This is a genomic window from Lachnotalea sp. AF33-28 (assembly GCF_003477885.1).
Lineage (GTDB): Bacteria > Bacillota > Clostridia > Lachnospirales > Lachnospiraceae > AF33-28.
The window spans coordinates 1-57,671 of record NZ_QUEE01000010.1 but is presented as its reverse complement, the minus strand read 5'-3'; the positions used below and the strand labels follow the sequence as shown (position 1 = coordinate 57,671).

The 57,671-nt window shown below is 50.0% G+C and carries 51 protein-coding genes and 1 other RNA gene (1 of these 52 running past the window's edge); 18 read left to right on the top strand and 34 right to left on the bottom strand.

All coding sequences use genetic code 11. From position 1 onward, the window contains the following. From DWZ56_RS14580 to DWZ56_RS14560, 5 genes are all read right to left on the bottom strand, one after another. On the bottom strand, positions 1 to 227 hold the 5' portion of the coding sequence (locus DWZ56_RS14580; RefSeq protein WP_118557371.1) for an AGE family epimerase/isomerase. The gene continues 970 nt to the left of window position 1, outside the view; only the first 227 of its 1,197 coding nucleotides appear in the window; the start codon lies at positions 225 to 227; the stop codon falls past the left edge of the window. Between the two features lie 13 nt (positions 228 to 240). Next, positions 241 to 1,266, bottom strand: coding sequence for a glycoside hydrolase family 130 protein (locus DWZ56_RS14575; protein ID WP_118557370.1), 1,026 nt, complete (start codon positions 1,264 to 1,266; stop codon positions 241 to 243). Positions 1,267 to 1,545: 279 nt separating this feature from the next. Beyond that, a complete protein-coding gene (locus DWZ56_RS14570) occupies positions 1,546 to 2,553 on the bottom strand; it encodes a LacI family DNA-binding transcriptional regulator (protein ID WP_118557369.1) in 1,008 nt (335 codons plus the stop codon). Between the two features lie 17 nt (positions 2,554 to 2,570). Continuing rightward, positions 2,571 to 3,254, bottom strand: coding sequence for a D-allulose 6-phosphate 3-epimerase (gene alsE / locus DWZ56_RS14565; RefSeq protein ID WP_118557368.1), 684 nt, complete (start codon positions 3,252 to 3,254; stop codon positions 2,571 to 2,573). A 114-nt stretch (positions 3,255 to 3,368) separates the two neighbouring features. Beyond that, entirely contained in the window at positions 3,369 to 5,999 is a 2,631-nt protein-coding gene (locus tag DWZ56_RS14560; protein ID WP_118557367.1) for a glycoside hydrolase family 3 protein, read from the bottom strand. A gap of 428 nt (positions 6,000 to 6,427) precedes the next feature. Here DWZ56_RS14560 and tdh point away from each other — a divergent pair, with 428 nt between their 5' ends. From tdh to DWZ56_RS14510, 9 genes are all read left to right on the top strand, one after another. Beyond that, on the top strand, positions 6,428 to 7,477 hold the full coding sequence (gene tdh / locus DWZ56_RS14555) for an L-threonine 3-dehydrogenase (protein ID WP_243095282.1): 1,050 nt from the start codon (positions 6,428 to 6,430) through the stop codon (positions 7,475 to 7,477). Positions 7,478 to 7,763: 286 nt separating this feature from the next. Then, positions 7,764 to 8,942, top strand: a complete 1,179-nt coding sequence (locus DWZ56_RS14550; RefSeq protein ID WP_118557366.1) for a glycine C-acetyltransferase — start codon at positions 7,764 to 7,766, stop codon at positions 8,940 to 8,942. A 320-nt stretch (positions 8,943 to 9,262) separates the two neighbouring features. Continuing rightward, complete coding sequence (locus DWZ56_RS14545) at positions 9,263 to 9,466, top strand: cold-shock protein (RefSeq protein WP_118557365.1); 204 nt, start codon at positions 9,263 to 9,265, stop codon at positions 9,464 to 9,466. A 303-nt stretch (positions 9,467 to 9,769) separates the two neighbouring features. After that, entirely contained in the window at positions 9,770 to 10,306 is a 537-nt protein-coding gene (locus DWZ56_RS14535) for a helix-turn-helix domain-containing protein (RefSeq protein WP_118557363.1), read from the top strand. A 9-nt stretch (positions 10,307 to 10,315) separates the two neighbouring features. Next, positions 10,316 to 11,389, top strand: coding sequence for an ABC transporter ATP-binding protein (locus DWZ56_RS14530; protein ID WP_118557362.1), 1,074 nt, complete (start codon positions 10,316 to 10,318; stop codon positions 11,387 to 11,389). Beyond that, complete coding sequence (locus tag DWZ56_RS14525; protein ID WP_118557361.1) at positions 11,382 to 12,194, top strand: ABC transporter permease; 813 nt, start codon at positions 11,382 to 11,384, stop codon at positions 12,192 to 12,194. The genes DWZ56_RS14530 and DWZ56_RS14525 overlap by 8 nt, the downstream gene beginning before the upstream one ends. Continuing rightward, complete coding sequence (locus DWZ56_RS14520) at positions 12,194 to 12,970, top strand: ABC transporter permease (protein WP_118557360.1); 777 nt, start codon at positions 12,194 to 12,196, stop codon at positions 12,968 to 12,970. The genes DWZ56_RS14525 and DWZ56_RS14520 overlap by 1 nt, the downstream gene beginning before the upstream one ends. Beyond that, entirely contained in the window at positions 12,967 to 14,040 is a 1,074-nt protein-coding gene (locus tag DWZ56_RS14515; RefSeq protein ID WP_118557359.1) for an ABC transporter substrate-binding protein, read from the top strand. Before DWZ56_RS14520 ends, DWZ56_RS14515 begins: the two co-directional genes overlap by 4 nt. A 31-nt stretch (positions 14,041 to 14,071) precedes the next feature. Next, positions 14,072 to 15,169, top strand: a complete 1,098-nt coding sequence (locus DWZ56_RS14510; protein ID WP_158584601.1) for a M24 family metallopeptidase — start codon at positions 14,072 to 14,074, stop codon at positions 15,167 to 15,169. Between the two features lie 279 nt (positions 15,170 to 15,448). On the opposite strand, the gene DWZ56_RS14505 is transcribed toward DWZ56_RS14510, so the two are convergent. From DWZ56_RS14505 to rlmH, 3 genes are all read right to left on the bottom strand, one after another. Next, positions 15,449 to 15,751 (bottom strand): type II toxin-antitoxin system PemK/MazF family toxin, encoded by a 303-nt coding sequence (locus tag DWZ56_RS14505; protein WP_118557357.1) that lies wholly within the window; start codon positions 15,749 to 15,751, stop codon positions 15,449 to 15,451. Next, positions 15,751 to 15,993 carry an AbrB/MazE/SpoVT family DNA-binding domain-containing protein gene (locus tag DWZ56_RS14500; protein WP_118557356.1) on the bottom strand — a complete coding sequence of 81 codons (243 nt, stop codon included), beginning with the start codon at positions 15,991 to 15,993 and terminating at the stop codon, positions 15,751 to 15,753. Before DWZ56_RS14500 ends, DWZ56_RS14505 begins: the two co-directional genes overlap by 1 nt. A gap of 245 nt (positions 15,994 to 16,238) precedes the next feature. Beyond that, a complete protein-coding gene (rlmH, locus tag DWZ56_RS14495) occupies positions 16,239 to 16,718 on the bottom strand; it encodes a 23S rRNA (pseudouridine(1915)-N(3))-methyltransferase RlmH (protein WP_118557355.1) in 480 nt (159 codons plus the stop codon). A 310-nt stretch (positions 16,719 to 17,028) separates the two neighbouring features. Here rlmH and DWZ56_RS23195 point away from each other — a divergent pair, with 310 nt between their 5' ends. Genes DWZ56_RS23195 through DWZ56_RS14485 form a run of 3 tightly spaced genes read left to right on the top strand, consistent with a single transcriptional unit; the run spans position 17,029 to position 18,649 of the window. Next, positions 17,029 to 17,199 carry a hypothetical protein gene (locus DWZ56_RS23195; protein WP_243095280.1) on the top strand — a complete coding sequence of 57 codons (171 nt, stop codon included), beginning with the start codon at positions 17,029 to 17,031 and terminating at the stop codon, positions 17,197 to 17,199. A gap of 49 nt (positions 17,200 to 17,248) precedes the next feature. Continuing rightward, positions 17,249 to 17,761: a GGDEF domain-containing protein gene (locus tag DWZ56_RS14490; RefSeq protein WP_243095278.1), complete on the top strand. Its 513-nt coding sequence runs from the start codon at positions 17,249 to 17,251 to the stop codon at positions 17,759 to 17,761. Positions 17,762 to 17,821: 60 nt separating this feature from the next. Then, positions 17,822 to 18,649, top strand: a complete 828-nt coding sequence (locus DWZ56_RS14485) for a hypothetical protein (RefSeq protein WP_118557354.1) — start codon at positions 17,822 to 17,824, stop codon at positions 18,647 to 18,649. A 66-nt stretch (positions 18,650 to 18,715) separates the two neighbouring features. Here the strand turns inward: DWZ56_RS14485 and DWZ56_RS14480 are convergent, their stop codons facing one another. From DWZ56_RS14480 to DWZ56_RS14445, 7 genes are all read right to left on the bottom strand, one after another. Beyond that, on the bottom strand, positions 18,716 to 21,082 hold the full coding sequence (locus DWZ56_RS14480) for a ribonucleoside triphosphate reductase (RefSeq protein ID WP_118557353.1): 2,367 nt from the start codon (positions 21,080 to 21,082) through the stop codon (positions 18,716 to 18,718). A gap of 205 nt (positions 21,083 to 21,287) precedes the next feature. After that, complete coding sequence (gene hflX / locus DWZ56_RS14475) at positions 21,288 to 22,526, bottom strand: GTPase HflX (RefSeq protein WP_118557352.1); 1,239 nt, start codon at positions 22,524 to 22,526, stop codon at positions 21,288 to 21,290. 13 nt (positions 22,527 to 22,539) lie between these two features. Beyond that, positions 22,540 to 23,691, bottom strand: coding sequence for a tetratricopeptide repeat protein (locus tag DWZ56_RS14470; protein WP_118557351.1), 1,152 nt, complete (start codon positions 23,689 to 23,691; stop codon positions 22,540 to 22,542). A 37-nt stretch (positions 23,692 to 23,728) separates the two neighbouring features. Continuing rightward, complete coding sequence (locus DWZ56_RS14465) at positions 23,729 to 24,598, bottom strand: DegV family protein (RefSeq protein ID WP_118557350.1); 870 nt, start codon at positions 24,596 to 24,598, stop codon at positions 23,729 to 23,731. A 225-nt stretch (positions 24,599 to 24,823) separates the two neighbouring features. Then, the gene (locus DWZ56_RS14455; RefSeq protein ID WP_118557348.1) at positions 24,824 to 25,339 is read right to left on the bottom strand and encodes a deoxyuridine 5'-triphosphate nucleotidohydrolase; all 516 of its coding nucleotides are present in this window, start codon (positions 25,337 to 25,339) and stop codon (positions 24,824 to 24,826) included. A gap of 532 nt (positions 25,340 to 25,871) precedes the next feature. Further along, positions 25,872 to 26,206, bottom strand: an RNA gene (gene rnpB / locus DWZ56_RS14450) — RNase P RNA component class A. A gap of 59 nt (positions 26,207 to 26,265) precedes the next feature. Beyond that, positions 26,266 to 27,069, bottom strand: coding sequence for an AraC family transcriptional regulator (locus DWZ56_RS14445; protein WP_118557347.1), 804 nt, complete (start codon positions 27,067 to 27,069; stop codon positions 26,266 to 26,268). 174 nt (positions 27,070 to 27,243) lie between these two features. Here DWZ56_RS14445 and DWZ56_RS14440 point away from each other — a divergent pair, with 174 nt between their 5' ends. Beyond that, positions 27,244 to 28,362, top strand: a complete 1,119-nt coding sequence (locus DWZ56_RS14440) for a uroporphyrinogen decarboxylase family protein (protein WP_158584600.1) — start codon at positions 27,244 to 27,246, stop codon at positions 28,360 to 28,362. Positions 28,363 to 28,390: 28 nt separating this feature from the next. On the opposite strand, the gene DWZ56_RS14435 is transcribed toward DWZ56_RS14440, so the two are convergent. The 7 genes from DWZ56_RS14435 to DWZ56_RS14400 all read right to left on the bottom strand — a co-directional run bounded on the left by DWZ56_RS14435 (position 28,391) and on the right by DWZ56_RS14400 (position 36,987). Next, positions 28,391 to 30,046 (bottom strand): nucleoside kinase, encoded by a 1,656-nt coding sequence (locus DWZ56_RS14435; RefSeq protein WP_243095276.1) that lies wholly within the window; start codon positions 30,044 to 30,046, stop codon positions 28,391 to 28,393. 67 nt (positions 30,047 to 30,113) lie between these two features. Further along, positions 30,114 to 30,908: a Nif3-like dinuclear metal center hexameric protein gene (locus DWZ56_RS14430; protein ID WP_118557345.1), complete on the bottom strand. Its 795-nt coding sequence runs from the start codon at positions 30,906 to 30,908 to the stop codon at positions 30,114 to 30,116. Then, positions 30,905 to 31,606: a tRNA (adenine(22)-N(1))-methyltransferase gene (locus DWZ56_RS14425; protein ID WP_118557344.1), complete on the bottom strand. Its 702-nt coding sequence runs from the start codon at positions 31,604 to 31,606 to the stop codon at positions 30,905 to 30,907. Before DWZ56_RS14425 ends, DWZ56_RS14430 begins: the two co-directional genes overlap by 4 nt. A 13-nt stretch (positions 31,607 to 31,619) precedes the next feature. Further along, a complete protein-coding gene (gene rpoD / locus DWZ56_RS14420) occupies positions 31,620 to 32,720 on the bottom strand; it encodes an RNA polymerase sigma factor RpoD (protein WP_118557343.1) in 1,101 nt (366 codons plus the stop codon). Between the two features lie 63 nt (positions 32,721 to 32,783). After that, positions 32,784 to 34,559 carry a DNA primase gene (dnaG, locus tag DWZ56_RS14415; protein WP_118557342.1) on the bottom strand — a complete coding sequence of 592 codons (1,776 nt, stop codon included), beginning with the start codon at positions 34,557 to 34,559 and terminating at the stop codon, positions 32,784 to 32,786. Positions 34,560 to 34,673: 114 nt separating this feature from the next. Further along, positions 34,674 to 35,693 (bottom strand): deoxyguanosinetriphosphate triphosphohydrolase, encoded by a 1,020-nt coding sequence (locus DWZ56_RS14410; protein WP_118557341.1) that lies wholly within the window; start codon positions 35,691 to 35,693, stop codon positions 34,674 to 34,676. Between the two features lie 460 nt (positions 35,694 to 36,153). Continuing rightward, positions 36,154 to 36,987, bottom strand: coding sequence for an AraC family transcriptional regulator (locus tag DWZ56_RS14400; RefSeq protein WP_118557339.1), 834 nt, complete (start codon positions 36,985 to 36,987; stop codon positions 36,154 to 36,156). A gap of 191 nt (positions 36,988 to 37,178) precedes the next feature. Between DWZ56_RS14400 and DWZ56_RS14395 the strand changes: the two genes are divergently transcribed. From DWZ56_RS14395 to DWZ56_RS14380, 4 genes are all read left to right on the top strand, one after another. Continuing rightward, positions 37,179 to 38,498 (top strand): alpha-L-fucosidase, encoded by a 1,320-nt coding sequence (locus DWZ56_RS14395; RefSeq protein ID WP_118557338.1) that lies wholly within the window; start codon positions 37,179 to 37,181, stop codon positions 38,496 to 38,498. Positions 38,499 to 38,891: 393 nt separating this feature from the next. After that, positions 38,892 to 40,088: an ATP-binding protein gene (locus tag DWZ56_RS14390; protein WP_118557337.1), complete on the top strand. Its 1,197-nt coding sequence runs from the start codon at positions 38,892 to 38,894 to the stop codon at positions 40,086 to 40,088. 82 nt (positions 40,089 to 40,170) lie between these two features. Then, positions 40,171 to 41,328 carry an AI-2E family transporter gene (locus DWZ56_RS14385; protein ID WP_118557336.1) on the top strand — a complete coding sequence of 386 codons (1,158 nt, stop codon included), beginning with the start codon at positions 40,171 to 40,173 and terminating at the stop codon, positions 41,326 to 41,328. Between the two features lie 35 nt (positions 41,329 to 41,363). Continuing rightward, positions 41,364 to 42,704, top strand: coding sequence for an MATE family efflux transporter (locus tag DWZ56_RS14380; RefSeq protein WP_118557335.1), 1,341 nt, complete (start codon positions 41,364 to 41,366; stop codon positions 42,702 to 42,704). Between the two features lie 214 nt (positions 42,705 to 42,918). Here the strand turns inward: DWZ56_RS14380 and DWZ56_RS14375 are convergent, their stop codons facing one another. From DWZ56_RS14375 to DWZ56_RS14320, 12 genes are all read right to left on the bottom strand, one after another. Next, positions 42,919 to 43,905, bottom strand: coding sequence for a prolipoprotein diacylglyceryl transferase (locus DWZ56_RS14375; protein WP_118557334.1), 987 nt, complete (start codon positions 43,903 to 43,905; stop codon positions 42,919 to 42,921). 86 nt (positions 43,906 to 43,991) lie between these two features. After that, a complete protein-coding gene (locus DWZ56_RS14370; RefSeq protein WP_118557333.1) occupies positions 43,992 to 44,798 on the bottom strand; it encodes a helix-turn-helix domain-containing protein in 807 nt (268 codons plus the stop codon). A gap of 234 nt (positions 44,799 to 45,032) precedes the next feature. Then, a complete protein-coding gene (locus DWZ56_RS14365) occupies positions 45,033 to 46,106 on the bottom strand; it encodes an endonuclease/exonuclease/phosphatase family protein (RefSeq protein WP_118557332.1) in 1,074 nt (357 codons plus the stop codon). 113 nt (positions 46,107 to 46,219) lie between these two features. After that, complete coding sequence (locus DWZ56_RS14360; protein WP_118557331.1) at positions 46,220 to 47,029, bottom strand: AAA family ATPase; 810 nt, start codon at positions 47,027 to 47,029, stop codon at positions 46,220 to 46,222. Between the two features lie 37 nt (positions 47,030 to 47,066). After that, on the bottom strand, positions 47,067 to 47,417 hold the full coding sequence (locus DWZ56_RS14355; RefSeq protein WP_118557330.1) for a DUF2200 domain-containing protein: 351 nt from the start codon (positions 47,415 to 47,417) through the stop codon (positions 47,067 to 47,069). Next, positions 47,404 to 48,561, bottom strand: a complete 1,158-nt coding sequence (locus tag DWZ56_RS14350) for a Fic family protein (RefSeq protein ID WP_118557329.1) — start codon at positions 48,559 to 48,561, stop codon at positions 47,404 to 47,406. The genes DWZ56_RS14355 and DWZ56_RS14350 overlap by 14 nt, the downstream gene beginning before the upstream one ends. 43 nt (positions 48,562 to 48,604) lie before the next feature. After that, positions 48,605 to 49,006: a DUF3592 domain-containing protein gene (locus tag DWZ56_RS14345; protein WP_147369428.1), complete on the bottom strand. Its 402-nt coding sequence runs from the start codon at positions 49,004 to 49,006 to the stop codon at positions 48,605 to 48,607. Between the two features lie 159 nt (positions 49,007 to 49,165). Continuing rightward, on the bottom strand, positions 49,166 to 50,887 hold the full coding sequence (locus DWZ56_RS14340) for a S8 family peptidase (RefSeq protein WP_118557327.1): 1,722 nt from the start codon (positions 50,885 to 50,887) through the stop codon (positions 49,166 to 49,168). Positions 50,888 to 51,166: 279 nt separating this feature from the next. Beyond that, entirely contained in the window at positions 51,167 to 52,294 is a 1,128-nt protein-coding gene (locus tag DWZ56_RS14335; RefSeq protein ID WP_118557326.1) for an aldo/keto reductase, read from the bottom strand. Between the two features lie 119 nt (positions 52,295 to 52,413). Beyond that, complete coding sequence (locus DWZ56_RS14330) at positions 52,414 to 54,648, bottom strand: transglutaminase-like domain-containing protein (RefSeq protein ID WP_118557325.1); 2,235 nt, start codon at positions 54,646 to 54,648, stop codon at positions 52,414 to 52,416. Further along, entirely contained in the window at positions 54,605 to 55,648 is a 1,044-nt protein-coding gene (locus DWZ56_RS14325; protein WP_118557324.1) for a DUF58 domain-containing protein, read from the bottom strand. The genes DWZ56_RS14330 and DWZ56_RS14325 overlap by 44 nt, the downstream gene beginning before the upstream one ends. Position 55,649: 1 nt before the next feature. After that, entirely contained in the window at positions 55,650 to 56,591 is a 942-nt protein-coding gene (locus DWZ56_RS14320; protein ID WP_118557323.1) for an AAA family ATPase, read from the bottom strand. Between the two features lie 634 nt (positions 56,592 to 57,225). On the opposite strand from DWZ56_RS14320, the gene DWZ56_RS23820 reads away from it, so the two are divergent. Next, on the top strand, positions 57,226 to 57,420 hold the full coding sequence (locus tag DWZ56_RS23820) for a hypothetical protein (RefSeq protein ID WP_442911448.1): 195 nt from the start codon (positions 57,226 to 57,228) through the stop codon (positions 57,418 to 57,420). Positions 57,421 to 57,671: the final 251 nt, after the last annotated feature.

Below are 57,671 nucleotides of genomic sequence, written 5' to 3'. Positions count from 1 at the left end.
GCATGTTGTGCATACTCTAAGAGGCGCTTCTCCCCCAATACCAGATAGGCATTGGAGAAAAACCAAAGAATTCTGCTGTTTAAGATGCAGCCCTTTACCGCCTCTTTCTCCAGCTGCAAATCAAAATCCAGTCCGCCGTAAAAACCGCCGAATTTCTCGTCCTTCAAATTTTCCCAAAACGGAATCAGTTTCCCGGTCAAATGTGTCTTTATCTCTTCTAGCAGCATAGTGCCGATCCCCCTAGCGACGTCCCAGTTCGGTATCTGCTTCCGTTACCGCACTGTGTTCTTTGATATATGCCACGACCTCTTCCACTCTGGTAAAGGCCAGTCCTACGTAGCTGTCTGCTGCCCCATAATAAATAGCGATTCTACCGCTCTGCGCATCGTGAACCGTCGCACAGGGAAATGTCACATTCGGGACAAAACCGCGCTCCTCATACCACTCTTCCGGTGTGAGCAGAAAATTTTCACAACGGTATTTTACAACAGATGGACGGTAGATATCGAGAATCGCACCGCCAATGCTGTAAACAAAGCCATTGCAGGTACCGCTTACCCCGTGATAGAACAGCAGCCAGCCCTCGGAGGTTTCAATCGGAGCGGCACCTCCGCCGATTTTTAACGACTCCCACCATTCCCTGCCTTTGCCCATCACATGTCTGTGCCTGCCCCAGAACTGCATATCCGGGCTTTCGGAGAGGAAGATATCACCAAAGGGGGTATGTCCACTGTCACTCGGGCGGGAAAGCATCAGGAAATTTCCGTTTACTTTTCGCGGGAACAGCACTGCATTTCTGTTAAATGGCAGAAACGGGTTCTCAATACGTACAAATGTCTTAAAATCCTGTGTTTTTGCCATACCGATTGATGCCCCATAAAAATCCTGGCACCACATAATATAATACGTATCCTCTACCTTGACCAGTCTTGGGTCATAGGCATATACCGGCATGAAGGGCTTGCCTTCTTCATCCACAAAATTAATTTTTTCTTTGTCAAATTCCCAGTGAATCCCATCCGCACTGCGTCCAAGATAAATATACGGAACTCCGTTTACCTGTTCGCCGCGGAACACCCCGATAAAGGCTCCTTCATACGGAATCACCGCGCTGTTAAAAATACGGGCGACCCCCTCTGCCGGATTTCGTCCGATAATCGGATTCTCACTGTATCTCCAAACCGGCATCCACTTCGGTGTATTCTCTCCTCTTTCCTGCCAGGGCATATTGGATGCATTAGGACCTATGATTTTTACGGTACTCATATTGTTTCCTTTCTGTCAGCTTTTTCAGCTTTATTTTATCTTAATTTCAGTTTTATTTAACTTAAATATTTTCTTAATTTAAGTATTTTTATCCTAACACTTTTTTGCCATTTTTGCAAGATTTTCTGTTGTTTTCTCTGCATTTTCGAAGTTTTGCACAGTTATTGTTTTGATATTTGTGAAACCGTCACAATCTTTTATCGCTTAAATTCAATTTTAATTTAGCTTAAAATAATTTTAATAAAGGACTGTTGCTTTTCCAACAGTCCTTTATCACCTTCATCTATGTTTTACGCTCTCACGGTATACCATTGTTCCATTTACAATTTGTACCCTTGTACGCCTGGTGTTTCCTTCCATTCGCTTCAATACAGTTTTCATACAAAGCGATGCCATCGCTTTGATATCGACATCGTAGGTCGTTAACTTGTCTGCAAATCTGGAATTGCTCAAAAAGTTATCATAGCCGACAATAGAAATATCCGCCGGTACGTCATATCCGTTTTCTTCCAGACGTTCAATCAAAATTCCAGCCGAAAAATCACTGTTGCAGACAAAAGCAGTCGGCAGATTCTCCGGTAGTACGACAGACATTTCCCCAGTCTCTGTATCACGGTCTGAAATCAGCCATTCCTGCGGCACCTCTACGCCCCATTCCAGCAATGCCTTCTGATATCCCAGATATCGGTCCATAATATTGCTATTCGCATAGATATTTCCCAGAAATGCAATTTCACGGTGTCCTTGCTTCAGCAGATGCCTGGTCATACGATACATTCCCAGATAGTTATTGGAAAGGATAGCATCGCAATCCAAATCATCGTCCCAAAAATCCATAAGGACTACCGGTACGGTAGATAGACGCGTCAGCTTCTGTATATAGGTCTTTTTGAGATATCCCAGAACAATCACAGCATCCATCTGCGTTTCATCAAAAAGCCCAGTGACTTCCCCTTTCTTCTCCGCCGCTTGATCCAACACCTTCAATACGGTAACGCAATCGCTTTTGGAGGCCACACAGGCAATCTGCTGATACATCATCCAGTAAAACGAACTCCCCATCTCCACATCCACATAGCGTTCCGAAACCAGAATCCCTATCTTTTTCCCCTGTTTTCTACTTTTTTGTGTCTTGGAATACTCATAGCCCAGTTGTTGGGCCGCAGCGGCAATTTGTGAGCGAAGCGCATAGCTGACGCCTTTTTTTCCGCTTAGGGCATTGGAGACCGTTACAATACTAACACCCAAATGCTCTGCAATATCCTTCATCGTGACAGTCCCTGCCATAAATATCCCCCTTCCCTTTATGCATTTGGGCCGGTTGCCTCTGCAAACTCCCTTACCATATTGGCAGCGGCGCTTTCAATATCCAGTCCCGGTTTAAACAGGCCGGAGGTCCCCATCACATAGGCGTTTACTCCCGCCTCATGTAACTGACGGTAACGTTCCTTCCCGATGGCCCCGTCCGTTTCAATCAGGAAATCCAGGTTCCGCTCTCTGCGGATTCGGTCCAGCTCGCGGATCTTTCCCATCATCTGCGGAATAAATTTCTGTCCGGCATATCCGATGTCCACCGTCATCACCACCACCAGATCCAGAAGCTCCAGATAGGGCAGAATCGCTTCCAGCGGCGTCGCGGGGCAGACCGCCGCGCCCGGCCTGGCCCCCGCCGCCTTTATCCTGTTAAGCACGCGGAACGCCTCTGTCTGCACTGTCTCGGCATGCACGGTTATGTAGTCGGCGCCGCAGTCCGCCAGCTCATCGATATAATCCCCCGGCGAGGTAACCATGAGGTGAGCCTCGATCGGCAGCGTCGTATGCTTTCGGATGTTTCTGATAAATCCGGGCGACAGCGTGATATTCTTCGCGAAATGGCCGTCCATGATATCCACATGGAGCATATGGCAATATCTCTCAAATACCTCCAGCTGATGCAGTGTATCGCAGATATCCATGCACATCAGCGACGGTGCAAACATAGTTTTCATATAATGTCCCCCTTTTCCCGTCACCAACCGCAGGTTGATGACCTACGCACACTTCAGTGTGCTTCCTCTTTTCCTGTCACCAACCGCAGGTTGATAACCTGCGTTTCTCTTTATCTACTTGGGTGAATAGGGCTTCGCATTGTCGTAGCGCGAGGTCTGCATCAGAAGCGTCAGTATGTTCTTCACGCAGAACTGCAGATCCGCCAGACGGATCGGACAGCGCACGCCGGTATTTTCCGCCCCTGCAGACGCCACAATATCCTCGATATCTGCAAGGCTGCCAGGCATGATCAAATCGTTTCCGGCCTGAATGCACATGGCAGGCACGGACGCCGGATACTTCCGTCCGGCTGCGCCGGCAGTCAGACCGCCGGTAGTCCCCCAGTCCGTCATCACCACACCGTCAAATCCCCACTCGTCTCTGGCGCATGCGGTTAAAAGCTCATAGCTGTTAGCCGTATGAAGGCCGTTTAACAGGTTGTAGGAGCTCATGATGGACATGGGGCGGGCATTTTTCACACAGATCTCAAAGCCCTTCAAGTAGATTTCCCTTAGGGCCCGTTCTCCCACATGGCTATTGCAGTAATTGCGGTTGTCCTCCTGATTGTTTACCGCAAAATGCTTGACCGTGGTGCCGATCCCGCCGAAGCTCTGTACTCCTACTGTCATCATAGCAGCACAGATGCCGGAGATCAAGGGATCTTCCGAATAATATTCAAAATTTCTACCGCAGAGCGGATTTCTATGAATATTCATGCCCGGAGCCAGCCACAGCGTCACTCCAAACCGAAGCATCTCACGTCCGATTATTTTTCCGGCTTCCCTGATCAGATCCTTATCCCAGCTCTGCGCCAGCAGGGTTGCGACCGGCAGCGCCGTACAGTACTGATAATAGGCAGCAGCCGCTTTTCTTTCCGTCCGGCTCTCCCCCGGCAGGGGCTGGTCGCCGAATATATCCCGCACAACCTGAAGCGCGATGCCGGACGCAATCGGAATGCCGTCTTCATCCGCATCAAATTCCGGAGTCAGGCGCAAGCCCGCAGGCCCGTCCGCCAGCACCATGGTGCGGATATCCCTGGAAGCAAGCAGAATGCCCGTGGTTTCTCCTGCCGCGCCAGGCACCGCGATAGAGGCTGCTCCTACAGTGGCCCCGCCGCCCTGTGTCTCAAACCCGCTTCCCACACAGATTCTCGCCATCTCCTCCACGGTGAGCTGTCCGATCAGTTCATCCAGATCCGCTCTTCCTTCCATCACATCATTTAAAGAGACCGTTTGGGATTTTTCACAGGGCTTTATCCCGGCATGGGCCCCCTGGTAGTGCACCTCCTGCGTTTTAATATCCGCAGCCTTAATTTCAATTATAGGAGCCAGTTCCCGTTCCTTATCCTCCCCGGCAGGTCCGTATGCCTTAGCATCCGTACCGGACAGCTCCTCCATCTCGCAGTCCAAGGCGAACAGATTCTTCAGTTTTTCCGTAACCACATCTTTATCCAGGCGGATCACAGCCGCTATATGAGTAGTTCGGGAACTGTTTCCTACACGGATCGTATAATCACCGGCTTCCAGCACCCATCCCGCCCGCTTTTCACAGTAGGACGCCATGCTATTTACAGGATAGCGGATTACGAGCTGCTGGCTCTCCCCGGGAGACAGCTCGCCGGTTTTCTCATAAGCTGCCAGCTCCTGCCAGGGCTTATCCAAACTGCCGGAAGGGGCGGAATAATATACCTGCACCACTTCCCTGCCGCTGTATCTCTTGCCGGTATTGGTTACCTTTACCGTGACCTCCGCCTCTCTGGCATCCGCCCGAACGGAAACTACCTCTATGCTAAACTCTGTATAAGACAGTCCGTATCCAAAACAATATGCGGGCGACATGTGGAATGTGTCAAAATAACGGTAGCCCACATAGATTCCTTCCGTATAGTAAGCGTCATCTAGATCCCCATTATTGTGGCTGAACTCCCGGCTTGAAGGGTAGTCCTCATAATTCTGCGCCCAGGTATCCGTCAGTTTGCCGGATGGAGTGACACGGCCCGTAAGCACATCGGCCAGAGCATAACCGCCGATATTGCCGGCCTGACCCATTAAGAGAACCGCATCAATCCCAGGTATGGAGCGCAGCAGCTTCGTATCCATGACACCCCCTACGTTCAAAACCACGATAAGCCTGTCATAGGATTTCCCAAGAAGCCTTAAGGACTGCTCTTCCATCCCGCTTAACTGATAGTCGCCGGGAGCATTATGCCGGTCCGCGCCTTCCCCGGAATTGCGTGCAATCACATATATAGCGGTATCGGTCTGTGACTGCGCAATATCCTCTTCGGTCACAGCTTCTGTCTCCTGCATAAAAAATGGCGATCCAAAGATCAGATCGATCACATCCGCGCCTTTTGCCAGCTTCTCCTTTACATCGGCCACATAACTTTGATAAGCGTTTTCCTTCAGACGGTCGTAACGGTCCATCCATCCTTTCGTAGTGATTTCAAAGCCGGCATCCTCCAGGCCCTGTTCCACATTTACAACGAATCGTGAATTCACTTCTCCGGACCCTATGCCCCCTTTTACCGTTCCGCGGGCGCCGCTTCCATACAGAGCGATCTTTTCAGCCGTTCTCTCCAGGGGCAGCACTCCGTCGTTTTCCAGCAGAACCATGCCGGAGGCAGCCAAAGCGCGCGCTTTGTCCATGTGCTCCTTCTCCATGTCTGTAATTCCCGGTTCTGTTGACGCATACAATTCAACCATAAAAATTCCTCCTTTTATTGTGACCAACCGTTGGTTGATGCCCTGCGCACACCTAAGTGTGCTTCTGCCAGTTTTGCGGTTGTCTCTTAATAGCAATGATACTCTATCATTCAATATACCAGTTTTTGAAGTCACAGTATTTCATTTTTCTACGGTTTTTATCACTTTTCTATTCTGCAGATGAAAAACTGAAATTACTGTTCACGGCCCGCTGATAAAGCTGTATGCGGCAGGCAAAGACCAGTGTATGACACGTTTATGTTTAATCGGACAGTGACCCGTATTCCGACCAAAATTTTCATTTCATACCGCTTGATGAATGCATATATTTGTGCTATGATGTTCTTGTATCAAAGACATATAAGCGAGTTTTGTCTTTGTATTACGCACATTGTGCTGAACAGAACAGTAAAGAAGGGGTGTTAACTATGAAGGATACGATGTATGCGCTGGTAAAAAGCCAGCCCGGCAAAGGGTTATCTCTGGAGAAGGTACCTGTACCAACCATGACCTCCAATGATGTCATGATCCACATCCGCAAAACTTCCATCTGCGGTACGGATCTGCACATTTACAACTGGGATCAGTGGTCGCAGAAAACCATCAAAACACCGATGACCATCGGCCATGAATTCGTTGGAGAGATCGTTAAAATCGGCGAAAATGTCAGAGGGTTTCAGAAGGGACAGCTGGTATCAGGAGAGGGCCATGTGGTCTGCGGTGTCTGCCGCAACTGCAGGGCGGGGAAACGCCATCTCTGCAGAAATACCCAGGGCATCGGAGTCAACAGGGACGGGGCTTTTGCCGAGTACCTGGTGATCCCCGCTTCCAACGTGGTTGTGGTTGAGCCAGGCATCTCCGAGGATCTGTGCTCTTCCTTCGACCCGCTGGGCAATGCGGTGCATACCGCTCTCACCTATGACCTGGTCGGTGAAGATGTGCTGATTACGGGCGCAGGCCCCATCGGCATTATGGCCGCAGCCGTATGCCGCCACTGCGGAGCCAGACATGTGGTGATCACGGATCTGAACGAATACCGGCTGAATCTGGCAGGGGAAATCGCCGAAAGAATCCGTCCCGTCAATGTAGCAAAAGAAAGCCTGGACGATGTGATGCGGGAGCTGGATATGAAAGAGGGCTTTGATGTGGGCCTTGAAATGTCAGGAAGCGGCACTGCCTTCTCCATGATGATCGATCATATGGAAAATGGCGGCAATATCGCCCTGCTCGGCATTCACAATTCCCAACCTGATCTGGATTGGAACAAAGTGGTGTTTAACGGGCTGAATATCAAAGGGATTTACGGAAGGAAGATATTTGAAACCTGGTATAAGATGATGTCCATGCTTAACAGCGGGCTGAATCTGGATAAAATCATCACCCACCGCTTTGATTTCAAAGACTTTGAAAAAGGGTTTGAAGTCATGAATACCGGCAAATCCGGCAAGGTTGTGCTGGACTGGACTACCGCCTGGTGACACACAGCGAATCATATGAGCGAACAGCTAAGATGAAGCACGCTGATGCGTGCGCAGGTCATCAACCTGCGGTTGGTGACAATCTAAGATGAAGCACGCTGATGCGTGCGCAGGTCATCAACCTGCGGTTGGTGACAATCTAAGATGAAGCACGCTGATGCGTGCGCAGGTCATCAACCTGCGGTTGGTGACAATCTAAGATGAAGCACGCTGATGCGTGCGCAGGTCATCAACCTGCGGTTGGTGACATCAAGAAAGGAGGAGGGGAAATATCCCCTGTAAAACAATGAAAAGTGCATATCAGTATTTTGAAAACACGCTGGAGGAATTCCGGCAGGCAGGGATCTATAAAAATGAGCGCATCATTACGACAAAGCAGAAAAGCCATATTGACACAACAGAGGTAAACGGAGTGATCAATATGTGCGCCAACAACTACCTGGGACTTGCGGATAATGAAGAGGTGATCGCCGCAGCAAAAGGCAGCTATGACCGCTGGGGATACGGCCTGTCCTCGGTGCGTTTTATCTGCGGCACACAGCAGGTACATAAGGATTTAGAGAAGGCGGTCAGCACCTTTCTCGGTATGGATGATACGATTCTCTACAGCTCCTGTTTTGATGCGAACGGAGGTTTATTCGAGACACTGCTGTCTGAAGACTGCGCTGTCATCAGCGATGAGTTAAACCATGCCAGCATCATCGACGGCATCCGCCTGTGCAAAGCGCGCCGTTTCCGTTATAAAAACAATGATATGGCCGACCTGGAGCGCTGTCTGAAAGAAGCGGAAGGCGCCAGAATCCGTCTGATCGCTACGGACGGAGTATTTTCTATGGATGGCATCATTGCCAACCTTCAGGCCATCTGCGATCTGGCTGACCGCTATGACGCGCTTGTCATGGTGGATGACAGCCATGCCGTGGGCTTCATGGGCGACAAGGGCAGAGGCACGCCCGAATACTGCGGAGTGCAGGGGCGCGTGGACATCCTGACAGGAACGCTGGGAAAAGCTCTGGGCGGGGCCAGCGGCGGATATACCAGCGCTAGGCAGCCCATTGTGGATCTGCTCCGTCAGAAGAGCCGCCCCTACCTGTTCTCCAACACGCTGGCGCCCTCCATCGCTTCCGCATCCCTGAAGGTGCTGGAAATATTGACGGAAACCACCGCCTGCCGCGACAGGCTTCATGATAACACGGCCTATTTCCGCCAGAGGATAAAAGAAGTGGGCTTTGACATCATCGACAGCACCCATCCCATCGTGGCGGTCATGTTTTACGATGCCCATAAGGCGGCCTGGGCGGCGAAGGAGCTGCTAAAGCTTGGTGTATACGTGACTTCTTTCACCTATCCGGTAGTGCCCCAGGGCAAGGCGAGAATTCGGACCCAGGTATCCGCGGCTCACACGAAGGACGATCTGGATTATGTGATCGAGTGCTTCCGCAAAATCCATCAGCAGATGCAGTGATATACATCCGGCCGCATAGGATGAGAGCCGGGGCAGAGGATATTTCAGATTGGAAACATCCTCTGCCCCCGGCTGTTTTATTGTTTATTTCTGCTTTGGATTTAACAATTCATATAAAAGAAAAAAACCGCTTGACAATGCCGTTCACACGTGCTATATTGATAAAGTATTTTAAATAAGATTTTGATTTCACATGTTTTGTAAAGTCAAACTTTATTGACGAATTACAAAATGTGTGTTTTTTATTTTATGGGTTACCCCACGAAATAAAAATTTCATTTCTATGCGAAATATAATAATAATTCAGGAGGTACCTCATAATGAACAACGGTACAGTAAAATGGTTTAACAGCAGCAAGGGATTCGGATTTATCACAGACAAGGCAACAGGCGAAGATGTATTCGTACATTTCTCCGGAATCGCCGGCGATGGCTTCAAGTCTCTGGAAGACGGTCAGAACGTTACGTTTGACACAATTCAGGGCAACCGCGGCATCCAGGCAGTAAATGTTTGCCCCATGTAATTGATCTTTCAGGAATCAAACCATATAAGTTAAAAAAGCCCGGTCAGGCAGTCCCTGACTGGGCTTTTTCATTCCATAGGAAAACCCTTTGTAATTTCCTATGGGCCCCCTGCGCTATTGCTTGGCGGCAGGATGCGCCTAAGGGTGCGCAAAGCGCATCTTCGCTGCTGTTTGCCGATTCGGGTTGACAACCCTGTACTTTTATGTATAATAGAGTTTGGCCGTTAGATATAGTAATACTAAACTTAAAGTTCATTATCATAGATTCTCCGGAATTACGGATAAAAAAGGAAGGAAATTACCATGCAAATCGGACAGAAGCTGAAAGACCTTCGCGTATTAAAGGGACTGACCCAGGAAGAGCTGGCCAACCGCGCCGAACTCTCCAAGAGCTTTATATCACAGGTGGAACGGGACCTGACCTCTCCCTCCATCGCCACGCTGGTGGATATACTGCAGTGTCTGGGAACCAATATCTCTGATTTTTTCAACTCGGATGGGGGGGATGAGCAGATTGTTTTTTCCAAAAATGACTATTTTGAAAAGATTGACGGAGAATTAAACAATAAAATTGAATGGATTATCCCCAATGCGCAAAAGAATATAATGGAACCCATTCTGTTAACGCTTGAGAAGGACGGCTCCACCTACCCGGACAACCCTCATGAGGGCGAAGAATTCGGCTATGTGCTGCAGGGTTTAGTCACAATCCATATCGGTTCCAAGACACACCGCGCCAAAAAGGGCGAATCCTTTTACTTCATACCGGATAAAAAACATTACATTACATCAAAGAGCGGAGCGGTCATTCTGTGGGTGAGCTCTCCGCCCAGCTTCTAGGAGGATACCATGAGCCAGCCACTGATCAATCTGATTGACATCTCTAAATCCTATGATGGCAGCACAATACTGGATGAGCTGAATCTCTCTGTCAGAGAAAATGAATTCGTTACTCTGCTCGGTCCCAGCGGATGCGGCAAGACCACAACGCTGCGTATCCTGGGCGGTTTTGAAACGCCTGACAAGGGAAGGGTTCTGTTTGACGGCAGGGACATTACGAAGATGCCGCCCAACAGGCGGATGCTCAACACCGTCTTTCAAAAATACGCGTTGTTCACCCATATGAATGTGGCGGATAATATCGCCTTCGGCCTGCAGATCAAAAAGAAATCCGGCAATTATATAAAGGATAAAATAAAATATGCCTTAAAGCTGGTGAACCTGGAGGGTTTTGAAAAACGGAGCGTCTCCTCCCTAAGCGGCGGACAGCAGCAGAGGATTGCCATCGCCCGCGCCATTGTTAATGAACCGAAGGTTCTGCTGCTGGATGAGCCCCTAGGCGCCATGGACCTGAAGCTGCGCCAGGACATGCAGTATGAACTTATCCGTCTGAAAAACGAGCTTGGCATCACCTTCCTATATGTCACCCACGATCAGGAGGAAGCGCTGACCATGTCCGATACAATCGTGGTTATGAACCAGGGATATATCCAGCAGATGGGGACGCCGGAAGAGATTTACAACGAACCGCAGAACGCCTTTGTAGCGGACTTCATCGGAGACAGCAACATCATTGACGGATGCATGATTAGAGATGAGCTGGTAGAAATCCTCGGCGCTAAGTTTGCCTGTGTGGACAAGGGTTTCGGCTGCAATAAGCCGGTGGATGTTGTCATCCGGCCGGAAGATGTGGACCTGATCGGGCCGGAGGAAGGCACGCTCTCCGGGGTTGTGAGCCACATCATTTTCAAGGGCGTACATTATGAGATGGAAGTCATGGCCGGCGGTTTTGAATGGCTGGTGCATTCCACCGACTGTTTCCCCGTGGGCACCAGAGTGGGCATTCATGTGGATCCCTTTGACATTCAGATCATGAATAAACCGGAATCCGAAGACGAGGAGGCGATCGGTACAGATGAGTAAAAAAGCTCTTGCCGGACCCTATCTGGTCTGGATGATCGGCTTTACGCTGATCCCGCTGGCCCTGGTTTTTTATTACGGGCTCACCGATGCTTCGGGCGCATTTACACTGGAAAATATCCTTGCCATCACAAGTGAAGAGCGCATAGGCGCGCTGTGGCGCTCCTTGAAGCTGTCCCTTTTTTCCACTGCGGCCTGCCTGCTCTTAGCCTACCCTCTTGCCATGATTCTAAAGGGCATGAGCGTCAGCAAAAACAGCTTTGTGGTGTTTGTCTTTATCCTGCCCATGTGGATGAATTTTCTGCTGCGCACCATGGCCTGGCAGACCCTGCTGGATAAAAACGGGGTGATTAACAGCATACTCGGATTTTTCGGGCTGCCCGGACAAAATCTGATCAACACGCAGGGAGCCATCGTCTTCGGCATGGTATATAACTTTCTGCCGTTCATGGTACTGCCCATATATAATGCGCTGACAAAAATAGGAAACGATACCATAGAGGCCGCCAGGGATCTGGGTGCAGGAAGTCTTAAGACCTTTACCCGCATCATACTGCCTCTAAGCCTTCCGGGCATCATCAGCGGCATCACCATGGTATTTGTGCCTTCGCTGACCACCTTCGTCATCTCCGATCTCCTGGGCGGCGGCATGGTGCTGCTGATCGGCAATGTGATTGAGCAGGAATTCACCTTTGCGTCCAACTGGAATCTGGGTTCGGGCATGTCGCTGGTGCTGATGGTTTTCATCCTGATCAGCATGGCAGCATTTGCCCGTTATGACAAAGACGGAGAGGGGGCTGCATTCTGATGAAAAAACTTTGGAAGAGATGCTATCTGGCGCTGATACTGATATTTCTCTACGCTCCCATCGCCACGCTTATGGTGCTGTCCTTCAACAGCTCCAAATTCATGAGCAAATGGACCGGTTTCAGCCTGAAATGGTACCGGCAGCTGTTTGAGAGCCCGCTGATCCTGTCGGCGCTTAAAAACACACTGCTGATTGCGGTGCTTTCTGCGTTGATCTCAACGGTGATCGGCACTCTGGCCTGTATTGGGATCAGCCGCATGAAGAAGGTTCCCCGCACGGTCTTTATGGGAATCAACAATATTCCGATGTTAAACGCCGAGATCGTGACCGGTGTTTCACTGATGCTGGTATTTATCGCCACCGGAATGACCCTGGGCTTTCAGACGATTCTGATCGGCCACATCACCTTTAACATCCCTTATGTGGTGTTAAGCGTCATGCCAAAACTGAAGCAGACGCAGAAAAGCACCTATGAAGCGGCTTTAGATCTCGGCGCCACACCGTTATACGCATTTTTTAAGGTGGTCTTTCCGGATCTGCTGCCGGGCATCCTGTCCGGATTTCTGATGGCGTTTACCATGTCTCTGGATGACTTCATCATCACGCACTTTGTCAAGGGCGCGGGCATAAATACCCTGTCCACACTGATTTACAGCGAGGTGAGAAAGGGCGTCCGCCCCAGCCTGTACGCGCTGTCCACCATTATGTTTCTGGCGGTATTCCTGCTTCTTGTGCTGGCAAACCTGCCGAAAAAGAATCGTGGAGGGAACTCATGAAAAGAAAAAGCAACATTATAATCCTGACATTTATCGCCGCCGCACTTTTTATGAGCGGATGCGGCTACGATAAAGAACGCTATCCCGGCGGAGTGGTTAAGGTCTACAACTGGGGGGAATATATCGATGAGGATGTGATCGCACAGTTTGAAGAGGAAACAGGCATCCATGTGATCTATGATACCTATGAGACCAACGAGGAAATGTTTCCGATCATTGAGGCGGGCGGCGTCTCCTATGACGCGCTGTGTCCCTCGGACTACATGATTGAAAAGATGATCTCCAAAGGGATGCTGACAGAGCTGAACTTTGACAACATCCCCAACGCACAGTATATCCGAGCGGACATACTGCAGGGTTCTAAAGCCTTTGACCCAGAAAACAGTTATTCCGTACCCTACACCTTCGGAACGCTGGGGATTCTCTACAACACCTCCGTGATCGGCCGTGAAATAAACAGCTGGACCGATCTGTGGGACGAGTCATTTAAAGGCGAAATCCTGATGTACAACAGCGTTCGCGACCTCTTTGTGGCGCCGCTTAGAATCCTTGACTATTCCATCAACACCACCGACGAGGCGCAGCTTAGGGAGGCCAATCAGATGCTGAAGGAGCAGAAATCCCTGCTTCAGAAATACGTGATGGATCAGGTCAAGGACGCCATGATCTCCGGCAGCGCTTCCATCGCCATGTGCTATTCCGGCGAAGTTCTGACGCTTCAGGAGGAAAACCCCAATTTAAAATATGTGGTGCCGGAAGAAGGCAGCAACTATTTTATTGACTCCTGGGTTATCCCTGCCGGCGCTGAAAACAAGGAAAATGCCGAGGCCTGGATCAATTTTCTTAATAAGCCAGAAATCGCATATCAGAATTTTGAATACATCACCTACGCCACGCCAAACACAGGAGCCATCGATCTGATGGATGAAGAAACCTTAAACAATCCGGCGGTGGCTCCTGGCCCGGACATACTGAAACGCTGCGAAGTCTTTCACTATCTGGGAGAAAGCGGCGAGAAAAAATATCACCAGATGTGGCTGGAACTTAGAAGCTATGATGCCGGCCGCTGAGTATGACATAAAAAGGAAGGATTATGACAGAATGAATACAAAATATGCAGAACAAATCATGAAAAAGCTCCTTGGAACCGGAACCGACGCAGTATTTATCTCCCCCTCCAACGACTTGCGGCTGCTTCTTGGCTTCTCCCCTTTTGTATGTGAACGCTTTCAGGGTCTTTTTTTCACGGCCGACGGCCGGCATTTCTACATCTGCAACCGTTTAAGTGCAGACGAAATCCGGCCTCATCTGGGCGATATCCCGCTCTATGTATGGTCCGACTGTGACCGTTACCTGGATCTGGTGGAAACCGCCCTGACCCGTCACGGGCTTATAAACGGCAGGATCGGCGTTCTCTATCATGCACCGGGCAGCTGGCTGATGGAGATAGCCGACAGGTGTCCGGTGACATGGGTGTCCTTCTATAAACATATGAATGAATCACGGATCATCAAAAACGCACAGGAGCTGGAGAATCTGCGCCAGGCTTCGCAGATCACGGACCGGGCATGGGAAGATCTTCTGGGTTATATACGCCCGGGACGTTCCGTTTCAGACATCTCCGATTTTCTGAAAGGCCGCATGCAGGAATACGGTGGCAGGTCTATGGGCTGTCACGCCTACGAAAAAAAAGCGGCAGGGTATCCCCACTATGTGATGCCGAAGATCAGCCACGTGATGGAAGAAACGGACAGCCTGCTGGTTGATTTCGGCTGTACGGTCAACGGATATTACAGCGACTGCACCCGTACAGTCTTTCTGGGTGAAGTGACTGATAAAGAAAAAGAGCTCTACGAGCTCGTACGAAAGGCCAACCTGACCGCGGAGGAAAGCCTCATGTTGGGAGCGGTCTGCTCCGATGTGGATGCTGCGGCCAGAAACGTGATTGAGGAAGGAGGATACGGCGAATATTTCACCACCAGGCTCGGTCATGGCATCGGCATCAACGGGCACGAAGCGCCTGATATCTCCGCCGTAAATGAAATCCGGCTGCAACGCGGTATGTCCTTCACCATCGAGCCCGGCATCTACATACCCGGCGTAATCGGTATCCGCATCGAAGATGTCTGCATCATCAACGAGGACGGCCTGCCGGAGGTATTAAACAAGACTTCCAAGGAGCTCACAGTGATCTCCTGAGAGCCATACCCCAGACCTATTTGTGGTATGGCTCTCCATAACAATTATAGCATCGTATTGCATAAAAAGCGCTTTATTTTTTCAGCAGACTCACAGCCTCTAAAATCCTTGCTGATAGACTGCTCGACCATATTTTGAACCGCTTTCATTATTTGCACATAAAGCTTCATCTATAGTTTTCCAAAGAATTTTGCATATATAAATCAATCAAAAAAGTAACCGCCCCTCGACCAAAGAAAAATACGGTTACTTTTTTGTAGCTTATTAAATCTGGACTAATTAAATGTATTCAAAAATACTTTGAATTGCATCGGACACATTCATTATTTCATGGAGTGGCAATCTGTCAATTTTCTTATACCCACGGATCGCCAGATCCAACAATGCTATCTTTTCACATTGTATGTATCCTTCACTTTCACTTGTAGACATCCATATATGCAAAGGACCTTCTACAGAATCCTTTATAATAGGACATCCAATTATTTCTCCGCTGGTATTGAAAAAGTCCTTACTTACGACTAATACCGGATGTTTTATCTTTTCAATTTTCAAGATATCGCCCTGTTGCAGCTGTTCCATTACCAAGCCTCTCTTCCCATAGGCTCGCCCCAATTATATTCTCCATCCAACATCAGTTTTCCGTCAAATTCTGCTGCTCTCTCTTCTAATGTTTTGTGCCGAAAAGGTTTTACTAACGTAATGACTCCGTTTGCAACGGTAACATCTAAAACTTCATTTAATGCAATCCCTGCACTCTTTAATATTTCTTTTGATAGTCTAATTCCCTGACTGTTTCCCCATTCTTTTACTTGTGCCTGCATACAAAAACCTCCTTTCGTTTGGTATATACATAGTATATACTATATAACGAGATTTATCAATATATTCGGTACAAAACAAAAGTTGTCAGTCTAATTATTTTATTATTGAAACACTTTTAATACGGTGCAATGACAAGTATAAAAAAGTTCTCATTTTACCACACATGAAAAATTATGATTGAGGAACTTCATATACTATACAATATCTCTTGTATTTGATTATCCGCTTTTAGTAAAAACCTCATTTACTTATGATATGGCTCCCCCTGTATGATCCGATAACTCCGGTATATTTGCTCCAGCAGGATGACCCGCATCAGCTGATGCGGGAAAGTCATCTTTGAAAAGCTGAGCGCGTAATCGGAACGTTTCAGAACTTCTGTGCCCAGTCCAATGGATCCGCCGATGATAAATATGATATGGCTTGTCCCCTGTACGCCAAGCTTCTCAACTTTAGCGGCCAGTTCCTCTGAAGTCAGCATGTTTCCCTGGATTTCAAGGGTGATGACATACGCATCCTCTTTTACATATTTTAAAATGCGTTCGCCCTCCTTTGCACGGATATTATCTTCCACAACACCGCTTGCCTGATCCGGCGTTTTTTCGTCTGCTACTTCTATCATTTCGAGCCTGCAGTATTTGTTCAGGCGTTTGCTGTACTCGTCAATTGCATCTTTCAGATATTTTTCTTTTATCTTACCGACTGTAATAACTGTTATCTTCATATGTCTCCCTGTTATCCTTTAACCGGATGTACTTTGAAGCCGCAGTATTTTGCTTTCCATCCATATTTAGGGGCTCCTTCTGCACATGTTCTGAAACAATTATACGATTCTTTTTTTTCTAAAGCAATGACAAAACAGGTTCTTTCGTGTGCAAAATCATTTATTTGCCCTTATTCTTCACTTTTTTGATTGGATTGTAAAAGAGGATTGCGCCTGTTTTCATTTTGATATAAAATAAAAGAAGAATGCTATATAATTGTTCAGGAAACAGTTTCTATGAAAACACATAAAAAGCGGCAGCTTTCTTATTATGAGCTACGCAAATCCTTACATTCTCTCCACGATTTCCCAGCTTCAGCCGGACGGGGAAACGGTCTTTGCTTACGATATTAAAATGGGGGAGATTCAGGAGCTGACACTGTCTCTTAGAGATTATGAACAGGAACAGCTACTCGTCTTTGATTCAGAACTGGGAGATTAAAAATGCTTATATTCAGCTCGGACAGACATAGAAACGTTTGGAAGTTGCCTTGGCAGCAGCACAGAAGGCAGCTGCCATTGATGGTTTAACCGGCATTATGAACTGCAAATCTTTCCGCAAAAATATCGCTGAAATTCTGAAAAACATGTCCGCCGGAAAATGCGGCATTCTGATCGACGGTGACCATTTTAAACGCATCAATGATACCTGCGGACATACTGCCGGAGATGACGTCATCCGCCTTGTGGCACAGATGATCGTCGGACGCATCCGTACAGTGGATCTTGCCTCCCGCCTCCACGGGGATGAATTCGCCATCTTCCTGTCTGATATACAGGATCCGTCTATTGGGCAGCGGGTTATGTCAGATATCAATGTTTCCCTTGCAGAAGAATCCGTTCTGCGCGGTCTTCCGGCTATCACCCTCTCTGCCGGTGCCGTTTTCGTCCGGTACGGCGATAAGTACTCTGAGCTTATAAAAGCCGCTGATGCTGCTCTTTATAAAGCAAAATCAACACACGACGGCAGATTTGTACTGGCAGAAAAGCCTTCTGTCCACTGATGATTCAAGTAAAACAGCTGTAAACAGTAACCCCAAAAAACTTATGAAGGAGCAAACCGAATGCCTTATTGTCCGAAATGTGATATGGAATTTATGGAGGGAGTTACCGCCTGCACCGACTGCGGCGGCCCCCTGCTTGACAGCCGGGAAGATGTAGAAAAAACTATGACCTTTCTAACGGCTCTTGAACCCGAACTGGCGGATAAATTCACCTCGGTTCTGGATAACGCCGGGATACCCTATGATGTCCGGGAATACGAAGAAGCCGAGGGGTTTGTGCAGATACTCGTGCCCGACGATTTGCTGGACAGAGCCCAGAAGCTGCTTACCGTTTTCGCGGATAATGAACTGCCCGACGACACAACTAAAGAAGAAAAAGCGCCGCCGGTCTTTCAGAAAAGCGCCGATAAATATGAAGATATGAAGTCCTCAGCTTTCGCATTCATCGTGGTGGGCGCCCTGGTTCTGGCCGTTATCATCCTCTCCTTAGCAGGTGTGATCCGGCTACCCTTCAGCGGCACCTCCGGCATACTCACCCATGTGGTATTTCTGGCTGTCAGCGTTATCTTCCTTTTGATCGGTATCCTGTCCGCCAAAAAAACCGGGGAACTGAAAGCGCAGATCAAAGAGGAAGACACTCTCACCACAGAAATTATGGGATGGGCGGCGCAGAATATGACCGCCAGCGGATTGGATGAAGTGATTGAGGACAGCACAGAGGAGCCTCTTACCATGGAAATCCGCTGCCTGCGCCGCATGGAAGCGATCCGCTGCCAAATCCGGGACACTTTTTCCTTAAAAGACGAAGCATATCTGGATGCGATGTCCGAGGATATCTACCAGATGCTGTTTGAAAAACCGGAGCATGAAACGGATTCTGATCAATAGATACTGCCTGAGTCATAGCGGCACGGTTTCCATCACCGTGCCGCTTTATACATATATCCCTCTTATTTATCTTGCCTCAGCATACTTCTTAATATTGGATGCATTCACGTACTTCTGCGCCTGTCCGTTCTCCACAACCACCAGCGTAGGAGCCTGCATCACCCCGTATTTCTGTGTCAGCTCTGCATTTTCTTCCGCATCCACCACCACATATTCCTCATCTTTGAGGAATTCCTTTGCAATGCGGCAGTTCGGGCAGGTCTTGGTGGTAAACAGATATTTCACCGCGGTATCCGCCGCTTCCTGCACGCTGGAGCACGCCGCCTCTGTTTTAGCCTCAGAGCTCTCCTTGTGCAGAACCGAGCTGTTTACATCATAAACTCTGCGGTTCTTATACTCCTGCGTCTTGCCGTCATTCCAGTTCTTCACCGGGCGGTAATATCCGGTGATGCGGCTGTAAACCTCCGCGGCTTCCCCGCACTCCGGACAGACGAAATGCTCGCCCGCTAAGTATCCGTGGTTCTTGCACACGGAATAGGTCGGGGAAATCGTATAATACGGCAGCTTGTAGTTCTCCGCAATCGCTTTAACCAGCTTTGCGGCCGCCTTCCAATCCGGAAGCTTCTCTCCCAGAAATGCGTGGAATACGGTGCCGGATGTATACAGCGTCTGCAGCTCGTCCTGGATGTCAAGAGCGTCAAAGATATCTGCCGTATAATCCACCGGGAGGTGCGAGCTGTTGGTATAGTAAGGCACATCCCCCTTATTGCCCGCAGTGATGATATCCGGAAAATGCTTCCTATCATGCTTGGCCAGACGGTATGTCGTGGATTCGGCGGGGGTGGCCTCCAGATTGTAGAGATCCCCATACTTCTCCTGATAATCCGCCAGGCGTTCCCTCATGTGATTCAGCACATCTTTGGCAAATTCCTGGCACTTCACATCGGTCATATCCGCGCGGATCCATTTCGCATTGAGCCCCACCTCATTCATACCGATGAGCCCGATGGTGGAAAAGTGGTTTTCAAAGCTTCCCAGATATCTCTGGGTATAGGGATAAAGACCTTCTTTTAACAGTCTGGTGATCACCTCCCGCTTGATCTTAAGGGATCTGGCAGAAATATCCATCACACGGTCCAGCCTGCGGTAAAAGTCCTCCTTATCCTCGGCCAGATAAGCGATGCGCGGCATGTTGATCGTCACAACACCGATGGAGCCGGTGCTCTCTCCTGATCCGAAGAAACCGCCGGTCTTTTTGCGCAGCTCCCTTAGATCGAGACGCAGACGGCAGCACATGCTGCGGACATCGCTGGGCTGCATATCGCTGTTGATATAATTAGAAAAATAAGGGGTGCCGTATTTCGAGGTCATTTCAAACAGCAGACGGTTGTTCTCGGTATCAGACCAGTCAAACTCCTTTGTGATGGAATAGGTGGGGATCGGATACTGGAAGCCGCGTCCGTTATAATCGCCCTCCACCATAGTCTCAATAAAGGCCTTATTGATCATGTCCATCTCTTTTTTGCAGTCTTTATATTTAAAATCCATCTCTTTTCCGCCGACGAGAGCAGGCAGTTCCGCCAAATCATCCGGTACCGTCCAGTCCAGAGTGATGTTGGAGAAGGGTGCCTGTGTGCCCCATCTGCTGGGCGTATTCACGCCGTAGACGAAGGACTGAATGCACTGTTTCACTTCTTTATAATCGAGATTGTCCACCTTAACGAAAGGGGCAAGATACGTATCGAAGGAAGAAAATGCCTGTGCGCCCGCCCACTCATTCTGCATGATGCCCAGGAAATTGACCATCTGGTTACAGAGGGTGGAAAGATGTCTGGCAGGCCCTGAGGTGATCTTTCCGGGAATGCCGCCCAGGCCTTCCTGTATCAGCTGCTTTAAGGACCATCCCGCGCAGTAACCGGTCAGCATGGACAGATCATGGAGATGGATGTCCGCGTTTCTGTGCGCGCTCGCGATCTCATCATCATATACCTCGGAAAGCCAGTAGTTGGCCGTCACCGCTCCGGAATTGCTTAAAATCAGACCTCCCACAGAGTAGGTAACTGTAGAATTCTCCTTTACACGCCAGTCCTCTATCTTAACGTAACTGTTCACCACCTCTTTATAATCCAGTATAGTGGATTTCATGTTGCGTATTTTTTCTCTCTGTTTTCTGTAAAGTATGTAAGCTTTAGCCACATCGGTATAGCCGCTCTGTTCCAGCACATGTTCCACGCTGTCCTGGATGCCCTCCACCGATATGCTGCCGTCCTTGATGCGCGGCTGAAAATCAGCGGTCACGCGCAACGCTAAAAGCTCCAGTATCTCCTCACTGAACTGTTTTCCTGTTGCAACGAATGCTTTCTGAATCGCATCCTGGATTTTTTTCAAGTTAAAATCCGCTACTTCTCCGTCTCTTTTTACGACCTGAAACATCTCATATCCCCTTTCTGTAGGGCCCAAAACGGTCCATGCTCTATCATTATAGCAAAGACCCGGTGCTGCGTCAATAAAAAAAGCCACAATATATATGTGGCTTTTTTCAATATATCCACAATATATTGTGGATATCTTCTGTATAACTCCTCCGACACACCCTAAATCCTATTCACCGCCCGCAGCCGCTTCAGTATCGCACACGCTACAGCACCTGACTGTAAAGTTCGGCCGGCACATAACCGGTCACCGCGATCCCTTCCGGCGTGTACTCTTCACTTTTCAGCTGGCCGAACTTGCGGATCAGCTGCACCTTCCCGGCTTCGCTGTAAGAGTACAGGCGGTCCAGATATACATTTCTGGAGCGCAGCAGCTCCTGCAGACCTTCCTTCATTTCCTCAAAACCTGCTCCGGTCTTCGCGGATATCTGAAACGTCCTGTCCGCCTTAAAATCCTTCAGTATGCAGCTGCCTTCTATCCGATCTGTCTTATTGAACAGAGTGATCACCGTCTTATCCACGACGTTCAGCCTGCGCAGCGTGTCATAGACCACATACATCTGCATATCCATATCCGGATTGGATGCATCCACCACATGCAGTATAAGATCCGCGTATTTCGCTTCCTCCAGAGTGCTTCTGAAGGCCTCCACCAGGTGGTGGGGCAGCTTGCGGATAAATCCCACCGTATCGGTCAGCAGAAGTTCCTGACCGTCAGGCAGGGAACACTTGCGGGTGAGGGGATCCAGCGTGGCAAACAGCATGTCTTCCTGCACTGCCCCCGCATCGGTCAGTGCGTTTAAAAGGGTGGATTTCCCGGCATTGGTATATCCTACGATCGCAGCGGTCGGCAGGAAGCTCTGGCTGCGCTGCTTTCTGGCCAGCTCGCGATTGCGCTTTACCTCTTCCAGTTCTCCCTTCAGCCTGCCGATCCGTTCATGAATCAGACGCCGGTCCGTCTCCAGCTTCTTTTCACCCGGTCCTCTGGTTCCGATTCCGCCGCCCAGCCTGGACAAAGAGTTGCGCAGGCCGACCAGATGTGTAGCCCTGTATCTTAGCTGCGCCAGCTCCACCTGGATCTTTCCTTCCCTGGTGGCCGCCCGCGCGGCAAAGATATCCAGTATGAGAAGCGTTCGGTCTATGACCTTACTCCCCAGAACCTCTTCCATATTGCGCAACTGTGCCGGGGACAGCTCATCGTCACAGACCACGCCGGTGGCCTTTAATTCCCTGACCAGCTCCGCCGCCTCTTCCAGCTTGCCTTTCCCCAGATAAGTAGCAGGGTGCATGGACTCCCTGTTCTGGATCACGCACCCCACCGTTTCGGCTCCCGCCGTTCTGACCAGCTCTGAAAGCTCCTCCATGGAGCGTTTCGTATCATCCCCGTCCGAAGTGCTGATGCCGATCAGAATCATTTTTTCCTGAATTTCATTCAAATCCGTCATTGTAGATAACCTTCTATCTGCTCTTTAAGAACTGAATTTCCCGGTCCACGGCTTCCTCCGAACCGAACTCTGACACATAAGCCTCAAATTTGGCCAGAGCGGTCGCGAAGTCACCCATCTTTTCATAGGCTGCCGCTTCATTGAATTTCAGGTCCTTCGACACCACCGGATCTTCCAGCGCGATGCCTTTCTGGAAATAGTCAATGGCCCCGGCATAATCGTTCTGTCTTATTCTGTACAGTCCGAGCTGATTATATACTCTGGCATTGGCGCCCTCCAGGGAAAGTGCGGTGGTGTATACCGCATAAGCGCTGTCGGAATCTCCCTGCGCTTCGTAAGCCATGCCCAGATATAAAAGCGTATCCACATCCGCGCTGTCCTTAATCTGATTCAGTTCCGCCACCGCGCTGGAATACTCGCCAAGCAGGAACTGGATCATGCCGCGGTATTTGTGGGCAGAAGGCGCATCGTCCTGGATCACCAGGGCGGCATTCAGATAATTCCTGCCCTCATCCGGCATCCCGTTCTGCACCAGCGCATCATAGATATTCCAGTACAGCTGATAATTGCCGGGCTTCAGCTTGATTGCAGCGTCAAAATCAGCCTTTGCTTTGTCTGAATCGCCCATTCTGGCATATACGCATCCGCGCAGATAATAATCGTCGGACTTTTCCTTCTCCACCTCCAGAAGGATCGTATAAGTCTCCAGGGCATCCTCGTATTTGCCGGACAGGACTTCCGCTTCCGCGCGGTATTTCAGCACATCGTATTCCACAGTGGTCACCTTGGCGTCCGTATGGGCCAGAGCGGTGTTAAACGCACCGATTGCGGCCTCATAATCGCCGGCTTCCAGATAGGCGATGCCCTTGCCCCGGTATGCATACTTATAATTCTCATCCACGCTGACTGCATAATCAAAATTCTTTTGCGCGCTTTCATAATCTTTAAGCCCGATATAGGCCATACCCAGGTTGGTATAATATTCCGGCGACCGGTTATCACCGGCAACCGCCTCCTGAAACTTGGCTACGGCTCCCTGATAGTCTTCCGCCTGATACAGCTCAAGCCCCTGTTCATTCTGATCCTTGCCCTTGCTGCAGCCGGCAGAGACAACCATCACCGCCGCCAGCATCACCGCTAAGAATATCTTTCGCATTTTCTTCATAAATAAACCTCTTTTGTCCGCCCCTGCCTGACGACTGCTATCTGCTCTCTCCTACAAAAAACAAAGCCAGCGTACCCGGTCCGGAGTGCGCGCCGATGGTGGGGCTCACATAGCCGATCAGCGCCTTATCTATTCCGAATCTGCTCTTAATCTGTTCCGCAACATACTGCGCATCCTCCAGGCAGTCGCCGTGGCTGATGAATACACAGTCATTCTTATACGCGTAATTCTTCGTCTTTTTCTCCATATTGTCCACCAGCGCATTGAGCGAACGCTTTCTGCCTCTGACCGTTCCCACCGGCACCAGATGTCCCTCATCATCCACGTGCATGACCGGCTTTACATTCACCATGGTCCCCAATATGGCAGTCGCTTTGGAAACTCTGCCCCCTCTGTGCAGATGAAACAGGTCGTTCACCGTAAACTGATGGCACAGATGCGGCACAAGCTCCCTTACGCCCTCGGCAGTTTCATCCACCGACATCCCTTTTTCCCGCATTTCAAGCGCCTTATGTACCAGAAGCCCCTGGCCCAGGGAAGCGCAGAGTGTATCGATCACGACGATCTTTCTGTCGGGATACTCTTCCTTCAGTTCATTGCCCACTAAGGCCGCGCTCTGGCAGCTGCTGCTTAACCCTGAAGAAAATGCCAGATAGAGCACATCCCTGCCCGCATCCAGCTCCGCTTTCATCAGCTCTCTGGCCGTCTCCGGATTCACCGCCTGGGTCGTCGGCATCTTGCCGCTTCTCATCATGGAATAAAACTCCTTCGGATCCAGCTCCGTCTCCCCTCCATAGGTCTTATTGTCAATAATATAATACAATGGCGCCACTTTCAGATCATGACTTTCCAGATACTCCTTCGGCAAATCTGACGCGCTGTCTGTTATAACCGCAAAAGAATTCATAGGTAGTTCCTCCGATTTTTTATTTTTATAACCTGCTGATGCCCATACCCTGCTGCGTCTTCTGCAAAGTATTCATGTAATATAATAACATTAAAAAGAACATCGCGCAAGAAATACATGCGGCCAGCCGGAAATACGGCGCGAGGGATGAAGGAGCGGCGGACTTAAAAAACAGGGATATCCGGCTATGCCGGATATCCCTGCGATACAAATCCTATATCGGTCTCATTTCCCGGTGGTGCTGCCCAGGCCGCCGGTTCTTACGCCGCTGCATTCATCGTCCACCGTAACGCCGAACTCCATGAAAATACCCTGCATGAAAGCGGTGCCCGCCGCCAGCTTAAGGATTTTCCCCTCATTGGAATCGTTGGTGATCTTGGCAAACATATGGCCTTCGTTATCGGAATAGAAATAGTCGCTGTCGATGATTCCCACCGTATTGTTCAGCTGCAGCCTGTACTGAAAGCCCAGGCCGCTCCTGGGATACATCTGCAGCACCCAGCCGTCCTCGATATCCACCCGGATGCCGGTAGGAACCTTCACTGTTTCACCCGGCCTTAATGTCACATCCATGGGAATAAAGAAATCATAGCCGGCGGATCCCACCGTAGCCCTGCGCGGCAGCTTGATGCTGTCATAGAGTTCACGGCAGATCTCCTCATCCATTCCGCCGAACGTATCGTTCCAATCCTCTTTAAACTGGTCAAAACTGACCTTATAAAATTTCGCCACTCTCTTCATACCTGAACCTGCTCTTCCTGATTGTTATCATTTACTCTGCCATCAGCGGATGTCTTTTGGCCGCTTGTTTTACATTATAGCATGTCAGCAAGCTGACATGGCCCCTCCGGGGGGGATGCGCATGATTTCCTATGGAAATTGTCTGCTTCGCAGACGGAAATCAGCGCAGGTATAATGTCTGTCGACATTATACCATAAAATATCACCCGGCTACAATATCCAAATGCGGCGGTCTTCTTTTAATAATAATCGCAACAGGCTTTTATTCAATAACTTTTGCGATTATAAACCGCAAAAGTTTATGTTTTATACTTTTTTGCGTTTAATTTTTGATATCCTACAGTCACTAGCATATGTAACAGGGCACATTCGATTTCCCTGAAAAGGGCAAATTGTAGTTCTCTGGAGATAGTGGGATGAAATACGGATTTCATGCGTTTTTATTCATTGATAATAATAAAAAGCCTTGTATTTACGTGCTATTTTGCTTAACACATGTACAAGGTTTTTTAATTTCTGTTTATTTTAATTAGGGAAGAGCAGGACGATAAGCCGGGTTCTGTCATTGAATGATCATCTATCTAGGCCTGCCGTCACCGGCAGGCTCAAGCGACTTACCCGAAGGCAGACGGGCCGCCTTATGCCTTCTGTTAGTCTTGCTTCGGATGGGGTTTACATATGCCCCGCCTGTTACCAGGCGGGCGGTAGTCTCTTACACTGCCCTTCCAACCTTACCGGCCGGGGCCGGCGGTATATTTCTGTTGCACTATCCTTGGAGTCGCCTCCACCGGACGTTATCCGGCATCCTGCCCTGTGAAGCCCGGACTTTCCTCGTCTGTTGCCAGCCGCGATCATTTGTCCTGCTCATAGTTTTCTATTTTACCATAATTTCATCCATTTGTAAAATATACTTTTCGGCGGGCACCTCACTCCTCATGCCGCCCAGCCGGTACAACCGCGCTTTTCTTCATGCCGGCGCGTATATACTCGGCCGGCGAACAGCCGGCATATCTGGTGAATACCCGGCTGAAATAATACGGGTCCTTAAATCCGGCCTGTTGTGCAGCTTCCCCCACACGTGCCCCGCCATATTCCAGCAGCGCCCTGGCCCGGCTGACGCGCAGCCGGTTTAAGTATTCCAGGATGGACATGCCCGTATGGCGCTTAAACAGCGCGCCGCAGTAAACAGGATTAAGCCCCGCCTCATCCGCCGCCATCTCCACTGTCACAGTCTGGGTATAATGCTCCAGCAGATACCGCTTTATCTTTACTATATGAAGGTTTTCCCCGCCATCCTGCTTAAGCTCCAGCAGCCGGTGCACAATGAGCTGAAACAGTCCGCCGCATTTAATCATCCGCAGCGGAAAATCGCTCATCCACTGATACTCAAACTCAGTGAAATACTGGTTTAGCATCTCATCCGTCCCCCACTGAAAACATCCTGCCCCCGCAAACGGCGCAAACGGCTTATCCAGTGTAAAATTAAACGCGGCGCACTCCATGCCTTCTGTATATGCAACTCTCCTGCTGCCTACAGGCACCAGCACCGCCTCTCCCGATTCCAGCTCAAAGCTCTCCTCATCCGTTTCATAATGCGCCCGTCCGTCAAGGACAAACGTCAGATCAAAGCTTGAGGTACGGACATCCCGCAGATGCCACTGCCGCGAACATGTCTTATGCACAAAATAACGCACCCTGGCGCCCGAGAGATCATATGCCGTCTCATCCATCTATTTACACCTCCACGCTTACACAGTTTATCCACGCCGGCAATTCTGTCAGGCTCTCACACTTTGTACAGCACATACATCTTTAATTTGTCCAGCATTTCTAAACTTTCTACATTGATTGTAATGATACCACGTGATAAAATCAAGAAAAATTTTAACCTTGGAGGTATTACAATGCTGCCGGTCGATCTGGAACAATTTTGGAAGGATGATGATGCATCGCATGGACAGAACTGCTTTGACAAAAACGCCCCGCAGGTAGCCATGGGCATCCGTATGAGTGACGAATGTGTTTTCGCAGAGCTTAACGAGGAAGGCAATCCCTGGGGACATACGCCCCGTGAGCGCAGAATTGAACTCAACAAACGCTATAATGACAAGGCTGAGCAGATCGTAGGGCGCAGGCTGCTGCGGGAGAATTTCCCGACACCGGATCAGCTCTTCCCGGCATACCGGCAGATCGGAGAGGTATTTGGCGGTGAATATGTATTTGACGGGAACGTCACATGGCTGAAGGGAAACTGCTCCACTCCGAAAGAGCTGGAAGCACAGCTTGATAAAATAGACCGGATGGATTTCCGTTCATTCGTGCTGCCAAAAACGTGGGAACAGGAAAAGAAGCGGCTGTATGAAACCTACGGCTTAAAGCCCGCGCTCTGGCGCAAGATCCGCGGCCCTGTCACCCTGGCGACTTCCATTTACGGCGTCGATCATTTTATCTTTTTGTACTATGACGCGCCTGAACTCTATTACCGCCTGCGTGACACGATCCAAAACGTGATGCACAGCTATATCACCCTGTTTGACGAAGAGGCAGGGCACCCCGACAATGCCGATGCACATTCTTTCTATTTTAACGATGATGACTGCAACCTGCTCACCCCTGAAATGTACGAAGAATTCGGCTACCCCATCCTGAAATCCGTCTTTGAGCGCTGCTGCCCCGGTGAAAATGACTGGCGCTACCAGCATTCGGATTCCTCGATGGGCCATCTGCTGCCGATCCTGGCTCGGCTCAACTTAAGCGGCTGTAATTTCGGGCCCACGCTCACCGTGCGGGAAATACGCAGGTACATGCCCCATACACGCATTGACGGCCAGCTCGCCCCTTTTACGTTTATGAAAAATGACGAGCAGGCGATCATAGCGGAGGTGAAACGGGACTGCGAAATGGCCAAGGAAAACGATCTGCGCGGCGTAAATATAAGCACCGCAGGCTCCATCAATAACGGCTCGCTGCTGACCAGTATGCGCGCGGTCATGTATGCCATCCAGCAATACGGCCGCTATTGACTGCAGAACTGCATTTCCCTTCAGACGCCTATACCCGAAAGCAGCTGCCTCCAATGAATTCACGCAGTATTGAATTTTTCGGTATCACCTCGCTGACCACCGGCAGGAAGTAATCAAAGAATTTCAGCAGACGCTTGGCCTCCAGATATTCCGGCGCATCCTTCGGGATGCCGAACAGCAGGGGTTCCGCGTACATTTTAAGCACTGCCAGCTCATAGATCAGAGCCGAATTAAACATCGCATCGGCCTGCTCCTGATAAGGGAAGATATTGCGCTCCTCCCCGCGCCGGACGGACGGCCACATATTGATCGTTTTCTGTGCGGTCGTTCCCCGTGTCCTGGCATCGCGGATGATCCTGCGGATCAGCCGTCCGTCCGTGGTGGGGATGCGGTTGTGCTCATCGATATTGAGCTGGGTGAGAGCGCTGATATAGATCTTAAATTTGCTCTCCTCCGGAAGGCTGTAGGACATCTCCGGATTCAGTCCGTGGATGCCTTCTATGACCAGGATATCGTTCGACCCTAACTTTTTATAATCACCGTTGTATTCGCGCACCCCCAGCTTAAAATTAAAGCTGGGCAGCTGCACGGTTTTTCCGTCCAGCAGCTCGCTCATATCCTGATTAAACTGCTCCACATCGATGCTTTTTAAGGACTCAAAGTCGTATTCGCCGAATTCATCCCTGGGCGTCTGATCCCTGTTTAAAAAATAATTATCCACCGCGATCGGATGGGGCGTCATGCCATGAGCCTTCAGCTGAATGGAAAGGCGGTGGGAAAAGGTGGTCTTGCCAGAGGAGGAGGGGCCGGCTATCATGACGAATTTGCAGCCTTCTCTCGCCTTCACCGCCGAAGCGATTTCCGCCAGGCGCTTCTCCTGCAGCGCTTCCTGCACCAGTATCAGTTCGCTGATATCTTTATGCACGATATAATCATTCAGTTCCCCGACCGTGCTGACGCCCAGTTCTCTCCCCCACTCCTCCGACTCATGGAGCACATGAAAAAGCTTGGGCTGCGGCACAAATTTCTGCACGGTTTCCGGCTCCCTGCCCGAGGGGAGCATGAGCACCAGTCCCTTTTCATATAGGCAGAGGTCAAAATATTTCAGATAACCGGTGCTCGGGACCATATATCCGTAAAAATAGTCCTCAAATCCATCGATGCTGTAGATGTTGACCTTGGATACACGGCGGTAGGAGAACAGCCGCTCCTTATCGTACATCCTGTGCTTTCCGAAGAGTTCCACCGCTTCATCCGTGTGGACACTCCGCTTCTCAATCGGAATATCCCGGCTGACCAGGTCCCGCATATAGGCGCGGAGCTTCGAGAGCATCTCCTCATCCAGGCGGACATTGCCTTCCACCTCAATATAAAACCCTCTGGTAACGGAAAAACATACCGTCACATCCTTAATATTCTTATGACCGGCCACATTATAGATGGCCTTTAATAAAAGCAGCGTCGCGCTGCGCTCGTAAGCCTGCATGCCGGGCTTATCCTCTGTCGTGATAAAACGCAGCTCGCAGTCGCCTTTCACGCGTTTATGCAGCTCCTGCAGCTTGCCGTTCACCATGACCAGCACGATATCGTGGTCGCCTTCCGCCTGATTATCCCTGGCTATCTCTTCATAGGTAACGCCCACAGGATATTCCTTCACACAATCTCCAAATGTAATATAAGCCATAATTTTCCTCATTTCATAACAGTTCCGGCGAACTGTTGCACATTTTTCCGTGGGTTAAACGGTATCATTACATCATATGACAGGGCAGATGCATGGGTGCTGCACAGACCTCAAGCCCCGGCAGATTCTTTTTCAGAAACGCTTCCATAAACGGTATGAAGATATGCTCCAGCCCATAATGGCCGGCATCGATCACCGTCACGCCCGAAGCGGCCGTATCGATGCCCTCATGATGTCCGATATCTCCTGTGATCAGCACCGACACGCCGGTTCTGACCGCGTCCATCAGGACGGAGGATCCCGATCCCGGCGATATGGCGGCGCGCCGGATCTTTTCCTGTCCGCTGCCGGCCGCATAAACATTGACATTTGGCAGATCAAATGCTGATTTCACCAGCTGACACAGCTCCTCAAGCGTCATTTCTTCCTTAAGCTCACCGACCCGGCCGATTCCCAGGCCGTCCATGCCGGAACCCACCGCCGGCTGCAGCGGTTTTGACTGCCCAAGCCCGATCATTGCAGCCGCCAGATCCGCCATGCCGCCCTTCGCCATATCGAAGTTGGTATGCAGCGCATAATAATTGACATCACTGCGGATCAGCCTGCGAAGCCTTCGGCCGATGAAACGGTCTTCATTGATGCTCTTTAGCGGTTTAAAGATCAGCGGATGATGGGTCAGCAGCAGATCAAATCCTCCCTCTGCGGCTGCCTCCACCGCTCTGTCATCCGCATCCAGTGAGATATATACGCTCTTCACTTCTTTTTCCGGATCCCCCGCCAAAAGCCCCACATTGTCATACTCGCAGGCAAGCCCCGTCGGAGCAAATGCTTCCAGCAATTCCATGATTTCTTTTGTCCTCATTCCAGTTCCCTCCAATAATCCAGCGCATCCTTAATATCTGCAAGTTCCTTTTCCACCGCAACCTGGCGCTCTCTGGCGGACAGGCTGTCCGTCTTTAGCAGCTGCATGAGCAGGCCCCGGTATTTCTCCTGCTCCTTTAAAAGCTGCGACAGCAGCACCGGATCCCTGTGTTTTAGCGCATATCTCCCATACTTATATTCCGTAGGAGTGCCTGTGCAAACCGCGCCGTGTACGGCCCGCATGACGACATAATACTTGCCGTCCTCTTCCAGATAATGCTCCAAATCTATGTAAAAACCCATCGCATCCAGACGCTCCCGAACCTTCCAGGGTTCGGACTGCGGAGAGAGGATCAGCATCCGCGCCGCCTGCGCAGTCTCCTGGCTCCGTTCCAGTATCCGGTCGATCAGAGCTCCGCCCATGCCGGCGATCACAACGGTATCCGCCTCATCCGGCTTTAATCCGGAGAGTCCGTCGCTAAGCCGCAGCATCACACGGTCCTGCAGTCCGGCCTGCGCTATATGGTCTCTGGCGCGCTCCAGAGGCCCTCTTCGCAAATCAAATGCATACGCTTTGGGGGAAATACCTCTCTGTACAAGACAAATAGGCAGATATCCATGGTCTGTGCCGATATCTGCCACCACACTTCCCACCTCCACAAAGGAGGCGATTTTCTCTAAACGCAGGGATAAGTCCATAAGTTTATCTTTCCTAATCTAAAAAGTCTTTCAGTTTCTTGCTCCGGCTTGGGTGGCGGAGTTTGCGCAGCGCCTTGGCCTCAATCTGCCGGATGCGCTCCCTTGTGACATTGAAATCACGCCCCACTTCCTCCAGCGTTCTGGCGCGCCCGTCATCCAGTCCGAAACGAAGGCGGAGCACCAGCTGCTCCCGGTCAGTAAGCGTATCCAGCACCTCCACCAGCTGTTCCTTCAGTATGGAGTAGGTGGCGGCTTCCGCAGGCACCTGCACCTGGTTATCCTGGATAAAATCTCCCAGATGGCTGTCCTCCTCTTCGCCGATCGGCGTTTCCAGGGATACCGGCTCCAGGGATATCTTCAGTATCTCCCGCACCCGGTCCACAGGCATGTCCATCTTCTCCGCGATCTCTTCCGCGGAGGGCTCGCGCCCCAGCTCCTGGGTCATCTGCCTGGATACCCGTATCAGCTTATTCATGCTCTCCACCATATGCACCGGTATGCGGATCGTTCTGGCCTGATCCGCGATCGCTCTGGTGATGGCCTGGCGTATCCACCATGTGGCATACGTGCTGAATTTATAGCCCTTGCGGTAGTTGAACTTCTCCACCGCCTTGATCAGTCCCAGATTGCCCTCCTGGATCAGGTCCAGCAGCTGCATGCCCCGGCCCACATAATGCTTGGCTATGCTGACCACCAGCCGCAGATTGCATTCGGCCAGCATCTTTTTAGCCTGTGTATCCCCGGCCTCCATGCGCTTGGCCAGCTCTATCTCCTCATCCATCGAGAGGAGAGGGACCTTTCCGATTTCTTTCAGATACATTTTGACCGGATCATCCACGCTGACGCCTTCCGGCAGCGGGAACTCCTCGGGTTCCAGCAAGACAGGGTCCTCTTCCAGAAATATTTCTTCTTCCGCATCCACCACATTTAAAAATTCGATTTTATTCGCCTCCAAACATTCCAGCACGCGCTCAAATTTCTCCGCGTCCAGTTCTTCACTTCCAAAATACGCCATCAGATCCTGGTCATCCAGGATGCCTCCCTTATTTCTGGCATAATCCGGCAGCTTAAACAACTTTTCTTCGAATTTTATCTTCGTCTTACTTTCGCCCATAGCATCTTCGTCCTTCCAAATCGCTTTTATTATCCGCACGCAAAGCGCACTATTATTCTTGGCTCAATCCAGAGAAATATGCAGTGACTTCAGTCCGGCCTGCTTTTTCATGATTTCCTGCAGCAGCGCGATGTCGGTAGCCGTACGGCTGTCCATATCCAGCCGGTTCTTTTTCACGCGGATCACCGTTTCTGTCAGCGCCTTTTCTCTTTCTTCTTTGGTCGGTATGCTTTCCTTTAATCTGGCGTGGAACAAAGAGGTGGCCTCTTTGTATTCATTTTCATCATTGATAAAATAATTCAGTATCCCGGCGGGATTGACCTCCCCCCTCTCAAGCTGTTCAAACACCTTTGCGGCTACCCGCTGATACAGATCCTCAGTAAAATCCTCGGGTGTAAGGATATCCTTGATCTTCGGATAAAGTTTAGGATCTTCGATCAGCCAGGTGAGCAGCAGCTTCTGCGACATCCGGATCCCGTCCTCTTTTTTCTCCTTACGGACCCGCTGATCCTGCCATTCCTTCACCTGCTGCTTCTGCGCCCCGTCATATCCGCTCTTAAGCGCCTGTGTGTTCACCAGACGTCTTAAGCTCTCATAATCTATCTGATACCTGCCGGAGATGGCTTCAATATAGTTGTTTCTCTCCAGCTCCTCGGTAAACTCCAGCAGTTTCTTCGCCGTCTCATTATAAAATGCGGTTTTTTGTTCCGGGTCCTTCATATCATAACCACTTTTGAGAACATCAACCTCAAACAGAAAACTCCCGAGCGCGGTATCAATCCGTTTCTGAAACTCCTCTGCCCCCAGGGACTTGATGAATTCATCCGGGTCCTTGTAGGGCTTCATATTCAGCACCTTGACCGACAGCCCCGCATCCTTTAATATGGGGATGGCCCTAAGCGCTGCCTTCTGGCCGGCACCGTCGCTGTCATAGGTCAAAATCACCTGATGGGTATAGCGCTTGATCAGATTGGCATGCTGGAGCGTGAACGCGGTCCCGAGGCTTGCCACCGCATTGGTAAATCCCGCCTGGTGCATGGAAATCACATCCATATATCCCTCGCAGACCAGCAGGTACGGCAACTTGGTATGGCGCGCTATATTGAGGCCGTAAAGATTCCTGCTCTTGTCAAAAATCTTCGTCTCTGGAGAGTTCAAATACTTGGGCTCCCCCTCTCCCATCACCCTTCCGCCGAATCCGATCACCCGGTTGTTCACATCCATGATCGGAAACATGGCACGGTTCCAGAACTTATCGTAGGCGCCTCTTTCTTCAATCCTAACCAGACCAGACTGTGACAAAAGCTCGTCCGTATAGCCCCTGCCCTTTAAATACCGGTACAGATCATCCTGAAAAGGATTGGAAAATCCCAGCCCGAACCGCACGATCGTCTCATCGGAAAGCCCTCTGTCCTTAAAATACTGGTAGGCTCTGGCCCCCCGTTCGGATTTGAGCTGGTAATAAAAATATTTGGCGGCCACCTTATTGACCTCCAGGAGCCGTGTACGAAGGTCTGCCTCTTTCCTCGCCTCTTCCGATTCCTCCTGTTCGGCCAGCTCTATGCCGGCCCGGTCCGCCAGGTATTTCAGAGCCTCCTTGAAGGTGTAGTTTTCATATTCCATAATAAAGGTGATCACATTTCCCCCTGCCCCGCAGCCGAAGCAGTAATACATCTGCTTGACGGCAGAAACGGAAAAAGATCCCGTTTTTTCATTGTGGAAAGGGCAAAGTCCGAAATAGTTGCTGCCTTTTCTCGTTAGCTTTACATACTGCGAAATCACATCCACGATGTCATTGCGCGTTCGTATTTCTTCTATCAGTGATTCCGGATACATCATCCTGCGCCCTTCCTCCTTTTCCTGTCATCGGCCAAAGGCTGATGACCTGCGCACACTTAAGTCTGCTTCCTTTTTCCTTCGTAACTATATGCCGGAAACCGACTGTTTTACGAATCAGCGGTTCCACGATTTCGGGACAAACAGCTCCTCAAATTTAGTCATGGAATAATGATCCGTCATTCCGGCGATGTAGTCGCAGACTACAATCTCTTTAGGAACCTGTCCTTCGGTAATCATGATCACATATTCCGACGGCAGCGTCTGCCAGTAACGGATGTAATAGTCAAACAGATTCCTTAACATATTTTTGGCCTTGGATTCCTCTGCCTTAACAAGCGGGCTCCGGTAGACCCTTTCAAACATGAAGGTCCGCAGGCCGGTCATGGCTTCGGCCATATGCGGGGACTGTATGATATCAGGCTTGTCCTGGCTGTTGGTAATAATATCATGGATCAGGGCGTTGAGCCGGTCCCTGACCGTATGTCCCAAAATATCGGTGTACTCCCTCGGCAGCTCCGCTTCTGTCAGCACGCCGCCACGGATCGCATCATCAATGTCATGATTGACATAGGCGATCTTGTCACAGAGCCGCACCACCTTGCCTTCCAGTGTGGACGGCCTGCCGCTTGTCCCATGATTTTTGATGCCGTCCCTGACCGCCCAGGTCAGATTCAGACCGCGCCCTTCCTTCTCCAGCTTCTCCACCACGCGCACGCTCTGCATATAATGGCGGAACCGATGCCCCGTCCCGTATTCCGTAAGCGCCTGATCCAGAGCATCCTCGCCGGAATGCCCGAAGGGCGTATGTCCCAGGTCGTGGCCGTAGCCGATGGCCTCCGTGAGTTCCTCATTGAGGCGCAGCGATTTAGCTATGGTCCGGGCAAGCTGGGCCACCTCCAGGGTATGGGTCAGACGGTTCCGGTAATGATCACCTTCTGCCACCAGAAATACCTGGGTTTTGTCTTTCAGCCTCCGGAATGCCTTGCTGTGTATGATCCGGTCCCGATCCCTCTGATAGGCCGGCCGGATGTCGCACGGCACTTCCTCTCTCTCCCTGACTGCATCACAGCTATAGGACGCGTATGGGCTTAACAGCGTCTTTTCTCTTTCCTCCAGCATTTCTCTGATATGCATGCGTTCACCGCCTTTTAGGAGTGGCTGTTCACAGAGGGAGGCGGTAAAGGGTCCGCCGTGGGCTGGGGCGGGATGGGGGGACGGGCCGTGGAGCGGAGGGGGAGCCGGGGCTTAAGGTGTCCTCCATAGAGACACGCTCCCGCTCCGTGAAAAGCGTAACGGTTCTAAGGCTGTAAAGGACACAGCCAAAGAACCGACGGTTTTCAAGGGTCTTTATGGGGGACACCTTAAGCCCCGGCTCCCCCTCCGCTCCACGGCCCGTCCCCCCATCCCGCCCCAGCTCACGGCTGCTTTATCGGCTTCTCTGTGAATAGCATCAGTATGTTGTTTGTTTCTTTGTTTCTTGTTTGCGCGATTCTTTTTCAGGTAAATTGTATCATATTTATGGGCAGAGATCAAATAAAGTAATATTGCGGCAGATATTCTAACTATCTTATATAATATTCTGATGAATGCCATTTTATTCCTGTATAATGGAAATTCCTTCATTTATTTTCTGGGTCCGGCGGTAGACGCTGGGAGGAACTCCCGTGTAGTGCTTGAAACTGCGGGAGAAGTAGAACTGGTCGGTGAAGTCCAGTTCTTCGGCGATGCGGGACAGGCTGTAGTCTGTGGCGAGAAGCAGCTGGCAGGCTTTTCTCATCAGCACCTGCTCCAGATAGGCTCCTGCGGTCATGCCGGTCTCCTGCTTGAAACGCTTGGACAGCGTGCTCTCCGATACGTGGAGGCGTTCTGCCAGGCTGCGGACGGTGTTTCTGGCGGATACGGGCTGCTGGGTCAGCAGAAACATCTGTGAGAGCAGGCGGGAATAGGTCTGCCGGATCTTAGCGTCAGCGCCTGTTTTGCCGGCGAATGCCGCCGTATCCTCGTAGAGCCTGCCTTTCAGCTTTATGGAGCTCTCCGGATCACCCGCAAAAAAGAGCTCCTTTAACTGATCAAAAGACTCCGGGCTCATCGGAATGCTGCTTAAGTCTTTCAGGCCGTAGAACAAATCAAAACCGTTGGGCAGCATGACATTTACATGAAAGTACAGTTTTTCCATGGAATCTCTGCAGCGGTAATCGTATAAAAAGCCGGTGGGAATCAGATAAGCGTTTCCCGGCGTAAGCAGCTTCTCTTTCCCGTCAATGAATAGACTACCTTCGCCGCCTGTGACATAATAAAGCCTTGAATAGGGGGAACAGACGCTGCTGTGGCACCAGGTGCGGTCCACCAGGGCATATCCGGCTTCCACGATTTCCAGACGGATGCTGCTGGCCACATTGATCAGGGTGAGATTTTTTTGTATATCCATACTGATTTCTCCATATTTTGTACTGGTTTTTGACTGTGCATTTCTTTCCTCCTATTCTATCATAAACATAGGTTTACCGCTGCAGTATTTTTAACAGAGGGCCGCATCATCTGTGCAGGCTGCAGCCGTTAGCGGGCAGAAAAGCGGCATGTAACAAAGATGTGATATTTTGAAAACGAGGAGGAAGCAAGATGACAAGTTATGTTACCAAAAAGACGCCGGGTGATGTCTCCTGGTTCACCCATGACCGTTTCGGTATGTTTATTCACTGGGGGCTTTATGCCATGCCCGCCAGACATGAATGGATTAAAAACCGGGAAGAGATCAGTGAAGAACATTATGATCTGTATTTTGAACATTTTAATCCGGACCTGTATGATCCGAAGGAGTGGGCACGTCAGGCAAAAGCCGCTGGAATGAAATATGTGGTCATGACCACAAAACACCATGAGGGCTTTTGCATGTTTGACAGCAAATACACAGATTATAAATGCACCAATACTCCGGCCGGCCGGGATCTAGTAAAAGAATATGTGGATGCATTCCGGGCGGAAGGGCTTCATGTCGGATTTTATTACTCGCTGATTGACTGGCACCATCCTGACTTCACGATTGATATGTATCATCCCCGCAGGGATGATCCCGATGCGCTGGAACAGAACCAGGGAAGAGATATGCGCCGGTATGCCGAGTATATGAGAAATCAGGTGACTGAACTTCTGACCAACTACGGCAAGATCGATATCCTGTGGTTCGATTTCTCCTACAGCCACTTAAAGGGCGAAGGCAGCAAAGCCTGGATGAAGGGAAAAGGAAAAGATGATTGGGAGGCAGAGGAGCTGATCGCCACAGCCAGAAAGCTGCAGCCAGGCATCATCATCGACAACCGCACGGAGATCGACCAGGATCTCTGGACACCGGAACAGTATCAGCCCACCGAATGGGTGCGCGATCCCAAAACGGGTGAGCTGGTGACCTGGGAGGCATGTCAGACATTTTCCGGCTCCTGGGGATATTACCGCGATGAAATGACCTGGAAATCCCCCGATATGCTGATTGGCATGCTTGTCAATACCGTCTCCCTTGGAGGGAACCTTTTGATGAATGTGGGGCCTACGGCCAGAGGTTATCTGGACCGCCGAGCTGAAGGAGCTCTTAAGGTATATGCGGACTGGATGAAGTATAACAGCCGTTCCATATACGGATGCACCATGGCGGAGCCGGAATTTACAGCCCCCGCAGACTGCCGGCTCACTCAGAGCGCGGATGGCTCCAGACTCTATGTGCATCTCTTCGCCTATCCGTTCGCTCATCTGAAATTAAAGGGGCTGGCCGGCAGGGTGAAGTATGCGCAGTTCCTGCATGATGCCAGCGAGCTGATGTTCACAGAGGGTAAGATGGATCATTTCTCCGCAAAAGATCTGGAACGCGCGGACGATACGCTGGTGCTGTATCTGCCTCCGGTGAAGCCGGACTGCCTGGTTCCGGTGATTGAGCTGTACTTAAAATAACCTGCCCGAAACCATATGCCTGTTTACGTACATCTGTATATAGGCATTTCGTTACTCTTCACAGCTGCCGTAAACTTCCCGCGTATGACAGACCAGAATATGGTCTGTCATATGCTGCTTTATCAGCAACCGTGATTAGTAACATTTTGATTTGTATAACCACTGTAAATTGCGAATATACTATCATTGCAAAAACATTATTGATATACCATGTTTTTGCAAAGTAATGCAAAGTATTGACTTCTCCATGCTATTTTTGTACAATGGAAATAAAGAAGAAGCACACAAAAGTGTGCGTAGGTTATCAACCTACGGTTGGTGACATAGGAAAGGAAGCACACTGAAGTGTGCGTAGGTCATCAACCTGCGGTTGGTGACATAGGAGGCGGCAAAATGATACCACGAAACGAATATCTGGACAGCCTGATTCATCTGCGGGATAAGCAGGTTATCAAGGTAGTGACGGGCATCCGTCGCTGTGGCAAGTCCACTTTGTTTGAACTTTATCAGACATATCTTCTGCAAAACGGTGTAGAGCCGGAGCAGATCATAGCGTTTAACCTCGAGGACGGTGACTACGGGGATATCGAAGAGAGCAAGGCCCTGTATGATCTGGTACGCACCCGGCTGCTGCCGGATAGGATGAATTACATTTTTCTCGACGAGGTACAGCGGGTCGAAAATTTTCAAAAAACAGTGGACGGTCTGTTTATCAAAAAAAACTGTGATGTTTATATAACGGGCTCCAACGCCTACCTGCTTTCAGGCGAGCTGGCCACCTTACTGTCCGGGCGTTATATAGAAATCAAGATGCTTCCCCTCTCATTCAAAGAGTATGTTTCCGCATTCCCGCAGGACAGCAACAAAGACCGGCTGTACCAGCAGTATCTTCTGAACAGCTCTTTTCCTTATACACTGGAACTCTCCCGGCCAAAGGATATCCGGCAATATCTGGAGGGCATCTATGACTCCATTGTTTTGAAGGATATTGTGGCCCGAAAGCGTTTTCAGGATGTGGATATGCTGCGCAGTGTAGTTCGCTTCCTGTTCAGCAACATCGGCAATTTGTGTTCCACCAAAAAAATTGCCGACACCATGACATCGGCAGGCCGTAAAATCAGTGTGCATACCGTGGAGAGCTACCTGACGGCGCTCACCGACAGCTTTATCTTTTACCGGGCAGGCCGGTATGATATCAAGGGCAAGCAGTATCTGAAAACCGGAGATAAGTACTACGCCGCTGACATTGGCCTGCGCTACAATGTACTTGGTACCCAAAAAGCCGATCAGGGGCATATTTTAGAAAACATCGTGTATCTGGAACTTCTGCGCCGTGGGTACGAGGTCTACGTAGGCAAGGTAGGGGCTGCCGAGGTAGATTTTATCGCCATAGGCGAGGAAGGGGAAGAATACTATCAGGTGGCTTACACGGTAATGGATGCCGACGGCGGTACACTGAAGCGGGAGCTTGCGCCGCTTGAGGCTATCGGCGACCACAATCCCAAATACCTTTTGACAATGGACTTTACCCCGCTGACCTCCCACAACGGCATCAAGCAGATCAATGTTCTGGACTGGCTTCTGAAATAAACGCGGCAGCCGCCAAACATCCGTGCAGGCATGTCCGCCTGACTCGCCGCTTTGCGGGAATAAACTAAGAAATGAGGGTGCTATGGATACTCACAAATTCAGTTACAAAAACCTTGTAATCGCCGGCGCGATCCTGATCCTGCTCTATTGCGGCCTTCAGAATCTAAGCTCGGTCATCGGATTTCTTCAAATGATCATCGGCCTGTTTCTGCCTTTCATCGTTGGATTTTTTATGGCCTTCGTCTTAAACCTGCCAATGTCGGCCATTGAACGGCTTTTGGGACGCAATAAAAGCAAGGTGATGAGCAAACTCAAACGTCCCATCAGTCTGATCTTATCCCTCCTGTTTATCATAACCGCTCTGGCCTTTGTGCTCTATCTGGTCATTCCGGAGCTTGGCAACACCATGGTCACTCTCGGCAATGCCATCGTGGCCTTCGCGGATCAGGCGGGCAAGTGGATCAATGAAAATCAGGACCTGGTGCCTTTCCTGAATGAGAAGCTGGGAAGTATGGACATCGACTGGGCAAAGATCGGTTCGGAAGCGGTGAACATGCTGACCGCCGGTACCTCCGGCCTGTTCGGCTCCACCATCGCCATCATCTCCACTACCTCCAATCTGGTCTTTAATTTTGTCGTCGCTCTGGTATTTGCAATCTACCTGCTCTTTGGCAAGGAAACGCTGCAAAAGCAGATCCGCCACATCATCGGAGCGTATCTGCCCGGTAAAGTTCAGGACAGGATCTACTATATCGCAGGTATATCCAACCGGATCTGTTCGAACTTTATTGTGGGGCAGTGTACGGAGGCCGTGATCCTGGGTTCACTATGCGCGCTCGGCATGACCATTCTGCGTCTGCCCTATGCCGCCATGGTCGGCGCGCTGGTAGGAGCTACCGCTCTCATCCCCATACTGGGCGCCTTTATCGGAACCTTTGTGGGCGCATTCATGATCCTGGTGGTATCCCCCGTCAAAGCGGTCATATTTGTTATCTTTCTTCTGATCCTTCAGCAGATCGAAGGAAACCTGATTTATCCCCGCGTGGTGGGCTCTTCTGTAGGGCTTCCTGCCATGTGGGTTCTGGCCGCGGTTACCATCGGAGGCGGGCTGCTTGGGATTCCGGGCATGCTGGTCAGCGTTCCGATCGCGTCCATCTTATACACTCTTTTCCGGGAGGATATCCGGAAGCGTTTAAAAAAGAAAGACAGCGGTGTGAAAGAGCCTGAAAGCGCAGAATAACCACATCCGCCGCAATCCGGAGGCGTATTACTGAAATGAAAAATGATTTTTCCAGGGGCAGCGTGATTAAAAATATCCTGAATCTGGCCCTTCCCATGACACTGGCTCAGCTGGTCAACGTGCTCTACAACATCGTAGACCGGATTTATATCGGACGAATCCCTGACAATGCCACCCTCTCTCTGACCGGCCTTGGCCTCTGCCTTCCTATGATCACGATTGTCATCGCATTTGCCAATCTGTTCGGCATGGGCGGGGCGCCGCTCTGCTCCATCGCCAGAGGCCGGGGAGATTTAAATGAGGCGGAACATATCATGGGCAACTCCTTCGCCCTGATGCTTGGCACCGGCATCGTGCTAACCGCCCTGGGCCTGCTGTTTAAAAAGCCCCTGCTCTATCTCTTCGGCGCCAGCGACTCCACCTTTCCCTTCGCCGATGAATATATCACTATCTATCTGTGCGGCAGCGTCTTCGTCATGCTGGGACTGGGCATGAACAGCTTTATCAATTCCCAGGGATTCGGCAGGGTGGGAATGATGACGGTCTGTCTCGGAGCTGCGGCCAACATCGTGCTGGACCCCATTTTTATCTTTGTTCTTAAAATGGGCATACAGGGCGCGGCCATCGCCACAGTGATCTCTCAGTTTCTCTCCGCCGCCTGGATTGTCGCATTCCTATGCGGCAAAAAAACGATCCTTAAGCTAAAACCTGCCTGTTTCAGGCTGAAAGCACGCAGGGTGAGAGAAATCATCGGGCTCGGCCTGTCCGGCTTCACCATGGCCATCACCAACAGCGGCGTGCAGATCATGTGCAACGCCAGCCTGCAGTTTTATGGAGGCGATCTGTATGTAGGCGTCATGACAGTCATAAACTCCATCCGCGAGGTCATCTCCATGCCGGTAAACGGCCTGACCAACAGCGCCCAGCCCGTCATGGGATTTAACTACGGTGCGAAAGAGTACGGAAGGGTGCGGACCGCGATCAAGTTCACATCGGCCACCTGCATCATCTATACCACCGTTGCCTGGCTGCTTTTGTACCTGTTTCCGGAATTTTTTATACGGATCTTCAACAATGACGCGGATCTGGTGATGGCGGCCATCCCCTCCATACATATCTATTTCTTTGGATTTTTCATGATGTCACTGCAGTTTGCGGGCCAATCCGTCTTTGTGGCTCTGGGAAAATCAAAATACGCCGTATTTTTTTCCCTGCTGCGCAAGGCGTTTATCGTCATACCTCTGACACTGCTTCTGCCGCGGATTTTGGGGCTTAACACTACGGGCGTGTTTCTGGCAGAACCCATCTCCAACTTCATCGGCGGCGCCGCCTGCTTTATCACAATGCTTCTGACCGTCTGGCCGGAACTGAAATAAGAATCCCGCTCGCGGGATTCTCCGCCTGCGGCGGGTCGTTTTAGCGACAGTATACCTTCCCGCCGCAGTATGATCCTAAGCGGAGCGTTTTTTATTCAATAGGGTGCGCACTATTGAATAAAAAGAAACCCGCAGGCAGTCGGATCATCCGGCTGCCTGCGGGCACCCACTTTATATCTGCTATTTGCAATATTGCTGTAGAATTCCGAATCAGTTACTCTTTGGTCTCTTCAGTCTGTACATCCGCCTCATTCTCTGCCAGCTCTTCTGACTGTGTATCCGCTTCCTGCTTAGGCGGCTCTTCGGTCCTTGCATCCGCTTCCTGCTTAGACGGCTCTTCGGTCCTTACATCCGCTTCCTGCTCCGCCATATTCTCATACCGCACTGCGCTGGTAGCTGCCGGCGGCACATCCCGCCCGGCCGCGCCCGCAGTTTCAGGCTCCGGCATCTTCTTCCACTTCTTCGTCGCGATGACAAATAAAGCGATCCCCAGTATCAAAGTGAAAATGGAAATGAACTGTGAAGTGGAGAGAAACCCGATCTCGCCCCTGGGATCGTTGCGCAGAATCTCAATCAGGAACCTGCCGATGCTGTAAAAGATCAGGTAGAGGCCGCCCACCTGTCCGTCTGATTTGGCTCTCTTTGCAAACCAGATCAAAACGAAGAAATGCAGGAAATTCGCTGCGCTGGAAATCAGCTGTGTGGGGATCACCCGGACACCGATGGGCGCAAAGGGGGAATTATTGAATACCACTCCGCACCAGGAAGAGGTTTCACAGCCATAACAGCAGCCGGACAGGAAACAGCCGATGCGTCCGAACGCCTGCGCCAATGCGATGGACGGCATGATCAGATCAAAGTATTTGATGAAGCTGACCTTTTTGACCCTGCTGTAAATATAACCCGTCAGTATGCCTCCAATGATTCCCCCGTACACCACAAATCCTTCCGTCAGTTCCTTCAGTATATTCTGCGGATTCTCCATAATCGCCTTGATTTCCACCAGCACATACAAAAGCTTAGCCCCTGCCAGTCCCCCCACCAGGCACCAAAGCCCCATGGAAAACAATGTGTCGCCGCTAAGTCCGTATTTAGCCGCCCTTTTATCAGCCACCGCAAAAGCAGCGATGATGCCCAGAGCGATCATAAATCCATAACTGTATACCTTCAAAGGCCCCAATTCAAAAAGTATGTATCTCATGTCCCGCCTGTTATCCTCCCTGTATAAAAGATTTGATATCTATCTTAGCAGGATTTATACAAGGAATCAACCTGTTTTTCAGTCCGTCACCCTTTGTCACCTTTACTTTGTCCGATTGCTTCATGCAGATCCAAGAAAAAGTCGCTGTAACGCAGGGAGTTAGGAATCCTGGTGAAACCGCACCACAAAAACAGCGGATATTCTTTTCCCTCATATACAACAGGAGTCCCGTTCTGTTCCAATATCCGTTCTGCAAGCTCCTGTGCCTCCGCCTCGTCTTCCATCCCCGTAATCAGAGCAAATTCATCCCCGCCGATCCGCATGACCAACATATCTTCGCCGGCAGCCCGGTCAAGACGGGATGCCGTTTCCAGGATAACCATGTCGCCGGCCTTCACGGACTGTGCATTAATACCGAGCAGATTTCGGATATCAAAACACAGGACGCAGGTTCCTCTCCTCTCCTTCAGATAATCGTATGCTTCGCTCATATCTACTTTTTTCCGCGCCATTTCCAAATCTTCACCTTCCCTGTATTCGTAATTAATCTTTGGAAAAATGCCGGTAAAATTCCATTGGCCGCTGAATTCGGAAGGCCGTACATTCCATACCCGTTTAAATGCTCTTGAAAATACCTCTACCGAATTATACTGATATTTCATCGCCAGATCCGTAACGGAAGCGCCGCCCTGTACCAGCTCCCCCGCAGCCTTTGTCATGCGCCTTTTGGAGATATATTCCTTGATGCTTAAATGAAGCGCGTAACGGAACAGCTTTTCCAGCGTGGACAGGGACACATGGCAGTATGTCGCAGCCTCCTCGCGGGTCAGCGGATCGCATAAATGCTCTTCTATATAATAAATCGCCTCCGTCAGCACCGCAAAATTTTTCATGGACAGACTCACTCCCTTTCACCGGCAAATCTCATAATAAACTGCAGATATCATTCGTATATGGCAATCATGATTGTGATTAGATCATAGCATACTGTATCGGAAGCATGCTTGATGTTTTGAGCAGACTTTACAGCACATTGCAGCACTATGCAGACAGCATTCGGTCCCCCGGCATTCTGCCGGAGGACCGAATGAGTGGACAAGCAGCGAATTTATGGCATGTTCCTGTTTTTATTTTTTCAGGCGGAACTGAAGCTTTACCGGATTATGGTCGGAGTGTTCAAAGCCGGCGTCTATATTCTCCACGGATATGCACTCCACATTATCCGAGAGGATAAATCCGTCCAGCACCGTCACAAAATTATCCCCCTTCACATAGGGCTTATCGGCATTTCGGCAGGTGGGTACCAGACTGCCGTCAATCTCGGGCAGTTTCAGCTGCAGCCCCTCAGCCAGCCTCTCCCTAGGAAATGCCTCCGCCCAGCCCGGCGTTTCCTGCTTTGAGTGAAAGATATCCTGGGAATTCCCATAGAGATCCTGGTTGAAATCCCCTGCGCAGACCACATAATTTCCCGCCTGATACTCCCGGCTCATATCCTCCGACAGCATGTCGATCTGCTCTTCGCGGATTGAGCCGTCCTTGGTATAAGCGGACAGATGCATATTGTACAGGCAAAGGTATTTTCCGTTGTCCACCGGCAGACGGGATACCACGTAACAGCGGTCCAGATCCACAAATTTCATGGGGCTTGTATCGATGGGAAGGCTTCTGCGCTCAGCGCTTTCGATCTTATAATCGGAAAATGTGGCCAGTCCCGCCACGGATTTGCCGTGGGGCTCCAGTATCGGGTAGAACAGATACGCGGAATCATAGTTTAAGCCAAAGTCAGAGGCCATATCCGGAAACCACTGTTTCAGCATCTCATACTGATCCACATGGTAGCTTCTGGTGGAATCAAGATCCACCTCCTGGAAAAAAGCAAAATCCGGATCTATGTCCGCGATCACTTTTGCCGTACCGTCCGTATTGTCAATAACCGCGTCCCTGCTAAATGCTCTTGACTCCGTGCCGCCGTCCATAAAGAAGCTGTAATCGCTGGAATAAGCGCCGAAACCGATATTAAATGTGGTGATCGTATATTCTGTTTCCGCACTCACCAACGTTTCCTTATTATTTTCCGGTTCCAGCACCTGATGGTCCTCAATGCGGCTGTAGCTGGCAAAGACATATACCACATATCCCACCACAACAAGCAGCAGTACGGCAGCAAGGATTCCCACGCCCTTTAAAATTTTTTTACCCATATTTTCCTCTCCCCTCCATGCCTCATACACAGGTATAACACAACTGGCCGGCACTTTACATTGAAATTAACTATATTTTACACCGGCATTCAGGATAAGTAAAGGAGGGGAATCTACAGGAATTCCTCTCTGTGATTTTCAAAAAAAAGGAAAAAATAGCGGACGTTATCGAGCTCATTCCACCTGCAGGTCTCCATATCCGGTGAGTCCAGATTGTAGATTTTGGCCGACAGGGTTCCTAAAAGGAATGGGGAATGTGTTGCGATGATGAATTGATTATCCAGGAAGCGGGCTGCGCGGTTTAACTTGTCCGCCAGCAGCACCTGATTCTGGGGGGACAGGGACACCTCCGGCTCATCCAGCAGGTACAACGCATCGGGATGCAGACAGTCATCAAGGATCTGCAGGGCGGTTTCTCCGTTGGAGTACTTTTCCTGGGCAAACTGCAGGATCTCGATCTGTTTCGCCATCTTGCCGGAGTGCTTCAGTTCCTCCAGTTGCTCTCTGGTATATCCTCTGCGGGCATGTTCGTACAGATAACCTTCCTTAAGCACAGCCTCCTGCTGGATCTTCTTGACCTCATACATAATATCCTCGCTTTTTATATAGCGGCTGTCCGCGGGGATCTTCCTTACCGGGCTGCCTTCCTCATCCTCTCCCAGCCCATAGGAACATTCCCCTGCAAACTGGATGAAATACGGATTTCTGGGATTGTGGGTGGCCGCTTCTCTGCCCTCCATATTCAACACATGGGCGATCAGGTTGAGCATGGTGGATTTGCCGGAAGCGTTGTTTCCGTACAGGATGGTGATCCGATCAAACAGAAAACAGCCGCACTCCTTATGGGCGAAAACATTGTAGGGGTATATATACGGATCCCGCACTGTCTCCTGTGACAGCTGAAATGTTCTTAGATAAATCATTCATACACTCTCCAACTCTTTGATAACAGTATATACATCATATTCTTAAGATCTTTTCCATCGCCTTCCCCTTAGCCAGCTCATCAATCAGCTTGTCCAGATATCTGATCTGTTTCATAAGCGGATCTTCAATGTCTTCAACGCGGACGCCGCATACCGTTCCTTTGATTTTTTCACAGTTCGGATTAATACAAGGAGCTTGTTCAAAAAAGGTTTTATAATCAACCTCATCCTGAAGCTGTTGCATCAACCCCTTCTCATCATATCCTGTAAGCCAGAAGATGATTTCATCCACTTCCTGTTTCGTGCGGTCCTTACGCTCTGCCTTCTGAACAAGCAGAGGATAAACCCTGGAAAATTTCATTGCGTATACTTTATTGTTTTTCACAAAGCACCTCCAAAACTTCTATTTCTGAAAATCGGTATTTTCCCTTTCCATATCCGGACACAGGTTTAATTATTTTAGCTTCGAGCAATTTTTTCAGTAATTCTGACGTACTTGTGGCCTTAAGCCCTAAGACTGCCTCTGCATCAGATCTTCCAAATATACTTTTCACCCCAAAAGCAGCATACATCTTTTTTATATGGAAAACGGTTTTTTTTGTAAATTCTCTTCTACTGCCTGTATATACGGTTTTCACATCTTCGACATACAGTCTTTCGGAATCAATATTCGGTTTTTCCGTTCCAATGTTCGGTTTCTTATAGTTCTGAAATGCTCTGCGCAAATGCAACGCTCTATTACGGAGTTCGTTTTCTTCACCCAAAAGCAAATTCCTAAGAAAAAGCTCTAAAAATTCTGTTGTTTCATAAATACCATTTTTTAAGTCATTATAATTTGCACGGACCAGTGCATTTCTAAAGTACCATGCATGTTCTGCAAATATATCATTCGTTGCATCAAAGCCCAGCGTCCTAAGATACTTTATGAAAAATACTGCCGTTGTCCTGGTATTTCCCTCGCTAAAAATATGAATCTGCCATAAACGCGAAACAAACAAAGCCAGATGATGGATAACTTCGTCTATTGACAAACCTTTATAACTGTAATTCCTTTCCTGAAAAAAATCATAGTTTAATGTTTCACGAAGTTCGGCAGCACTTCCGTAAAGCACAGTTTCTCCATCAAGAACCCATTCTTTTTTCGTAATATTATAATCCCGTATTTTTCCGGCATGAGGATAAATACCTGTAAATAGTCTTTTGTGAATAGATATATACTCATTTGGCGTAAAACTAAATGCCTTTTCAGAGAGAATCCTAGCTATTCGGACAGAAACCTTATCCGCCTCCTCTGTCCGGTCATCTAAATCAGCACTTGGATTTTCCGCATAATAGGAATCCAACAGCTTTTGCGCTTCATCCAAAGTGATCTCACCTTCAATATTTTGAATTGCTGTGTCTATCAAATACTTTGAAGGAGTCAGGCCATCGACATCCTGCAGCCCTATTGCTGTATGCCAGGCATACCCTTTGTCTTTTTTGTCGGGTTCTGCTTGTCTTATATATTCTTTAAACGGATCCTGATTCATAAAGACCTCCATCCTATTCTATTATCCGTACGGTTAGATCCACTCATCCCGTCATAATCCCGTCATTTCCGTATATAACCGCTTTTTGTGGATTGTTTTTATCGTAACGAACCGTTACAGTATCCCCCGTCTGTACCGAGCCAAGTACAAAGGTTTTCTTTTGGCCGATTGGTATACCGAAGGCCTTAACCGGGCTGCTTTTTAATTTTGCAGTTTCTTTTATTTCATAATTTATGCCATCAACACAATATTTTACATGGATAATCCACGGAAAATCCAGACCTTTATCTACTATTTTTGATACTGTTCCCTTTGTTTCCCCTGTATATACAGCATTCTTTCTGTTCCTGACCGATCGGTTAACTGCCAGCACTGTAAAAACAGTGACGGTGGGGACCGCTATTAAGGCAGCCAAAATTATAAGGATCATAGCTCCATCACTCAACACATTGATCACCTCAATCTATTTCTCCGTTTTTCTTTCCCAACAAAAGTCATTATATTGTAAAATCCAAAATATATGAATTCAGTATATCACAAAATTACAGTAGCAGGTGAATATTTCAATCATCTCCCTCCCGAAATCCATCGTATCAGTATTGAATTAAAATGGCAGACTGTCCCTCACGCACAGCGCCCCATATCCAACCTGCGGATTCGGATAGGTATCAAAGCCGGGCAGCTGCCTGGCCCCCCTCCGCAGATACGCTTTCACTTTTTCGCCGTACAGATACGGGTCACTTCCCTGCACGATTCCATATTCCATAAGGAGCGCTGCGGCCCCCGTAACAAACGGAGCTGCAAACGATGTCCCGGTCACAGGTGCATACCCGCCTCCCGCAGAGGCGGTCATAACTCCCACGCCGGGTGCGACCAGATCCGGCTTCACCGTATTGCTGATGCCGACAAATCCTCTGCCCGAGAAATCCGCATAGGACTGATATCTTGCGTCATATGCGCCCACAGACAGCACGCCTGCTGCAGTGGAGGGAATGGTCAGGGTCAGATCCGGCGTAGGATATAAGAAACCGGTCCCGCGGTTTAGTATATTTCCGCTGGGCAGCCACAGCTCATAGTTACCCTGTATAATCCGGTTCGGCGTCAGACGCAGGGTCCAGATGCCGGAATCGATATAATCTTCCACCGGAATGAAGTCGATATAAATCTCCTGATCCAGACTGTAGGGACTGGGCTCTCCATAGTAAACCAGCACCTCCGTCCCTCCGCTGACATAGCGCTGCGGCCCCTGAACCTGCCGGAACGGGCCGGCGATCCGTCCGGAGGGGTGGATCAGCTCCACATCAATATTATCCACATAGTTTTTCCACAGCTGCAGATTTAAAACAGTCTCAGATACACTGACCGCGATGGGTATATCCACAAACGGCTGCGGATATTCCGACTGCGGGATAACCCCGGAGGTATGAATCGGAGAGGCCGCCTCATTGCCTGTTCCCGCCACGATTACATTTCTGCCCACATCCGCTACTTCATTGAGATAACTCTCCAGCAAGCTGCTTCCCGTATGGCTTCCATAATTCATCCCAAAGCTTAAGTTTATGGCTACCGGCATATCCAGCTCCAGAGATCTGCGGATTACGAAATCCACGCCTTCCATCAGCTGTGTGGTTCTTGGAAAGGAATCCGGCATGGCCGTCCCAAGTTTAACCACTATCAGATCACTCTCATAAGCGACACCGCGGTATCTGCCCTGACTCTCCCTGCCGTTGCCCGCCGCTATAGCGGCCACCGCGGTGCCGTGCCCGCTGTGGTCTACTAAAGGAAGCTTTTCGCGGGCCTGACTGCGGCTGCCGGCCTTGAGCGCAGCATTAATCTCCTCTCCGGTATAAACCGTATCGCTGCTCTGATCCCACAGATAAAGTATCCGGCTGCTGCCATCCTCATTTCTGAAATCCGGATGATAGTAATCAATCCCGGAATCCACAATGCCCACCAGCACACCCCGGCCGGTGAGACGGGTGCTTTCCGTCTGCACCGGATTGATGCAGGATACGGACCGCCCTATATTCACCACAAAGTTCAGCCGTTTTGGTTTTTCCACGTAGATGATCTGGGGCAGATCCGTCAGGGCGTCGATCTGTGACTCCGGAACGATCATGATGGCAAATCCCCTAAGCAGCTCCCTGATGGATACATCGGGATACAGCTCCCGCACCTCATCCAGGTCACCGGCATAACGCACGATCAGTTCCCAGGACCGCTCTTCCGGCAGATAGCCCACATTCAGGTCCAGTGATTTTTCCCGTTCTCTTTCCGTAGCATCAAGTGCCAGATTCAATAAATTTTCCAGTTTCGGGTCATTCATAGACTTGCCGTCCCATACTTATTATCAATTATTTTATTATATGACAGTGTTGTTTACTATGTTTACAAATACTGTACTATTAAATGATAATCGCCTTTACGCGCGGGAGGGCTCCGAAACAGATGTCAAGTCATCTTCCCGGAGCCCTCTCATATTTTGTTACTGTTCACAGCCGCTGTAAACTTCCCGCGTATGACAGGACCATACTCTGTCCTGTCATACGCTAATTTATCGGTAGCTGTGAATAGTAACCATATTTTGTCAATCATCCGCAGTTTATCAATTTTTCTTCGGCTGATCAAAGATCTCCGCCGTATCCTTCATAAAGTCAATAATTTTCAAGTGCTGGGGGCAGTGGCTCTCACACTGGCCGCAGGCGATGCAGTCAGAGGCTTTTCCGAATCTGCGGGACAGATTTCCGTAATAGAACCTGGCGTTGGACTGCTCCCCAAACTGCTTCAGCTGGTTGTAGAGCGCAAAATACTGGGGAAGCGGAATGTTCTGCGGACATCCGTCCACACAGTAGCGGCAGCCAGTACACGGTATGGAGATGCTGGAATTAATGATATCGGTCACCCTTTGAATGATCTCCGTCTCCTGTTCACAAAGCGGATGAAACTCCTGCATAAATCCGGTGTTGTCAAGAAGCTGCTCATAGTCCGACATGCCGGAAAGCACCATAAACACATCTTTCTGGCTGGCGGCAAAACGGATCGCCCAGGAGGCCGGAGACATGCCCGGGGCATATTCCTCCATCAGTTTCTTTGCCTCCTCCGGCACCGCCGCCAGGGTGCCGCCCTTCACCGGCTCCATAACAATGACCGGTTTCTTATATTTCTGACAGACTTCATAACAGAGCCTGGACTGGATATTGGCATTGTCCCAGTCTATGTAATTGAGCTGAAGCTGGACAAATTCCACCTCCGGATGGGCAGCCAGCACCTCGTCTAGCAGCTGTGCATTGTCATGATAGGAGATCCCGAGTCTATGGATTCTGCCTTCTTTTTTCTTCCGCATAGCAAACCCGAAGCTGTCCAGTCTGGTGGCGATGGCATAATTTGCGGCATTCATGCAGTGCAGAAGATAGTAGTCAAAATACTCAACGCCGCATTTCTTAAGCTGATCATTAAATATGCGGTCCATATCCTCCGCCTGCTTCAGCATCGTGACCGGAAGCTTCGTCGCCAGCTGATAACTGTCCCTGGGATGCCGCTTAACCAGCGCCTGGCAGACCGCGTTTTCGCTTTTACCGCCATGATACATATACGCCGTATCAAAATAAGAAAATCCTCTCTCCAAAAATGTATCCACCATCCGGCAGGTCTGCATGAGATCCACGCCGGCAGGATCATTCGGATCCAGCAACGGCAGCCGCATCATTCCAAAGCCAAGTTTTTTCTGTTCCATAGACTCCTCCTTTTCCTGTCACCAACCAAAGGTTGATGACCTACGCACACTTCAGTGTGCTTCCTTATTCCTTTATTTCTGTCACCAACCGCAGGTTCACCGACGGCAGGCGAACGGATCTACAGCAGTCGGATATACTTTGTAATCAGCCGTCCGCATTTGCTTTGGCGCGTTTCCACGAACTTCCCACAGGCCCCGGCGTATTGAAACGCTTTATCCGCATCCTCCGGTGTCATGTTGTGGCAGCTGAAAGCCGCCTCCTGCCAGAGTTCATACAGCAGACGGCGCTCTGGGATCTTTACTTCTATGCCTGAGCACTTCTCCAGCTTTTCAATTCTGGCTTCGCTTTTCTTGATTCTGTCTTCAGGTGAAGCTGACGACAGGATATGCTTGAGCCGGCGCGTCCGTATCCTGTACTGCATCCAAAACAGAACTGCCGTGACGGCAATTGCAGCAGGCACCCACAAGAATGCTTTCAGCATTTTTACAGCCGGCTCCTCTGGGTTTACTGCATCTGCGTCTGTCCCGTCCAATGTATCTTCGGATTCCGGAGAAACGGCTTCCGCCCCCTGTGTCTGATCGGCAAGACTCTCACCCTGCGGTTTCGTCTCTGACGGCGTCTCTGTCTCAACGGCAGTGTTTTCCTCTGTATTCTCCTCTGTGCTCTCCGATGCGGGCATATCCGGCTCTTCTGTTTCCGGCTCATCGGCGGATGCAGCTTCTCCATATCCAGGGGTCATCTCAAACGGTATCCAGCCGATCCCGTCAAAATAGATCTCAGTCCATGCATGGGCGGTATTGACGGTAACTCCGGCCGTATAGCTGCCATCCGCATTTTTCTGAAAGGCGTCCTCCGTGACCAGATAGCCTTCCGCATAACGGCTCTCATATCCCAGATAACGCAGCATCAGGGTACCCGCAGCCGCATAGTGCATGCAGAAGCCTCTGTGGCTGTCTTCTAAAAAAAAGCTGACCGGATCTTCTCCTTCATCAGGTTTTCCCGCATGCAGGTCATAGGAGGTGTGCGCATGCAGCGCTGCGCGCACTCTGACCGCCGCATCCCATACGGATTCACCCCGAACAGGAACTCCCACGTAGCCCCGTAATATGTCCGTATCCAGTGCAGAGGGAATCTGCAGATAATCTGGCCGGCCCGGATTATGCAGCCCGGTATCTCCGCTCATCTCTATCAGGTTCCACAGATCTTTATCCTGCATAATCTCATAGAACCGGGGATAGTAGATCCAGCCGTCATCTGGCCAGCCCGCATACGGACGGTATTGGGGATCCTCAGGATCCGTCATTTCAATCCGCATACGTTCCTCCGAAGCGTTCATCGGCTGTTCTATCACCCGCATGAAATCAGCCAGCCGCTCATTTTCCAGATCCGCGTCCTCCACGGTCTGCTCCCAGCGCCCTTTTTCATATCGGTCAGCCTGAAATCCAACGATATACATGGAGGGAGGCGGCGCCTCCCAGACGGTCAGATGCATCATGACATAATCGTCCCTGCCGCTGTTCCAGTCTTGCGAATGCTCTGCCGTATCCAGACGCCCATACTGCATCCTGGGCCGGCCGTCATAGGAAACGCCGCTCCCGTCGATCAGCACCAGCCCCTGATCCACCATGCTGCGGTTCCAGCTGTTAAGGCGTTCCACCACATAAGAAGCGGCCCCGTTCATGGCTTCCCTTCCGCGCCCGATAAGAGGCCACACACAGACGGTAAGAATACACGCGGCAGCGGACAGCCCGGCCAGCCAGAGAACGGACCTGCCGGTCACCTCCGGCCGCAGCCCATTTTGAAAAAACATCAGAAGCAGTAGGCACAGCCCGCCCATCAGAAGAAGCGGATCCGACGGTGCGGTACCCACCAGCATCTCTGCCAGGATCACTGCTATAAACAGAACCGTGATACCGCCGGTCCGGCCGCTGCAAAGAGCGCTCCAGCCAAACAGCAGAACACTGGCGCCGCAGATCAGTACGGATGCAGGCAGTCCCAGCCCTGGCCGATGCTGCACAAAACCGGGCAGAGACGCGCTGAAATAATCATTATAGCACTCTATCCACCCATTTGCCACGTAATGAAGTCCGTCCACAGTCTCCGCAGGCCATCCCAGCGCCACAGCCGCCAGCAGTATGGACAGCACAGCTCTAAAGAGCAGTCTGTGCCTGGGTTTCATAAAGCCCGCGGCACTGACAGCGCAAGCCATCGCCGCGTAAAGGAAAGGCAGATAGGCAGGCAGCACCATATGATAGGCCTGTGCGGCCATCATGCACAGCAGCTGGAGCAGAAGTGCCGTCAGCACCGCTCTAATGACAGTATATAACAGTTTTTGGGTTAAATTCTTCTTCATATCTGTCCATTCTGTATTTCAGATGATGGTCGATGCTAAGCAGCGTTTTCACCTGATCCATGCTGTAGTCCCGGCGGTACAGATCGGCCGCATCCGGCCCGCTGCCATACAGCATTAAGTCAACCAACAGCGGATACAGCCCGATCAGATCCTTTTCTGAAGCGATCTGCCGGCGGAACAGGTTGAGCCTATCAGCGTCATACCATATCAGCCAGAACGGGCAGCCGGCGGCTTCCAGACTGTGTATGATTGAAAATACGGCGGAGAGCATATCCTCTCCAATGCGTTCTCTCAAGTTTGAGAGCCCTGTATCCGCTGCCTTAAGATCGATGATCACCGCCGTTTTCGGAGCTTTCAGGCGCATATAATCCCTGACCATGTAATCTCCGGCACGCAGAGTCGCCTTCCAGTGTATCCTCTTTGCGGAGTCGCCGGCACGGTATTCCCGCACTCCCAAGATTTCTCCAGGCGTTTCCGCCCCCGATTCATCTTCTGTGATACCGTTGTCATCGAAGGTGAACAGAGGTTTTTCGTAAACCACCGGATGTATGCTGTACTCAGGCAGCACCAGCACCTGAAACTTTTGCGGAACATACCGCGTGGTTTTGGCAATGCCTGCAAAACCCTCCAGCCGCATCTTAACACGCTCTATCACCAGGTATCCGCACCGTTTTGGCCATACCTTCACCGTCTGCGTCATGCTTTTCCCTCTGTCAATCTCTGTAAAATGCTGCTTTTTCATATGCTTTTCTTTTATCACCGCTCTGCAGACCGGCAGAATTCCCTGATTTCTGACTGCTATATCCACCGGTATGCCCTCGTTTTTTGTAAACACCGGCTGATCGGTGCTCAAACGCACATCCACCCGTTTTTCCTGAATGAGCAGGAGTATCTTCATGAGAAGATACAAAAAGACACCTGCAATTGCCAGAAAAGCTGCGGCCTTTGAATGATACATCCAGGCAAGATAGCCGAAAAGCAGAAGAAGACATCCGTACATATCAGTCTCCTTTCGGCTTTTTCACGCCGCGAAGCGCATTTCTAAGCACGGTTTCCCGTGTAATTCCGGAAAGCTGCGCCTTGGGATCCAAAATCATCCGGTGTCCCGCAACATCATAGAAAACTGAAATCACGTCTTCCGGAACCGCATAGTCACGGCCGTTCATATAAGCCGCAGCCTTCGCCATCCTGCATAGCGCCAGAGACCCCCTCGGGCTTAGGCCCAGCACGATGGAACTGTCCTTTCTGGTCGCTTCTGCCAGAGAAGCGATATAATCGTAAATATTTCGGTGGATATAAACCGCCTTCACCTCCTGCTGCATAGCGGTCAGGCGCTTTGCATCCACCACCGGGTCGATCTGCTCCAGAGGATTGGCAGAATCATGCTCCTGCATCATGCGGATCTCCGCCTCTTTATCCGGATATCCCATGGACAGGCAGATCATAAAACGGTCCATCTGCGATTCGGGCAGCCGCTGCGTGCCGATGGAACCGATGGGATTCTGCGTGGCCAGCACAGTGAAGGGATCCGGCAGCGGGAATGTCCTTCCCTCAATGGAGATCTGGCGCTCTTCCATAGCTTCCAGCAGCGCGGACTGGGTCTTCGGAGACGTGCGGTTGATCTCATCGGCCAGAAAAACGTTGCAGTTTACCGCGCCCTCATGATACCGGAAACTCTGTGTTTCCTTATGGTACATATAATAGCCGATCACATCGGAGGGCAGCACGTCCGGCGTAAACTGCAGGCGCTTGGCAGACAGGCCCATGGCCCTGGAAAAGGCGAGGGCCATCGTGGTCTTGCCCACCCCCGGCACATCTTCCAGTAGGATATGTCCACAGGCAAGGATTGCCATCAGGATTTTCTCTATCTTATCCTCTTTCCCGACTACGGCCTTTTTCACTTCATTTATAATCGCTGATGCGTTTCCTATGTTTGGGGGCATATATTTCCTCGTTTCTGTTGGTAAGGATGACAGGGGGTAACAGTTGCGGATGATGCCGCGGGACGTAAAAGAACGCATGATTTTTTAATGAAGTTGTCCACTTCGCAGACAAAAACCAGCGCAGTATAATGTCTGATGACATTATAACTCATAAAGTTCACTCTAAGTCAAGGGCTATTAGGTGAATTGCCCGTAAAATGTAATGTTAAAGTTGTCTGTTCACAGTTACCGAAAAATTCCCGCGTATGAGAGGGCAGGGTATGGTCCTCATTGGGACCCGCTCTCGCTCCGTGAAGCGCGCAGCGATACCAATGCTGTAAAATACACAGCAATAAGTACCGGCGGGCTTCAAGGGATCCCTATGAGGACCATACCCTGCCCTCTCATACGCTGTTTTATCGGCAGCGTGTGAACAGTAACCCTTAAGATTTTATAGAAATTTTGTGTATATTTGACATTTTTTTAATAAACTGCATAGATCAACAGGGGATGAACTTGCATCATATGATACATATGAACCGCCGATGCCGAAGCTCTACATTTGCTGAGACAATGACACAATGAAAGGAAAGTATCAAAAACTATCTTGAAACAGGTGCGGTCTATGTAGACACAGTGTAGGAGTTCTGCAGAAATGGAAATAGGAAGTATAATAACAGAACCATATGTTGGCTTGATATGGAAACCGGAAAGCATACATGTCCCCTTATGGCGAACTGCTAAGTCTTTAAAAAGATCTGGAATAATCATTTTAGATGAACATCGCTTGACATCAGGGTATATGGGGAATATTCAAGCTTATTGTTGCAAAATGTGTAAAAAAAAATAATCAGTTTTGATAGTAAGAAAAAGTCATATAATAGAGTATGAATATGAATACTACCGAAGCGCTAAGTTATCCACAACATTTGAAATTTCCAATTGACTGTAACAAAATTTATTTACTATTTATTCACGGTTGCCAATAAAGGTCATCAAACCCAATGAGGACATACACTGCCCCGACATACGCGGGGCAGTGTACGGCAACGGGTTTGTCAAGTAAAGTGTGTAAATTTTTTTGATTTTTTATCGGCGGTC

Coding starts and splice junctions, on each gene's coding strand:
- DWZ56_RS14550 (WP_118557366.1), top strand. CDS start 7,764: ATGAAAAGTGCATATCAGTATTTTGAAAACACGCTGGAGGAATTCCGG.
- DWZ56_RS14480 (WP_118557353.1), bottom strand. CDS start 21,082: ATGTTTCAGGTCGTAAAAAGAGACGGAGAAGTAGCGGATTTTAACTTG.
- DWZ56_RS14530 (WP_118557362.1), top strand. CDS start 10,316: ATGAGCCAGCCACTGATCAATCTGATTGACATCTCTAAATCCTATGAT.
- DWZ56_RS14370 (WP_118557333.1), bottom strand. CDS start 44,798: ATGAAAAATTTTGCGGTGCTGACGGAGGCGATTTATTATATAGAAGAG.
- dnaG (WP_118557342.1), bottom strand. CDS start 34,559: ATGATGTATCCGGAATCACTGATAGAAGAAATACGAACGCGCAATGAC.
- DWZ56_RS23195 (WP_243095280.1), top strand. CDS start 17,029: ATGAGCTACGCAAATCCTTACATTCTCTCCACGATTTCCCAGCTTCAG.
- DWZ56_RS14320 (WP_118557323.1), bottom strand. CDS start 56,591: ATGCCCCCAAACATAGGAAACGCATCAGCGATTATAAATGAAGTGAAA.
- alsE (WP_118557368.1), bottom strand. CDS start 3,254: ATGAAAACTATGTTTGCACCGTCGCTGATGTGCATGGATATCTGCGAT.
- DWZ56_RS14575 (WP_118557370.1), bottom strand. CDS start 1,266: ATGAGTACCGTAAAAATCATAGGTCCTAATGCATCCAATATGCCCTGG.
- DWZ56_RS14445 (WP_118557347.1), bottom strand. CDS start 27,069: ATGGATGAGACGGCATATGATCTCTCGGGCGCCAGGGTGCGTTATTTT.
- DWZ56_RS14485 (WP_118557354.1), top strand. CDS start 17,822: ATGCCTTATTGTCCGAAATGTGATATGGAATTTATGGAGGGAGTTACC.
- DWZ56_RS14365 (WP_118557332.1), bottom strand. CDS start 46,106: ATGGGTAAAAAAATTTTAAAGGGCGTGGGAATCCTTGCTGCCGTACTG.
- DWZ56_RS14440 (WP_158584600.1), top strand. CDS start 27,244: ATGCTGCCGGTCGATCTGGAACAATTTTGGAAGGATGATGATGCATCG.
- DWZ56_RS23820 (WP_442911448.1), top strand. CDS start 57,226: ATGGAAATAGGAAGTATAATAACAGAACCATATGTTGGCTTGATATGG.
- DWZ56_RS14425 (WP_118557344.1), bottom strand. CDS start 31,606: ATGGACTTATCCCTGCGTTTAGAGAAAATCGCCTCCTTTGTGGAGGTG.
- DWZ56_RS14335 (WP_118557326.1), bottom strand. CDS start 52,294: ATGGAACAGAAAAAACTTGGCTTTGGAATGATGCGGCTGCCGTTGCTG.
- DWZ56_RS14400 (WP_118557339.1), bottom strand. CDS start 36,987: ATGGATATACAAAAAAATCTCACCCTGATCAATGTGGCCAGCAGCATC.
- DWZ56_RS14570 (WP_118557369.1), bottom strand. CDS start 2,553: ATGGCAGGGACTGTCACGATGAAGGATATTGCAGAGCATTTGGGTGTT.
- tdh (WP_243095282.1), top strand. CDS start 6,428: ATGAAGGATACGATGTATGCGCTGGTAAAAAGCCAGCCCGGCAAAGGG.
- hflX (WP_118557352.1), bottom strand. CDS start 22,526: ATGACGGATTTGAATGAAATTCAGGAAAAAATGATTCTGATCGGCATC.
- DWZ56_RS14520 (WP_118557360.1), top strand. CDS start 12,194: ATGAAAAAACTTTGGAAGAGATGCTATCTGGCGCTGATACTGATATTT.
- DWZ56_RS14390 (WP_118557337.1), top strand. CDS start 38,892: ATGATACCACGAAACGAATATCTGGACAGCCTGATTCATCTGCGGGAT.
- DWZ56_RS14525 (WP_118557361.1), top strand. CDS start 11,382: ATGAGTAAAAAAGCTCTTGCCGGACCCTATCTGGTCTGGATGATCGGC.
- DWZ56_RS14360 (WP_118557331.1), bottom strand. CDS start 47,029: ATGATTTATCTAAGAACATTTCAGCTGTCACAGGAGACAGTGCGGGAT.
- DWZ56_RS14510 (WP_158584601.1), top strand. CDS start 14,072: ATGAATACAAAATATGCAGAACAAATCATGAAAAAGCTCCTTGGAACC.
- DWZ56_RS14500 (WP_118557356.1), bottom strand. CDS start 15,993: ATGCAGGCACAAGTAAAAGAATGGGGAAACAGTCAGGGAATTAGACTA.
- DWZ56_RS14375 (WP_118557334.1), bottom strand. CDS start 43,905: ATGAGATACATACTTTTTGAATTGGGGCCTTTGAAGGTATACAGTTAT.
- DWZ56_RS14380 (WP_118557335.1), top strand. CDS start 41,364: ATGAAAAATGATTTTTCCAGGGGCAGCGTGATTAAAAATATCCTGAAT.
- DWZ56_RS14470 (WP_118557351.1), bottom strand. CDS start 23,691: ATGAAGAAAATGCGAAAGATATTCTTAGCGGTGATGCTGGCGGCGGTG.
- DWZ56_RS14455 (WP_118557348.1), bottom strand. CDS start 25,339: ATGAAGAGAGTGGCGAAATTTTATAAGGTCAGTTTTGACCAGTTTAAA.
- DWZ56_RS14545 (WP_118557365.1), top strand. CDS start 9,263: ATGAACAACGGTACAGTAAAATGGTTTAACAGCAGCAAGGGATTCGGA.
- DWZ56_RS14435 (WP_243095276.1), bottom strand. CDS start 30,046: ATGGCTTATATTACATTTGGAGATTGTGTGAAGGAATATCCTGTGGGC.
- DWZ56_RS14535 (WP_118557363.1), top strand. CDS start 9,770: ATGCAAATCGGACAGAAGCTGAAAGACCTTCGCGTATTAAAGGGACTG.
- DWZ56_RS14330 (WP_118557325.1), bottom strand. CDS start 54,648: ATGAAGAAGAATTTAACCCAAAAACTGTTATATACTGTCATTAGAGCG.
- DWZ56_RS14410 (WP_118557341.1), bottom strand. CDS start 35,693: ATGCATATCAGAGAAATGCTGGAGGAAAGAGAAAAGACGCTGTTAAGC.
- DWZ56_RS14505 (WP_118557357.1), bottom strand. CDS start 15,751: ATGGAACAGCTGCAACAGGGCGATATCTTGAAAATTGAAAAGATAAAA.
- DWZ56_RS14340 (WP_118557327.1), bottom strand. CDS start 50,887: ATGAATGACCCGAAACTGGAAAATTTATTGAATCTGGCACTTGATGCT.
- rpoD (WP_118557343.1), bottom strand. CDS start 32,720: ATGGGCGAAAGTAAGACGAAGATAAAATTCGAAGAAAAGTTGTTTAAG.
- DWZ56_RS14430 (WP_118557345.1), bottom strand. CDS start 30,908: ATGAGGACAAAAGAAATCATGGAATTGCTGGAAGCATTTGCTCCGACG.
- DWZ56_RS14325 (WP_118557324.1), bottom strand. CDS start 55,648: ATGTACGGATGTCTTCTTCTGCTTTTCGGCTATCTTGCCTGGATGTAT.
- DWZ56_RS14560 (WP_118557367.1), bottom strand. CDS start 5,999: ATGGTTGAATTGTATGCGTCAACAGAACCGGGAATTACAGACATGGAG.
- DWZ56_RS14350 (WP_118557329.1), bottom strand. CDS start 48,561: ATGAATCAGGATCCGTTTAAAGAATATATAAGACAAGCAGAACCCGAC.
- DWZ56_RS14395 (WP_118557338.1), top strand. CDS start 37,179: ATGACAAGTTATGTTACCAAAAAGACGCCGGGTGATGTCTCCTGGTTC.
- DWZ56_RS14385 (WP_118557336.1), top strand. CDS start 40,171: ATGGATACTCACAAATTCAGTTACAAAAACCTTGTAATCGCCGGCGCG.
- DWZ56_RS14515 (WP_118557359.1), top strand. CDS start 12,967: ATGAAAAGAAAAAGCAACATTATAATCCTGACATTTATCGCCGCCGCA.
- DWZ56_RS14465 (WP_118557350.1), bottom strand. CDS start 24,598: ATGAATTCTTTTGCGGTTATAACAGACAGCGCGTCAGATTTGCCGAAG.
- rlmH (WP_118557355.1), bottom strand. CDS start 16,718: ATGAAGATAACAGTTATTACAGTCGGTAAGATAAAAGAAAAATATCTG.